Below are 41,698 nucleotides of genomic sequence, written 5' to 3' on the forward strand. Positions count from 1 at the left end.
TTAATTGTAATTTATTTATTATGATAAGTTTAATTTTGCTTTGATAAATATGAATGAGATTGAATAATATTACTATTTATATTGATAAATGAGAAAGTGTTGCATGCAACGAGCTAAATAAAAATACTTTAATGAAATAAAAAAGACCTAAATTTGGAATTTTAGGTCTTTATATAATATTTTTGTCATCTATTGACCTTCGTTATAAATCTCTATGTTTTCTGACTCTTTACAGGCTGGAGACTTTTTACTTTCACTTCTTTTTTGTTCTAATAATGACAAATAATTACCATCAATCCCTTCAGTAACATATTTTCCATCAAAAACAGAACACTCTAAATGATGAATGTGTGGATTTTGTGCTGTGATTGAATCAATTAAATCAGATAAGCTTTGAAAAATGAGTTTATCAGCACCAATGTCTTTCGCGATTTCATCAACCGTTCGATTATAAGCAATAAGTTCACCGGCAACAGGCATATCAATACCATAAACATTTGGGTGTCTAATTTCTGGTGCAGCAGACGCTAAATAAACTTTTTTGGCACCAACTGAACGTACCATATCAAGAATTTCTTTTGAGGTTGTGCCTCGCACAATAGAATCATCAACTAATAAGACATTTTTACCTTCAAATTCAATACGGTTAGCATTAAGTTTTCTTCTTACTGACAATTTACGAGCGCTTTGCCCTGGCATGATAAAGGTGCGACCAACATAACGATTTTTAACAAATCCCTGTCGGTAAGGTTTATTTAAAATACTTGCAATTTCAAGCGCAGCATCACATGATGTTTCGGGAATAGGAATGACAACATCAATATCAACATCCTTCCATTCTCTTGCTATTTTCTTCCCTAGTTTTTGCCCCATTAAAACTCGTGATTGATAAACCGATACACCATTCATCAAGGAATCTGGTCTTGCAAAATAAACATACTCAAAAATACATGGATAATTTTGAGGGTTATCGGAACACTGCTGAGAATATAATTGTCCTTCTTGAGTAATATAAATTGCTTCGCCCGGTTGGACATCACGCATAATTTCAAAATCAAGAATATCTAAAGCCACGCTTTCAGATGCAACCATATATTCAATTTTTTGATTTTCAAGCACACGTCTACCTACAACTAAAGGACGAATTCCATACGGATCACGAAAGGCAACAAGACCATGACCAATAATCATCGCAACACAAGCATATGCCCCTTTGATTATATTATGTACATTGTGTATTGCTGTAAAAATGTTATTCGCAGTAAGTGGATAAGTTGGGAATTTGTCGAGTTCATTGGCAAAAATATTAAGCAGTACTTCTGAATCAGAATTAGTGTTGATATGCCTTTTAGCCAGCTCAAACACTTTATTACTCAACTGCTCAGTGTTTGTTAAATTACCATTATGGGCAAGTGCAATTCCGTAAGGTGAATTGACATAAAATGGTTGCGCTTCGGAAGGACTGGAACTACCGGCTGTTGGGTAGCGAATATGACCTATGCCCAAATTACCTTGTAACCGTTGCATGTGATGTTCTTGAAACACATCTTTGACCAATCCATTCGCTTTACGCAAACGAAAGCGATTGTGACTATCGATAGTTACTATACCTGCTGCATCTTGTCCACGATGTTGCAAAACAGTCAATGCATCATAAATAGATTGATTAACAGTACTACATCCTACAATACCAACAACACCACACATACTATGATTACCTCAAATTTATTGTACTAAAAAAGAAGAAGACTGTTGTATATAATCAAAAAACCACCGAATAATAAAATGAAATTGTGGAATTAGCTGTGATTGAGTCCAATATGGTGATTGTGATAAACGCGTAAACGCATCAACAAAAAATAGCACAGCAGCAACAACTAAAATTCCTCGCAGTACGCCAAAACAGATACCTAATATACGATCAACGCCAGATAATCCCGCTTTTTCGATTAATTGACCAATAATATAAGACTCAATTGCACAAATTAATAATGTAGCAATAAAAAGGATAACAGTTGCTACTGCAGTACGTATCATCTCGCTATCAAAATAAGTTAAATAACCAGTAATATAAATATAAAATCGGCTAGATACAAAAAAAGCTAAAATCCAACTAATGAGTGATAATGCTTCTTTTATAAAGCCTCGCACAGTACTAATTATTGCAGAAAAAGCAATCACTCCAATAATTGTAAAATCAACCCAATTCATCATAATAATTCACAATTTTATATTGAAAATATTTTATTTTACTTACTGTTGACAACATAAAACTAATAAAACAACAATTAATTAGTAACAATAATACCTTTTAATTTTGTTAAATTATTTAAGTTAATAATGATTTGTTCTGCTTGCTCTTTTTTAGCATAAGGGCCAACCTGTAACTTAATTAGCTGATTAGGTTCGGGATTCTGAGGTATTGTTCTAACGCTATAATTATTTAGTCTTAATAATGCAACTAGCTCTTCTATTTTTTGCCTATTTTTTAATGCTGTAAGCTGGATCATATAGAGTTTAGAATCTTGTTGTAAATTTGACGATTTAGATGTTGTTATTTTGATATCGTCATCATCAATAATATCAGGTGAAACTAATACACTTGGATTTTGATCTAAATCAGGTATGTAAGGAAAATCTGTTATATTATTAGTGAAATTGTCTTCATCACTATTCAATGATGATACTGGCTGATTTTGCTGAGTAACAACTTCTGGTTGCAATATAGGCGTTGTTGATGTTCGTAAATTAGACTTATCTGTTATGACTAATGGTGCAATTGCTGCGATAATAAGCAATAAGGTAGCAAAACCGACAAGACGATTTCTTATTCTATCTTGAATTTTAGGTTTAATTTGTTGATTATTCGTCATGTTTAATTTCGCTTAACAGTCAGTTTCAGCTAAAACAGCAGATACGGTCTGGAATGAACCACATACTACAATAATATCATCGTCTTTAGCATCTTGTATTGCTTTATTATAAGCATTAGAAACTGAATCAAATGTAGATACATCAATCTCTGCATTATCATTCAATAAGTGTTGTTTTAATACTTCTGCACTACAACCTCGTTCACCATAAAGTGAAGCACAATACCATTTGTCCCCCTTTAAGATGGATAAGGTACTTTTAATATCTTTATCTTTAAGCATCCCAACGACAAATCTAACTTTACCAACATTCAAATATTCGGCTTTGAGTTTTTCCAATTGTTGCTTTAAATAAGCTGCTGCATGCGAATTATGTGCTACATCAACGATCACAAGTGGCGATCTTCGAATAATTTGAAAACGACCAGCCAAATTGGATTTTGACAAACCTTTAGTTATTTCATCTTGCGTTATTTCAAGAGATGAATAACTTAGGGCTGCAATTGCGGTTGCAGCATTAGGTAAAGGAACATTAGCAATAGGTAGATTGTTATACTGCTTTATTGTCGATTCGAACGCCCATAGATCTTTGTTAACTTGTTGATAATAAAAATCTAAATTCACAGCATAAACAGGACAGCCAACAGATTTAGCCACATTTAAAATAGATGCAGGTATTTCTGGTTCGCCCACAATAGCAATACTTTTAGATTTAAAAATACCTGCTTTTTCACGCCCTATACTTTCACGGGTATCACCTAAATAATCAACATGATCAATACCAATAGTGGTAATTACTGCCACATCAGCATCAACGATATTGGTTGCATCTAGGCGGCCACCAAGTCCAACTTCTAAGATAACAACATCTAACTTTGCTTGTTTAAATTGATAAAGTGCAGCAAGTGTTGCATATTCAAAATAAGTAAGCGATATTTCACCTCTAGCTTTTTCTATTTCCACAAAAGCTTTTACGGTATCTTGTTCATTCGATTCTTGATTATTAATACGTACCCGTTCAGTAAAACGTAATAAATGAGGAGAACTATAAACGCCGACTTGCAAATCTGCTTCAAGCAATATCATTTCAAGCGTTCGGCACGTTGTTCCTTTGCCATTGGTACCCGAAACGGTAAAAATATAAGATGCTGGTTGTAATAACTCAAGACGCCGAGCAACAGTCTTTACTCGTTCTAAACCTAAGTCGATGGTTATAGGATGTAATTGCTCTAAATAACAAAGCCATGTCTTTAAATCTGACATGGCATTTGGTTGTTGGTTTTGCATACTCAATTAAACTGTCTCGTTAAGATTCACATCATTAAACGGATCAGGTAGTTTCATTAATTTTGTTATTAAACTAGCTATCTTAGGACGCATATCTTTACGATGAATAATCATATCTATTGCGCCTTTTTCAAGTAAAAACTCACTACGTTGAAACCCTTCTGGCAATGTTTCACGCACAGTTTGTTGAATCACGCGTGGTCCAGCAAAACCAATTAATGCTTTAGGTTCAGCAATATTAATATCGCCCAGCATTGCTAAACTTGCTGATACCCCCCCCATGGTTGGATCAGTCATTACTGAAATATAAGGCAAACCTTCATCTTGCATTTTAGCAAGGATAGCACTGGTTTTTGCCATTTGCATTAACGAAAATAACGCTTCTTGCATTCGTGCGCCCCCGCTTGTTGAAAAACAAATTAAAGGACATTTATCAGCAATGGCTTGCTCTGCGGCACGAGTGAATAGTGCTCCAACAACAGAAGACATTGAACCACCAATAAACGCAAACTCAAAACAAGCTACAACTACAGGAATGCCAAGTAGTGTTCCTTTCATTACAACCATTGCTTCTTTTTCATGAGTCTCTTTTTGAGCAGCCGTTAAACGATCTTTGTATTTTTTAGTATCTTTAAATTTTAAGATATCTTTAGGCATAAGATCTGTACCAATTTCAACATCCGAACCCTCGTCTAAAAATCGGTATAAACGCACTCGGGCAGGAATATGCATGTGGTGGTCGCATTTTGGACAAACCGCTAAATTAAGATCAAGTTCAGCTTGGTAAAGGACTTGATCACAGTGGCTACATTTTGTCCAAACACCGCCTGGAATATTCGCCTTTTTATGCTCTGACGATATATTATTTTTACTAAGAATTTTTTCAATCCAGCTCATTATGATTCTCGCATTCTGGCACTTTTTACAAATTGGTTACTATTGTACAATACTTTACACTAATTCTTAATAGCTGTTTTTATTTTTATCTTATTTTGTAAGTAATTTTTCCAAAAAGTCACGATATTTAAATATACAATTTGAAGATAAACTCTGTATCAAAGCCCAAATTAAAAACACTAAACATGAAAATAGCTAATTAAAAAAATATCATTTATATTTAAAAATATAATTAATATGATCTTAACAAATTATTGATATATAATTGGTAAAAGTTTATTTTCCATTTTTGAGATAAGGGGTTATAGATGGACAAGGAAAAAGCAACTGCACCATCGTTTCAAGATGTACTCGAATATATTCGTTTATCACGTCGTTTAAATAAATTAAAACGTGAAATATCAGATAACGAGAAGAAAATTCGAGACAACCAAAAACGAGTGTTACTACTTGAAAACTTAAGCGAGTATATTAAACCAGATATGACTTACGAAGAGCTTCAAGCGATTATTGCTAATATGAAAAGCGATTATGATGACCGTGTTGATGATTATATTATCAAAAACGCCGAAATATCTAAAGAGCGCCGCGAAATTAGCAAAAAAATGCGTAGCTATCGAACTAATTAACATCGATTATTTTATAAACAGCGTCCGTTTTTATTGTGGACGCTATTTTTATAGATCTAAGTCAGCCTCCTGCTAATTTTACTTTAAATCCTTTATCTTCTAGCAATGACTTTAATAAATCGCGTTTATCACCTTGAATTTCAATGATGCCATCTTTAACCGAACCACCACAACCACAGCGTTTTTTCAAGTCTGCGGCTAACTGTAGTAATTGAGCATCATCCATATCAAGTCCGGTAATAACACAAACGCCTTTACCTTTACGGCCAGATGTTTGTCGTTGAATCCGAATAATACCATCCCCTTTAGGACGTGAGATAACTGTTTCAGTAGGCTTAATTCGACCTTTATCGGTTGAATAAACAAGTGGATTATCTGACATAATGTAATTAACTCTTACTTAAATTAAGTGTTGCTAAAATTGCTTGTAATGCCCTAGCAGGTTCTTCAGATTGAGTAATTGGGCGTCCAATAACTAAATAATCAGAACCTGCCGCTTGAGCTCGTTGAGGTGTCATAATACGACGTTGATCATCAGGATTAGCACCTGCAGGCCTAATGCCAGGAGTCACCAATTTAAAATCACTGCCCAAGCGTGTTCTAAAGCTTTGTACTTCTTTAGCTGAACATACCACGCCATCAAGCCCGCAGTTTTTAGCAAGTATTGCTAATCTAGAGGCTTGTTCTAAAGGCGATACGTTGATACCGATTTCTTGAAGATCAGTTGATTCCATACTGGTTAATACTGTCACAGCGATCAAAATTGGCGCATCTTTACCATAAGAATAAAGTGCATCTTTAGCTGCTGTCATCATGCGTGAGCCACCGCTAGCGTGAACATTAGTCATCCAAACACCTAGGTCAGCAGCTGCGGCAACTGCTTTTGCAACAGTATTTGGAATATCATGAAATTTAAGATCTAAAAAAACATCAAAACCTTTTTGCATAATCTGTTTAATAAAATCAGGTCCTGTATGCGTAAAAAGCTCTTTACCGATTTTAAGACGGCAATCTTTGGGATCAACTTGATCAATAAAATTCCATGCTGATTTAACATCCGCAAAATCAACTGCAACAATAATTGGTGATGCCATAACTCATTTATTCCTTTTAATCAAAATTTTTAGTTATTTTTCCTAAAGAATTCATTTACATTAAAAAATTTAATTTCGATGAACAACTTTGCGCCAAGAAAAAATAACAAACAACTTAATAGAAAGCTCAATAATTAAATTATCACTCATTATTTTTGACCCGTCAAAAGTACTTGGATAAGTAAGCACTGATCTGTGTTTACGTAAATCAAGGCTTTCTATTTTATACTGCTTAAATAGCATTTTTTAACATATGGCGCAACACTTTGTATTAAAGAATCACTTGCTGAAAACACTTTATCATTACTTGTTAATACACTGCATTAGCCTATGGTGTAGCTCTATATCCTTTTGTATTTTTTTGCTCATCATATCGTATGGGCTAGATTTCTAGCTTATTGTAAGTGATAGGGTCAAAAGGTTTTTATAAATTGGAACTGATTTCACAACCTTCTTTATTTGTTATTGTTTCAACTTTTAATTTTCTTTTATCTCTTCACGTTTGGCTATTACTAATTTAGAAGTTTTATTTGCGGTAATAGGTAATACAATATCGATCTGCTAAGCAAGGGGGAAGTTGTTTTTTGTGTTATTGCATATTCTTGAGCTTTTTTAAACCGCAAGCGCATTATTAAACAAATCGGTATGATACGCTTGCTGACAACAAAAAATATCACCCATATATCAGTAAACCAAATTCAATAGATAAAGAATCCACTACATCCCTTGTTACTTTAACGTATACTTTCCTGAAGCTTATTTCCAAAACTCTTTATAAACTACTTAACTGTTTGTTTCACTAATTAATTCGGATTGAGCAAGTACATTATAAACAATAAGTTCCTTATTCAACCCGGTAATCGTTAACAGCTGACGCCTTGCTTGCAACCATAAATGATAAAGCGCAAAAATCTTTTCATTACTTTTAGTTGCAAGTAGCCGAACTAATGGAACCTGATCACGATTAACAATAAAACGCCCGACTTTTTGCTTCGCTTTTAGCGCATCGCTTAACAAGGCACAAAACCAAACAATTCGTTCAATGAAGTCTTCATTATCAAAAATTTTAGCTAGCTGCCAATAATTATTTTGTGGTACCAGTTCTAATAGATACTCACAAAATGCTTTTCGCTGTTGCCACTTTTCTGGCACTAATAGTGCAAACGCTTTTAGCGGCGCATTTTCACTCAATAATAACGCCGAGGCAAGCTCATTATCGCTATATTGCTGATTGTATTTTTTTTTTAACCATTCAATAGACTGTTCCAATTTAGGAATAGGTAAAAAATAAGAAAAACAACGGCTATGAATGGTTGCTAATAATTGGCTGTTATGCTCATCACTTAAAATAAAATAGGTATTTTCTGGCGGTTCTTCTAACGTTTTTAGTAATGCATTGGCGGCAGCTTCGGTCATTAAAGCTGCGCGTTTTATCCAAATGACTTTATTGCCACCTTGCTGGGATTTTTCGTAAACCTTGCTTGATATATGACGTATTTGATCAATACCTATTGACTGTTTACCTTGTTCATTGGTTATCACATAATAATCAGGATGATGGTGAGATAAAAACAATTGGCAACTATGGCATTTTAAGCACGGTTCCAGTTGTTGGGCAGATTGGCATAATAACCGATTTGCTAGTTTTGAAATAAGTTCATCTTCACCACTGCCTTGAACATAATTAATTAATAAAGCATGATGAGTCCGTTTATGCATAATTCCAGCTGCTAGTTGCTGATAAGGTAAGCAAAGCCAAGGATAGTCATTTAAGATCATTTAATATTAACCTGTTTTGTTAACCATGTTGTTAAAATTTGTTCAATTTGTCTAGTCACATTGTCGAGTGATTTTGCGGCATTTATAGTCATGATGGTATTATCTTGCTTGGCAAGCTCTAAATAGCGTTGACGAACTCGTTCAAAAAATGGCAATGATTGCTGTTCAATGCGATCAAGTTCACCTCGAGAGCGTGCACGCATTAAACCCATTTCAGGATCGATATCTAAATATAAAGTAAGATCAGGTTTAAAATGACCTAACACGTGTTCTTTTAATGTCGTCATAAGGGCTTTATCTAACTGGCGTCCACCACCTTGATAAGCTTGCGTCGATAAGTCATGGCGATCGCCAATCACCCATTTACCTACTTTAAGTGCTGGTTTAATCACATTATCAATCAGCTGAATACGTGCAGCATATAACATCAGCAATTCGGCTTTATCAGTCAAAGGCTCGTTATCTAAACCATTTTTAATAATATGGCGTAATGCTTCAGCAATCGGCGTTCCACCCGGCTCACGTGTAAATTGCAAATCGCCAATATCGTGTTGATTTAAAATGCGAGCAACGGTATTAATAGCCGTTGTTTTGCCTGCCCCTTCAAGCCCTTCGATGACAATAAATTTGCCTGCCATACTAAATTCCTAAACTATTTATGATAAACCTGTGTTAAATATTGCACTATTGTACGCTATTTTTGCCAATTATTTTAGCCAGCATTATTAATGCTTTCTTTCAGTTTCACATTACAATAAATAAAAAAATGCCTTTAGGGTTTTAATTAATTGATTATACGTTGTTTTCATATAAAGACTTTATTAAAAAACAATTAAGATAATGACTACCTCATTTTAAATGTTTAATGAAACAATAGAATAATTAATAAAAAATGTCAGAAATACCATTGATTTTATTTAATTTTTTATATTTAGTATCAATTAATCTATTATGTATCAGTAAAAATATGACGGACAAATAAAATATATATTTAATGACCTAATGACTTACATATAGGTAAAAGATTCGTTTATCACTTTCATTTTAATTTGTTCGACGGTTTATCCCTGTGGGTACAGGGAACACACAAACTAAATCAGGGCGAACAAATGTACGCCCGGTTTATCCCTGTGGGTACAGGGAACACATTTACAATGGAATAATATAACTTATTTTACACGGTTTATCCCTGTGGGTACAGGGAACACTCTAAACATAGCTATTTGTTTTATTTAGAGTTATATCGACTGGTAAATTCTACCAGATTTTTTTAATTTTTAAAGAACTCTAACTTATTAATTTTTAATAGGTAAAAAAGAAACTAACCGTAGCCCATCCAATTCTACCGGAACTCTTCTGTTGGTACCATAGGTTTGGAAGTCAAATCCGGATTCGGTATTCGTTGCCCAAGCAAGTACGACATTGCCTTCTTCTGCTAATTCAATTATCTGCTGCCATATCATTTCTCTAATTGGTCTGGATATATCACCAATATAAACTCCCGCTCTAACTTCTAGCAACCAAATGGCTAAACGACCTCTTAATCTGGGCGGTACATTTTCGGTCACAACCACACACATACTCATAATTAGTGACTCCTAAAGCCAGTATCGGCAAGCGATTTAGGTTCAGGAATAGCTGGAGGCTGAACATCGTCAGGTGGTAATGGCGGTTCAATTCCTCCGGCTGATAAGACATCTTCAATCAATGGGATTAATTTAGATAATGTTTTTTGACTTCTAAAAATTTCACGGCATGCAATACGTACTTCACGATCGGGATCAGGGATTTTTTTAGCGGCTATTTCAAATGCTTTGGGCACAACCGTATCAAATTTAATAATATCTGCTATGTCATAAACAAAAGAGAGTGGCTTTCCGCTATGCACAAAACCAATCGCTGGCGCATAGCCGGCAGCCAGAACTGCAGCTTCAGTGATACCATATAAGCAAGATGTTGCGGCACTAATGCACTGATTGACTTTATCACCTTTTTCCCAATCTTTAGGGTCATACTTTCGACCATGCCATTTCACATGATAGCGTTTAGCTAGCAATGAATAGGTTTCGCGTACGCGTGCCCCTTCTATACCTCTGAGCTGATCAACCGAGCGTCTAGTTGGTGCCGGTTCGCCAAAACGAAGTTCAAACATCTTTTTGACGACTTTTAAACGTAAATCATCATCTAACGCTAATTTTGCTTGATAAAGCAGCTTATCCGATCGCGCACCACCGGGCTGTCCAGATGAATACATTCGAACGCCGGCTTCACCAACCCAAACTAGCAATGTTCCTACCGTTGCAGCTAATTTGACAGCTGCATGAGAGACTCTTGTGCCGGGTTCCAACATAATACAAGCAATAGAACCCACGGGAATATGGGTTCTAACGCCTGTTTTATCAATCAGAACAAATGCACCATCTAACACATCAATTTGTCCATATTGTAAAAATATCATCGATGTTCTATTTTTGAGTGGAATAGGATTAAGTGGAACATATACCATTTTAGTTTCCCTATTGATAGCGTTTGATCAAGAATAAGCCACAACCAAACCCTTTACTTTTACCAATTCCTTGATAGAGCGTATCTGAAAAAAGTTCAGGATGCGTGACCGTTAAAATCCCTTGAAAATCAACACTACTAAAAGTAATAGGTTTAGCATCTGCTTTCTTTTTAAATCGATGTTGATAATAACCAATAATATTACATTTAGGTTGTTGCCCTGTCCTTTGCATAAGTGAAAATCCTCTTTTTTCACCTTGATTAACTAACCAATTTAATGCGGCTTGATTCTGTAAAACGTTTATCTCTATTGACGATGATTGCCCTTGCTGTTTTGCCAAAAATTTGGCATTCATCATCACATCACTGCGTTTACCATTTTTAAAAATAATAGGATTAGCACGCAGTGAAAACATTAATTTCATTCCGGTGGTTAATTGTGGGGCATAGGGCTTTGTTTCAACAACAAATAGTTGATGATCTTTTATCGGTGCAACCTCAGATAACAGATAGTAGTATCTACTTTGTCTTGTTGCTTCTTCGCGAAACAAGAATGTCCGTTTTTCTTGATTAGGGAACAGTTGCCATAACCATTGATGAATCGCATATTGACCAGCATACTGCATCTTTTGCTGCATGACGTAAGGGAGCCGATCTAGTTTTAGGGTAACTCGAGAAAAATACATCTATTTGCTCCTTTTTAAATATCCTGAATATTGCAGGCGTGGTTCAAAATACCAACAATTACGCTTTATTGGTTGATCTTGCCGACGCTGAATTTTTATTATCTCAAAATCGGCATCTTGATCTTTATGTTCCCAATAATACTCATCAGCAATACTGTTTAACAAATCACTAATGACAGGATCGCGTTGATGATATTGTTGATAATGTTTATCCGCAAAAATAAACGCATCACAAAGCGTTCCTTCATAGAGAACAGGCGATAAAGGCAGTGCCAATGGCGAGTTTTTTCTACCTACATATAATGGAAAAACTGGCGTTAATAATGCTTGTTGTATTTGCTGCACGCCGTACGGAGCACCTTTGGTTTCTGTCATCACAATTTGATAATAAATGTCGTTATAATATTCACGCTGTGAAAGTAGGGTTTCTAATTCATTAGGATTGCGACGAATCTCATCAAAACGAGTATATAATAACTGCTTTTTATTTGCTTTGGGGACTTGGACGGTTTGAAAATCTCTAAACCAACTGCTCTTTGCTTTAAATGGGCGTATCGCAAATTGATAATGCTGATTAAAAATATCGAGTTTATTATCTTCACGCCGAATACCTAATGCCGCCGCAACTAGCCCTAATAAAGCTGAGCGTGAAGGTATATCGTTGCTATGGCGAACCTCGCCAATAGCAGGTTCACCCCATGATGTTAATGGCGCATAAATTTGAAAAATAAGATGTTTTATCACCTTGGCTGCTCCTTATTTTTGTGCAACAAAATCTAGTGCAGCAGTTAAGGTTCCTTCACATTTTTCAGTATTGAGCACGTAACGGCTATCAGCACATTGACCATACACTTTATCAAATTTATCAAGCTGTTGTTCTAAACGCGCAATCGCATCATTAACCATATCGTCGCTACGAATTGGATTAAAATAAGCAACCGCTAACGAGCGAGGTTGCTGAGCACCTTTTTCAATCAATAAGTAAGAAGTATAAGCCCGTGATGCAAAACTATTTTGCATACCGGTTGGTGCCACTTTAGCCGCAGCTTCGGTTAAGGCTTTTAATGTTTTTTCAACCAACGCCTCATCGCCATTTAGATTGTCTAGCAATAAGTCACGGCTAATACAGATGTAAGTATAAAACAGGGCTGAAGCAAAACCGCGTTCACCTAAATGCCCTGAGCCGGCATCTTCCTCATTCTTATTTAAATCATCCACTGCGGTAAAAAAGTCATCTTCAATAGTGACGGTACTAACTCCTAAAGCATGAGAGACTTGGCAGGCAGCTTCAACATCAAATGCCGGGCTATCGGCTAACATTCGTCCAAATAAAGCAATATCAACACTACTATTTTCTTTGCGAAGTAATTTAACTTCTGCATCGGTCGGCTCACGATTTTCATTAATTAATACTTTCACTAATTGATTAATAAGTTGCTTTTCATTGCTACTAATATGCACCAATTGTTCAATTTCCAAATTATCCAGTGGATCTTTGGGGGATTTTTCATTTTTTAATTTACCAAATTGTGCAGCAATTTTGATGGCACTCGCTTTCGCAATTTTTTCAGCAATGCCTTGATCTAGCATATTTTTATAAACCCAATCTCGCGCAAATCGACGCGAACGTATACCTATATTGTCACTTAATGATTGATAAAAGTAATCCGAGGTTCGCCATGCTCTTTTTAAACTTTGCGATGAAATGCGTAATCGATCAGTGTTGCCCATTTTGGCCGTTTTTGGTCGACCAAGATCATCACGATTCAAATTAGATGGCGCATAAGCAGTCAATAAGTGTAATTGAATAAATGTTGTCATTGTTGTTATTCCTTTGGTAATTTTTTAGTCGAATAGTAATCCATCGCCCAACGAACTGAAAGGCGTTCAAATGGATTGATTTCTGGAGATAAATTTTGTGCTCGATTATGCTGCTCTTGCACCCACAAAAAGATGCCATCAGCAAGTGAAAAAAGGTTTACACCGAGTTCACCACGTAATTTGATGGCACGAATTAATCGTCGACAAAACTCTTCAGGTGTTTCACTGGCTTGTAATTGCTCAAATCGCAAAGGAGACAGAATATTACGCTCTCCACCTTTTACCTTTTCGCTTAATTGTGCAGCAAAGGGGGCTTTCTCATTATTAGCACGAGCAAAAGCAGCAACTGCAACAAATATTGCTAATGCCTGCTGATGAACAGGGGTTGGGGTTAATCGGTGAGTATCGTTAAATAGTGCGTTGGCTAAACAAAAATACCCTTCATATAACATGACCCCAAAAGGTAATGTCGCTCGACGTAATTCAGCTTGTAATTTTCGCCCATTATGGGTGCCTCCATTAAAAGGATATAACCTTTGTTGCAGCATTGAAAACCATTCATTAATACATTTTTTGTGGCTTTCATTTAATATAATTGTCTTTTTCATAAGATTGTTTGACATATTTTCTCCCTATCCACAAACAAGGCTATTTGGTATTTTTTATCTTTTTGATATATTTAAGTTTATTAAAATCAGTAAGTAACTTTTCTCTAGCACTGATTTTTTGGGATGCAACCCACTTTTTATCACGGTAAGCAGATGCAATAAACTTTTCATCAGGGTTAGCAAACGCTGCTTTATCATAGATTTGAGTGATATAATTTCGTAAAGTATTTGCCCAATTTGATAACAAATGGAATCGACCATCTGGATTATCTTTTTGATCAATAATTTGTTTTACAAATTGATAAAATGCCGGTTCTGTTTCTTTCCAATACGCAATATCTAATACACTTGATTGTTTATTGATTGTTGCCATAGCTTTACGTAGTATGGGTAAAGATTCCTTACTTAATTCTAATGCCAGTGCAATAAGCTCTTCTACATCACTGTCAGGATCGGCTAAAGCAGGATATACAGGGAAAGTATGTTCATACCAGCAACGTGCTTTCATATTGTCAAAATCATAACCAAAGCACCATAAGCGATATTTTTTGTCGCCTTTTAGCCTACGTACTTCATTGATGATGGTCACTTTTGCGGCTTCAACATTATCATGCTTTGTTACCATACCAAGCCAATCGCGATAAACTAAACCGCCAGGTTGACCTTTAATGGCTAACGGTTCGCCCGTTTTGTTATCAATTCGGTATGGCGTTAAAGGATGTCGCCAATGTTGATATTGAATACCGTAATTTTTTGTTTGATATTGGGTAATTAATTGTGACGAGGTTTCGCCACACAGATCACATTCCCCTTGCTGGGTCTGTTCAAAATCAAGTTCAATTCGTCGTGGCATTCCCCAAAAAGCTTGGCAATAATTAGCTTGCTCAGGAAGTAAACTTAGATTCTTCGGTGGTTCACTGGTTTTGGTAGTATTGAGCCATGGAAAAACAGATTCATCATATTGGCGTGGTTTATCATCATCTAATGGTATTACGTTTAACCACAATTTTTTCCATAATGGTGTTGGTTGATTCAGTTCAGGCATAATCAACGTTGTTATCGGTCCACCACCACGTAAACTCACTCGATGTCCTTGACCGCCTGAGGGTGCATTAGTTTGTAAAGTAAATAGTGCCATTGCTGCACAATGTGGGCAAATTGCCTTGACAAAATCACGTTTGATAAAGTGGTCGGTGTTTTTCTTTAATGCGTTTTCACCTGGTGCTTCAACTAATAAACCCGATATTGGTAAAGCATTGCCATCTAATTTCGTGAAATCCTGCATAAAGGCAGGTTTATTTGCGCCAAATTGCATAGCCGATTTAACTTGGTCAAATGCTTCATCTAAATCAGATTGCGAAATGCCATCATCCCAATAGTCAATCCACTCATCATTATCTTCTGGAGAAAAAGTGGTTTGCAATAAACCAATAAGAAACTGGTAAGCAGCACCTTGAAAATCAGATCTAAAATAGGCTAAATCGGAAATAGTTTCATCAGCGATTTGGCTAGGTTTAATCTTACTAACATGACCATCAAAATGGATAACTGGAATCCATTTTTCGTCTAAAAGCGAGAAAGAAGACAAACTATACTCCTTATTTATAATGTTAATACAAACAGAACTTTAGCTGTTCCGCTTATCGGTTTTAACTTAAATTATTTATGCGGTCGGCAGGCTTGTTTATTGATTTCAATAGTTAAACAATAAGATCGAGTTTCTTGCTCATCTATTTTCTGTTTGATTTCAATAGCCCAAGCTTTTTTACAAAATTGGCTACTTTTTGCATTGCTCTTTGTAAATGAATAAAATACTTTATAAAATTTAAAGTTAATCCTCTATAAATACTAATATATATAAATTAGCCATTGAGTATATGAGCAATGTATATGTATATCAAGAACCTTAAATCAAGTAGTACTAATTTTAACTTCGCGCACTTTGTGCGAAGCATCACAATAACAAAAGCCTATATCATGCCTACCATAAAATAGCGACACAAAGCGGATTAGCCATTATAATAATGAAGTGAAAGCTCTAACCCAATCAAACATTACTAGCATAAACCATAATGCAACCTAGAGAGATTTATGAATCAACAAAATAACAACAATTACCTTAATGCTGTTCAAGCCGATATAAAGCGCCCTTTTATTATTGCTATCATACATAAATTAGTCCCTTTTTCAATGATTTGGGTAAGCTTAGTGTTAATGTATGGAGTGATCTGTATGTACACTAATGCCGTTGGACAAGATGAATTTTATCGTTTTATCTTCTTTTTGCGTAGTCCTGTTGTTATCGTGCTTAATTGTGTTGCGTTATTGATTACCCTTTTCCATTCAATAAGTTGGTACAATTCTGTTGCTAAAACGATATTTTCATCCCGGACAGATAAAAAATCACTAACCTATTTACTCATTGTAGGGTTGTGGCTGATAACCATGTCTGTATCAGCTTATTTACTATTATTTATTTTAAAATAAGTGGTATTTGATCAATGAAAAATCAACAAATTCAAACTAAAAGCAGTAATGGGAAAATCGTAAAAGGACTATTTGCTTTAGGTAGCACTTGGGCGGCTATTTTTTCACCTGTCGTGCTGGTAATAATGGCTTATATTATTCCTTTTGGCGATGCGGCAACACGTTCTTATATTCTTAAAATAGCCAATACAGAAATCGGCAAAGTATTTTTATGTTTGATGATTTCATTGCCTATCTGGTGTGGATTACAACAAATTTTAGCTATTTTACACGAACATAAAATCCATCCAAAACGAGAAAAGTTACTTACTTTTAGTTTAGCATTAGCATGGACAATACATGCTATTTATATACTGTTCATTCAAACATAGCTAGCATGTTTGTTTTGGGAAATACAAAGAGCGTTATATAAAAAAAATAACGCTCTTTGTATCTTTGAAAACTAATAATAAGTAAGTTCTCGTATAATGTTAGTTTGTTTATTATTTTTAACTTTACTTGCCGTAATCCAATCGTTTTTTTCGTTAAAAGTTAAAAATTTAGTTACATAATGTGCCGCATCTTTGCCTGCCGATAAATAAGAAATTTCTATGGTACTTAATCGATGATGATCGTTATCATATTGATACGAAAAATCACTCTCATTTTTCATATTATTGCTAAATTGATACAACACTTGAGCTAACTGCTGTGCTTGATACCCAAACGTATAGGTTGAAGCCCCTTTTTGGTCTGCACCAGTATATTTACCACTCTTATCAATTTCTTTAAGCTGCCATTGTACATTTTTATTGATAAGGCAATTATTACTGTCATACAGGTAATTATCGGTTTCAAAAAAAACAAAATCGACAGCTTTTTTAGTCTGCTGTGATATTACAATCTTGCCTTGTTCGTCGGTATTAAATTGGATAATGCTATTGGTTTTATCTTCTACATCTTCAATGATATTTATCCAACTGGATTTATTTTTTTGTAAGTGTTCAGAATAAATTCGTTTTTTTTTATTTGAGTAAAGATCATAATGGCTTTGTATAATAAGTCCATTAGGGTCATATTCTAGCGAGTGTTTAGCTGTCGACATAGCATCATTCCCCAATTGGGTGGTTGAGGTTCTAACCTCTTGCTTGATACCTTTTACGGGTGAATCAATATAATTGAGGATTTGAAAAATATAGTTATTTGCTTCAACTATATTTTGAGTAGAATTATCACTGCAAGTTAACGCTATAGCATTTATTGAAATGAGTGATAAACAGGGTGTTAATAAAAAAGGGAGTATTCGTTTTTGCATAATGAACCTGTTAAATAGATTGGTATATTGAATTATTAACAATGGGTTATAATAAAAGCTATTATTAACCTATTGTTTTGTATATTCATTTTTTTCGCATTAATAGAGCATCGTTCCAGTTGATCTTACTGTCGTCCTTCTTAGCTTGCTGCTGATCTTGTTGAGTATGATCTTTATGAACAAATTTTTCAGCTTTGTCTGCATGTATCAATGTTTTATTTGCTTTGCGAGGTGGTTTATCTAAAAATGAAAGCAATGCCTTAGTATATTCGTGTTCAGGAGAATAAAAGATCTTTTCACGCGAACCTTGTTCAATAATGTTACCTTCTTTCATAACAACAACCTGATGACACATAGAGTAAACCAACGCTAAATCATGGCTAATAAACAAATAGCTAAGTTTATGTTTTTCTTGTAACGACTTGAGTAAATTAATAATTTGTTTTTGCGTAGTATGATCTAATGATGAAGTAGGCTCATCTAAAATTAATAATTCTGGCTGTAAAATTAAGGCTCGAGCAATAGCTATTCGCTGGCGTTGCCCACCCGAAAACTCGGTTGGATAGCGATAACGCATATCTGGAGCAAGACCAACTTCGTGCATAATATTAATGACTTCTTGCTCCCGTCGAGCTTTACTAAATTTTTTGTGCGTCATTAAACCTTCACTAATAATTTGCTCAACATTAAAACGTGGATTAAGTGATGAAAACGGATCTTGAAACACAACTTGCATACGACTTCGAAACGGCAACAGCTTTTTACCAGTTAAATTTTGTATTGGATAACTATCAAATACAATATCGCCCTGTGATTTAACCAAGCGCAAAACAGCTAGCGCAATAGTGCTTTTCCCCGACCCTGATTCACCCACAATTCCGACTGTTTCACCTTGATGCACAGCAAAACCAATGTTATTGACAATAACCTTCTTGTGGCTGCTAAACAAACCTTTTTTGGCAACCACTTCAACACCAAGGTGATTAACATTAAGTAATATCCCTGATGTATTAGGTAATGGTACAGGATTGCCACCGGGCTCTGAATTTAATAGTGTTTGAGTATATTCATGTTCTGGACGTAAAAAGATACGCTGCTTATTATTATATTCAACAATTTTGCCTTGTTGCATAACCGCCACTTTATCGGCTAGCTTTTTCACAATATTAAGATTATGCGAAATAAATAGCATGCTCATATTCAGTTCTCTCTTCAACTCTTTTAATAACTGAATAATTTGTGCCTGCACTGACACATCTAAAGCGGTGGTGGGTTCGTCTGCTATCAATAATTTAGGATGAGTTAAAATGGCCATCGCGATCATAACACGCTGCCTTTCACCACCTGATAGCTGGTGAGGGTAAGCCGACAATTTACTTTTTGGTTCTTTAATGCCTACGCGATCAAGATATTGCAAAATTTCACTACGAGCAACATTTCGACGCATGCCACGATGTAACGCCAGAACTTCATAAAGCTGTTTCTCAACCGTATGTAAAGGATTTAATGACACCATCGGTTCTTGGAAGATCATACTAATTTGATTGCCACGTACTTTACAAAGTTGTTTGTCTGACGCATGTAATAAAGATTTTTCTTCAAACCAAATGTCGCCAGTTGGATAAACTACTTGCTCTTTACGTAACAACCGCAGGATAGACAAAGCAGTAACACTTTTACCTGAACCTGACTCACCAACTAGAGCCAAAGTCTCTTGTTCATGAATATCAAAGCTGATATTACTCACAACTTGAGATATCTTTTGTGCGCTACATTTAAAAGCAATACTTAAATCCTGAACGGATAATAAAGGAGAACTCATCGATACGCTCCTTTGTTTGGATCGAATGCATCCCTCACTGCTTCACCAATAAAAATGAGTAGTGAAAGCAAAGTTGCAATAATTAAAAATGAACTGAGACCAAGCCAAGGAGCTTGTAAATTATTTTTACCTTGTAGCAACAGGCGACCTAAAGAGGGCGAATCAATCGGTAAACCAAAGCCCAAAAAATCTAGCGATGTTAAAGTGGTAATTGATCCACAAAGAATAAAAGGTAAAAAAGTTAATGTTGCTACCATCGCATTGGGCAAAATGTGACGAAATATAATTTTACTATCACTAACTCCCATTGCTTTCGCCGCGCGGATATAATCAAAATTACGAGTACGTAAAAATTCAGTACGTACAATTCCAGCTAACCCCATCCAACCAAACAAAACAGTAATGCCCAGCAACCACCAAAAATCAAGTGGCAAAATGCTGGCTAATAAAATAATCACAAATAAACCCGGCAAACCACACCAAATTTCAATAAATCGCTGCCCTATCAAGTCTACTGTTCCACCATAATAACCTTGAATTGCACCAATGATGACACCAATAACAGAGGTAAACAATGTCAAAAAAATCGCAAAAAACATCGAAATACGAAAACCATATAAGATATTGGCCAGTACATCAAAACCCGCATCCGTAGTCCCTAACCAATGCGTTACCGAAGGCGGAGTTGGAAAGGTGTTTGGCGTATCATAGATTAATGTACTATAACTATAGCGAAACGGCGGCCATATAATCCAGCCATTCGCTTCTATTTTTTCTTGTACGGCAGGATCAAGGTAATTGGTTTGTGTTTCAAATTGTCCTCCAAATTCCGTTTCGGGATAACAATGAAAAATCGGTAAATAGTAATTATCCTGATATTTAATAAAAATGGGCCTATCGTTAACAATAAAATCAGCAAATAGGCTAATCACAAAAAAAATCGAAAATAACCAGAGTGAATAATATCCACGGCGATTATGTTTAAATCGTTGCCAACGTTGCTGATTAATAGAAGAGTTGCTGGTCATTAATTGTGCGCCTCAAAGTCAATACGTGGATCAATCATCATATAAGATAAATCGGATAACAGTTTAGTAATAAGCCCTATTAATGTAAAAATGTACAGAGATCCAAAAATGACAGGATAATCACGTTGAATAATTGCCTCATAACCCAATAAACCAAGCCCATTAAGCGAAAAAATAATTTCAATTAGCAACGAACCCGTAAATAAAATACCAACAAAAGCAGCCGGAAAACCCGATACAATCAGTAACGTGGCATTACGAAAAACATGTTTATACATAATTTTTCTTTCGCTTAATCCTTTAGCACGTGCGGTTATGACATACTGTTTACGGATTTCATCTAAAAATGAATTCTTAGTCAACATGGTAAGTGATGCAAAACCGCCAATGACCATTGCAATAGTAGGTAAACAAATATGCCATGCGTAATCTTTCACTTTGCCTAAAAAATCAAGTTGATCAAAATGATTCGAAATAAGTCCACGGAGTGGAAAAACATCCCAATAACTTCCACCAGCAAATAGCACAATTAACAACACTGCTAATAAAAAAGGCGGTATGGCATAGCCAATAATAATTAAGGTACTTGACCAAAAATCAAATACCGTACCATCTTTTACTGCTTTGCGAATACCTAAAGGAATTGAGATTAGGTAAACAATTAACGTACTCCATAATCCCAATGAAATTGAAACAGGTAAACTTTTGGCAATCAAGCCCAATACCGATTCACTTTTAAAAAAACTGTTACCAAAATCAAATAATATGTATTTCTTTAGCGTTTCGATATAACGTTCAAATAGGGGTTTATCAAAACCATACTGCTTTTCAATCATCGCAACAACTTGCGGATCAAGCCCTCGTGATCCACGATAGTGCGACTCATTTTTATACTGTTGTACTGATGTAGATATACCGCCACTCCCCGGCAATAGCCCTTGCCCTGTTTGCGGTCCATTTTCAATTATAGCAAGCGCCTGATCGACAGGTCCACCGGGTGCCACTTGCACAATAAAAAAATTGATAGTTAAAATCACAAACAAGGTTGGAACAATCAGTAACAATCGACGAATAAGGTAATTGAGCATATTAATGTTCTCGATTTTTAGGCAGGCTAGCTGCTTTGTTTGCATCATACCACCAGCTATCAACCCCGATTGCATAAGTCGGTTGTATAGCTGGTTGCCCAAATTTGTTCCAGTATGCATAATACGTTTTACTATTATACCACATAGGAATCATTGGATATTCATGCGTTAAAATACGATCAAGTGCTCGCCCAAGTGGCACTAATTCATCTTGATTATCTACATTCTTGGTAATTTCAGCAATCATGCCATCAATAGCCTTGTTATGTAATCCTGAAGCATTCCATGATGAGTTAAGATACTCACTTCCCCACAGTACCAGCAAACTCGAACTTGGATAATTTACAGCATAATAATCACGTGCAACCATATCATAATCACGCTCACGAACACGACGTAAGTGTTGTGCTGAATCTAACAAGGTAATTTTCATGATAATCCCCAAACGTGCCAGATTTTTTTGAAAGGGAATAGCATATTTAATATCGCTACCAAGATAACTGATCAGTTCAAATTCAAATGGTTGTTGTGTTTTAGTGTTAATAAGTTTACCGTCTTTGATCGCCCATCCGGCTTGTTTTAATAATTCTGTCGCCTTTAACAAATTGTCACGATTAAAGCCCTGACCATCGCTTTTTGGCACATAATAGGCATTATCAAAAGCGCGCTTAGGAATAATCTCTTTGTAAGCATTAAGCCACTTTAGCTCTTGCTCACTAGGCATACCAGTTGCTGCATATATCGTATTTTCAAAAAAGCTATAAGGTCTTTTGTAACTGTCATAATAAAAGGCATGATTTAACCATTCAAAATCAAACGCCAAGGTAATGGCTTCACGCACTTTAACATCTTTAAATAGATCTTTTTGTAAATTAAACGCTAGCCACTTAGTATCTGTTGCTGTTTGCACGGGTTTTTCTTGTTTAATAATATGATTAGAATCAAAATATTTGCCTTGATATTGAGTAAACCAGTTTTTAGGTTGATCTTCAGCTCGCAAATCATATTCACCTGCTTTAAAGGCTTCTAGCGAAACGTTATCATCCATATAGTAATCAATACGTTTTTCATCAAAATTATCTAAGCCTTTATTAATGGGCAAATCACGCGCCCAATAATTCGTATTACGTCGATAAACAACATACTGTCCTAATTTATATTCGCTAATATAGTAAGGTCCACTACCAATCGGCGGCGAGCTTAATGGTTCAGAAAGATCATGGTTTTGCCAAAAATGTTTAGGAATAACCCGCATACTGCCAACAAATGAAAGGAGTTTTTCACGATCGGAATCAGGTATATCAACACGCACACGGTAATCATCTATTGCCTTAACCATAATGCCTTTATTATAAACACGATATTGAGGCACGCCTTCGGTCATAAATTTATGAAAGGTAAACTCAACATCTTGCGCTGTAATTGGCTTTCCATCTTGAAAACGTGCATTAGAGTTAATTGAGACTTCTGCCCAGCGGTAACTATCAGAATAAGTTATTGAAGTCGCAATAAGTGGGTAAAAACTGGTAATATCGTCAGCAGTATTAGTAAAAAGGGTATCATATAGTGATGCCGAATTTCTTTCTGGAGCGCCACGGCTAGCAAAGCGATTCAAATTGTCAAAAGAACCAACTTCAGCCAGTTTAATCACACCTCCTTTTGGGGCATTAGGATTGACGTAATCAAGATGCTGAAAATTATCAGGATACTTGGGTTGGCCTGAAAGCGAAAAAACCGTTTCGTGATAAAATTTCTCATGTTTCTGCTTAGGACCTGCGATATCAATTTGTTGCTCTGCGGGTAATGAATCTTGAGTATTAACCTCAACTTCTACCTCAGTTTGAGGTATCACTTGTTGTTCTTCATCGGCAAAAACAGGTGCAGAACAAATGACGATACCACTTAGGCAACTCAAGATGAATAATGTTTTTATAGGTTGTTTAATTCGGCTAATCATCCTAATTCCGTTCCTGCTTTACGTAACTATAGCATATTTATGTTAATTTTTATTAACATATCCAAATCATGTAAGGCTATCATAATCTACCAATTAGGCTATCTATTTTGCCAAACTTCAACTAAATGAGCAAAACCTAATTAATAAAGTTTATCTAAAATGATAATAGATAATATTAGCTAAAAAGATACCTTTATTTTTACATTAAACAAACTATATTAAAACAATTATCAATTATATATAATAATTATCTTTATATTTTTCAATATAAACAGATAAAATAGTTAATATTCTTTTGACGAAATCATTGTATACCTTAAGCAAAGCGCCTATTTACAAAAGGAATAAAATTCAATGAGCAAATCTTTTTATCAATATTGGGGAAAATGTCGCCAGAACACCAATAGTGATAACTATCATCTACTGGCTTATCATAATTTAGACGTAGCCGCTTGTGGATACCAAATAGTTAAACACAACTATTTCAATTCAGCTGAGCTATTTATGCAATTAGGTTTTGCTCCACAAGATAACGAAAAGGCAGCTCATTGGTTTGCCTATTTTTTGGCTTGGCATGATATTGGTAAATTTGCCAATGGGTTTCAACAGTTATTTAAGCACAATAACCCGCAACTTGTTGCTGCCGATCCTGCTAAAAGATATATGTCCAGACATGATTCGCTTGGATTTTGGTTATGGAATACTTTTCTTATGGATAAAACTGAAATTCAGTTATCTAACTATAATAGCAATATTAACTGTTTTTTGGATATATGGTTACTCATCATAACTGGACATCATGGCAAGCCACCAGTATTTGGGGTAAATGGCAATTCATCATTTAATCGACAAGATAAGCAAGCCGCATTAGATTATATTAAAGCCATTAATGCGTTTTTTATTAGCGAGTATAAATTAGCAGATTATCCGTCTTTCTTTTTTGATAAATCATTGCGAAAAAAATTTAATCAAATAAGTTGGTTAATCGCTGGTGTAACCGTTATTAGTGATTGGCTAGGATCTAACGAATCGTTTTTTCCATTTTGTTCCCAAGTGATGTCGCTTTCTGAATATTGGCATAATCATGCCTTTATTCAAGCAGAAAAAGCAATATCCACCCTACCTAAAACAACGCCCATTGCCCCTTTTATTGATATCAAAAATTTATTTCCATTTATTGAAAAGCCCACACCACTCCAACAGCAAGCATTATCATGCCAATTGTCTGATTCCGGTCCGGAATTATTTATTATGGAAGATGTGACAGGAGCAGGAAAAACCGAAGCCTCAATGGTTTTAGCACATAGACTAATGACAGCTAAAAAAGCCCAAGGTATTTATATTGGCTTACCAACCCAAGCAACCGCAAATGCCATTTATCAACGTACAGCGGGAATTTATGGGCAACTCTATCAGGCCGATAGTCATCCTTCGTTAGTATTAGCACATGGTGCTAGCCATATGAATTCTAAATTTAATCAATCAATTATCAATAGTGAAGATAATAGTGAACGGCAATATCCTAAAGGCGAACAAACCATTAGTGCAGAGTGTCAGGAGTGGTTTGTTGATACTCGGAAAAAAGCGTTATTGGCTGAGGTTGGTGTCGGTACCTTGGATCAAGCATTAATGGCGGTTATGCCATTTAAACATCAATCATTACGATTATTAGGTCTAAGGCATAAGTTACTCATATTAGATGAAGTTCATGCTTATGACAGCTATATGGTTAAATTATTAGAATCGCTATTACATTATCATGCCTTACAAGGTGGTAGTACCATTATTCTTACTGCTACTTTACCCTATTTTTTACGCGAAAAATTACTTAATGCATTTTATAAAGGTTTAACCATTAGCCAAGCAAATCTCACTTTAAATCAACGATTACCTTTTCCACTGATGACACAATTGAATCATAATGGATTAATTGAACAAGCAATAGATACTCGAGATGAAGTCAAACGTCAGGTAAAAATCGAATGGATAAATGATATTGATGCAGGTATAAGCAAAATTCGTCAAACAATAGAACAAGGTAAAATTATCTGTTGGATCAAAAACAGTGTTGACGATGCAATTAGTTTGTATCAACAATTGCAATTAAAGTTAGAGATAGATAGCAATAATATATTACTTTTTCATAGCCGTTTTGCTTTTTGTGATCGCCTCGACATTGAACAAAAAACGTTAAAATGGGCAGGCAAAACTTCTAACAGTAATATTCGCCACGGAAAAATTATTATTGCCACTCAAGTTATTGAACAATCATTAGATCTTGATTTTGATGAAATGATTAGTGATATTGCTCCAATAGATTTATTAATTCAACGTGCCGGCCGTTTAAGGCGCCATGTACGAGATCAACAAGGTAATGTTAAACCTTTTGATAAAAAGATTCAGCCTTATGATGATCGTGGACAACCCATTTTAACTATACTTGCGCCACATTGGCAGGACGATCCCCAAAAAGATTGGCTTGATAATCCAACCTTTCGCAATACTGGTTATGTCTATCCTAACCATGCTTATTTATGGTTTACCCAAAAAATATTACTGACTCAACGCGTTATCAAAATGCCAGAAGATGCCCGATTGTTAATTGAGTCAGTTTATGCACAAGACATTGAACCACCAACAGGATTACAAGAAGCCTTTTATTCTGCACAAGGAAAGTCGCTTAGCCAAGCATCGATCGCAAATCAGAGTTTATTAAAGCTTAATGGAGGGTATAATCGAACCTCTTGCGACGGATGGGAAAAGAGTATTGAGCTATCAACCCGACTATCAGAAGATAACGTCGATCTGTATTTAGCTTATAAGCTCGAAGATAAAATAATACCTTATTGCACCAATAGTGAATATGCGTGGGAACAAAGCCGTGTTCCACTAAGCATTTCAAAATGGGAAAAAATAAAAAAGACTATCCCACAACTTGATCAACAAAGCTTAGAAAAGATTAGACTGCAAATACATAGACCTCAAGCCATTATTATCTTAATTGAACAAGATAAAGACTCAACTTTTTACTCAAAAGAGATAGGATTTTATTCAAGTTAATTACGTATATATTTACTAATAATATGATTAAAAATCAAACTAAAAATTTGGTGGAATTTTACTTTTTTATTTTAATTATATAACCATTAGCGATAATTAGTCTGCTCCCTATATGTGTAGGAATAAACTGAGTTAGAAAACGGTATTTCCGTCGAAATGCCGCTGTTCCTTGAACACTAGAGATAATTAAATTTTGTAAAAAAGTTTCAGGTAACTATACGTTTCAGTATAAATATCTTAAAAATAGATAAGAAACAAAAAATTGATTATCATTATTCAATTGAAAAGAAAGTTGGATGCACTTACCGCCTATACAAGGAATATTAAGTATTGTTAACTAAACTCAAAATATTACTTATTGCCGTTTTTGCTTGATGACTGTTTTTCCAACAAGTTGAACCTGTTAATAACGCACCTTTATTAAGGATTTCATCTAAACTAGCATTACGCAATTTATCGAAAGAATCAAAGCTCATCTCTTCAAGTCTTTCAATAATTTTGGCACCCACAAATTTAAGCTCCATCAATTGCTGTCGTTCTGTTTCTGTAAAGGCCATATTATTCTCCTTACATATACTTTAGTGAGTTTTAAAGAATGTTACTGATTATTGAATTGGTGGAGCCAAGGGGGATCGAACCCCTGACCTCAACGCTGCCAGCGTTGCGCTCTCCCAGCTGAGCTATGGCCCCAAATAGAAAGGGATAAAACTGTGGCTAATAATATGCAACTAAATAATAAGTGTCAATCGATTTGAAGTTATTTGTTTGAAAAATAGCCGAATAAAACTCTGCCCATTAATGGCAGAGTTTACATAATTAACGCAATATTGAAGGTTGATCTGCACCTTCTGCTTCAATTTTAGGTGGCATAAAGTGTTCACGTTTTACCCCCAATTTAAGTGACATATAAGCCGCTACATAAATTGATGAGATTGTACCAAGCACAATACCAACGCCTAATGTTTCAGAGAAGCCTTTTAACATTGAACCGCCAAAGATATACAGAATGATGACCACTGCAAGAGTTGTACCTGATGTCATTAAAGTACGATGCAATGTCTGTGTTAACGAGATATTAATAACATCGTAAGGTTCTGCTCGGCGAATCTTTCTAAAATTCTCGCGAATTCGGTCAAAAACAACAATGGTATCGTTAAGAGAATAACCAATAATCGATAACATCGCAGCAATGATAGTTAAATCGAGTTCTCGTTCAAATAGCGATAGATAACCCGCGGTAATAATAACATCATGCGCTAAGGCAACAACCGCACCTGTACCGAATCGCCACTCAAAACGAAAGGCAATATAGATTAAAATACACACTAATGCGGCACAGATTGCCAAAACACCATCTTGCGCAAGTTCTGAACCAACAGTTGGACCCACAAATTCAATCCGTTTAATTTGAGCTTCTGCATCAATATCTTTATGGATTAAATTGGAAATTTTTGTTCCTAATGCATTATCAATAGCGGATGAGGCGTTACCTTCTTCTTGCTTAGCTGCAGGTAATCTAATGATGATATCTTTACTACTGCCGTAATATTGTACTATCGGTTCGTGATAGCCAGCATCGCGTAAGCTGTTACGAAGGTCATCAAGATTAACGGCTTTTGTTACAGTGAGTTCTACTGTCGTACCGCCGGTGAAATCTTGTCCTAGATTAAATCCTTTAACAAAAATAACCACAAACGACGCCACAACTAATAGCATTGAAATAACAAAAGCAATAAAGCCAAATTTTAAAAAGTCGAGGACTCTGCGACCATGATTTAATTCTCTAACATCATGATTTTGTTTTTTAGTAATACTCACAATAAACCTCTAAATTGATAACTTATTAACGCGACGACCGCCATAAATAAGATTGGCTAATGCACGAGTACCGACAATCGATGTAAACATTGATGTTACAATACCAATGCCTAGTGTAATGGCAAATCCTTTAATTGATCCTGTACCAACTGCATAAAGAATAATAGCCGTAATTAAAGTCGTCAGGTTAGCATCAAAAATACTACTCCAAGCACCTGCATATCCTTCATTAATTGCATGCTGAACGCCACGCCCATTACTGAGTTCTTCTTTTATTCGTTCATTAATTAGTACATTGGCATCAACAGCCATACCCACAGTTAACACAATACCCGCAATACCGGGCATGCTTAGCGTTGCCCCAGGAAGTAAAGACATTGCACCAACAATTAAAATTAAGTTTGCAACTAATGCAAGGCTAGCAAACACGCCAAACAGACGGTACATTACTAGCATAAAGATGACAGAAATCACTAAGCCCCATATGCAAGATTCTAAACCTTGCGTTATATTTTCTTGCCCCATTGAAGGCCCAACTGTTCGTTCTTCAATAATTTGAATCGGTGCAATTAATGCCCCTGCACGCAGTAATAGTGATAAATTTTTAGCTTCATCAATATTACCAATACCGGTCACTTGGAAACGATCACTAAAAATACCTTGAATAGTCGCCACATTAATAACACGTTCTTGTTTTTCAAGAATTGGTTTGTCGTTTTCATCACGCTTACCAGTGTCTTTGTATTCAACAAATAAAGTTGCCATCGCTTTATGCAGATTTTTTTTGGTAAAATCAAACATTTTTTTACCGCCTGAGCCATCTAGGGTAATTGCAACTTCGGGTTGACCATATTGATTAGCGCGATATGAAGAATCAGTAATATGATCCCCTGTTAATACAATACGTTTATAAAGTAAAACCGGGCGACCGCTTTCCATATACTGAATTTCTGAACCATAAGGAACACGCATATCACCATTGATAATAGCAGGTAAATCAGGCGTACTCTCTTCGTTAACTTGTCTAAATTCAAGTGTTGCCGTTGCTCCTAAAATACGCTTGGCTAATACAGTATCTTGTATGCCTGGTAATTCAACCACTATACGATCTGCACCTTGGCGTTGAACAATTGGTTCAGCTACACCCAGTTGATTAACACGATTACGTAAAATAGTCGTGTTTTGCTCAACAGCATCATTTTTAGCCTGTTGTAAACGTTGTTCGCTGACATTGATTACAATACTATTATCACTTTGAGAAATAACTTTGTAGTCCGATAAACCATTGATCTTGGTGATAGCTTTATTGCGATCTTCCGTATTATCAAATTGCAATACAATTTGCTGATTACTATTTTTGCTGATCGTTTTATAATTCAATGAGCTATTAGTAAATTCAGCTTTGATATTTTCGATAGATTGTTCAGTAAGTTTACTTAGTGCGGTCGTCATATCGACTTCCATTAAAAAGTGAACACCACCACGCAAATCAAGACCTAACTTCATAGGCTCTGCACCTAACATTGTCAGCCACGCAGGTGTTGCTGGTGCTAAATTCAATGCAACAATATACTGTTCACCTAGCGCTTCTGATATAAGCTCTTTTGCTTTAAGCTGTGTATCATTATCGCCAACGCGAACTAAAATCGATTTATTTTCATAAACCAATGATTTTGGTTCGATATGATTATCAGCCAAAAGCTTTCTAACCTTATCTTGTGTAGCAACGTTAATTTCAGCAGTATTTGTACCTGAAATTTGTATAGCAGGATCTTCACCATAAATATTTGGAAGTGCATAAAGAAGGCCGAGGCAAATGACAACGACCAACATGATGTACTTCCACAAAGGATAGCGGTTTAACACGACATATTCTCTTGTGGGATTAGGTAATTAATACAATGAATGATAACAGATAACCTCTATTATAGTGATTTCATTGTTCCTTTTGGTAAAATTGATGTGATATAGTCACGCTTGATCACAATTTCACTAGTCTCGTTTAATTCTAATGCAATGTAACCATTTTCGTTAACTTTTGCTACGCGGCCAATAATCCCGCCTTTGGTCAATACTTCATCACCTTTTGAAATTGATGCCATTAATTCACGATATTCTTTAACGCGTTTTTGTTGTGGGCGCATAATCATAAAATAGAAAAATAAACCAAACACAACTAACATAATTGGTAGAAAATAGTCGCCACCTGGTTGGTTACCATCTGCAGCATAAGCATTAGAGATTAAAAAGTTCATATTGCTCCTCTTGATTCAAATAAATTTTTAAGGCTCAGAATTATAACACAATAAATAACTCAATTATTAACTATTTCTTGTTAAAAAGTTTCTGGAAAGTATGTGTTTTAGTATAAAATAAAGTGTTTTGTACTATATAAATTCATATGGCTTCCCCAACAAAATAATGAAAGCAAATAAATGTCAATTATGTGGTTAAATATTGTGCCATGCTAACCAAACTCAATAACCATTTGGGATAAATTCCACAAAGCATAGTCAATAAGGCACATAGCACAATAATTAACTCGCTTATTCGAATATTAGTCCATTTTAATTTAATTGAATATCCACTGAACATTTGCTCGTCACGGCAATTTGGTTTTATATAAAGATTGATTATTAAGCGCGCATAAAAATAAAGACCCAATGCACTACCAATAACAACAGCAGCAACTAACCACCATAATTCGGCAGTTACGCCTAATAACACCAGCAAAAATCGCCCAATGAAGCCTGCGGTTAATGGTGTACCCGCCAAAGATAAAAGCCCAATACCCATCGCTAAAGCAAGGATTGGCCTTCGCCAAAATAGACCTGAAAGATCAACTTCATTTTCATGATCTTGAAGCTCATCAGAATGCGAATCTAAACTTATTGCCCCTAAAACACAGATGTTGGCTAAAATATATCCAGTTAAATAAACACCAATAGTTTCTAATGCAAGTACTTGATATTGCACTGCAATTAAAGCCGTTAATAAATAACCAAAATGCGCTATTGATGAATAGGCGAGTAAACGCTTCAAGCTAGTTTGCATTAGCGCTAACAAATTGCCCCACAAAATAGAACTAAAAGCCATAATAACTAAAATAATACGGATAGTTTCATTGTTAACAATAGGCGCTAATAAAAATAATCTTGCAATGGCACAAAAAACTGCAACTTTTCCGACTGTTGATAATAATAATGCAACAACAGTTGGCGCACCTTGATAAACATCAGGCAACCAAAGTTGAAAAGGGACTAGTGATAATTTAAAACCAATACCAACCAACATTAAGCAAACACCCATCAATAATAATATACTTGGGTAAGGCATCGTTGAGAGTTGATAACTTAGACCACTAAAAGTCAATTCGCCGGTAGTTGCATAATAAAAGGCGATCCCCATCAATAAAAATACACTGGCAACAGCAGATAAAATCATATATTTAACAGCGGCTTCTAATGAATGAGTCTGCGTATATTGATAACCAATTAATCCTACAAATGGAATAGATAACAGTTCTATTCCCATAAAAAATGACATTAAATGACTTGCGTATACAAGTGTGACTCCACCTAAAGCCATAAAAAGTAGGATTAAATAAAATAATCCGTGATTAATCTGCTCTTGTTTAAACCAGCGATAAGCGAAGCACGCAACAGTAATGGATATCATTAAAATCAAACTGGTATAAAGCAATCCGTAGCCATCACAGGTAAAAAGCGCTGTGATATGACGCGCTTTCCAATCGTTCGTTACACCGTAATCAATGAGAAAATTATCATCAACATTAGAATTAGAATTAGAATTAATATCTATATTTTTATTAGATGACTCTACAACTTGAGTAGGCACGGTATCAATTGCGATTGTTTCTTCACCTGATGAATTTTGTTCTTTATTGGGTTCAGAAATTGACACCGATATTTGCATATTGTCACTGCTGATATCAGAAATATGTTGTGTACTAAACGATATTTTATAGCCAATCACTACAGAACAGATTAACGCACAAGCTAATCCACATACTGTTAAAATAGTACATCCTGTAGTGCTTATTTTAAAAACAAATAGTGAAAATAACAAAACAATGATGGCAAAGCTTAATACAAAAATAGGCGATAAAGCTATCATAGGTTATTAATCTCCCACTCGCTCTGTTGTTATGTTTTGTTGTGTTTGGTTCAGGACAGAATAAGACATATCAAGAATCACTTGAGGATACAAACCAATAAAAATAAGGGCACTTAAGATACTTGATAATAACAAAAGATCTTTCTTGCTAAGCAGACGTTTTGTTTCCCTTCCTTTATCAGCAACACCATAGAAAATTGGTTGCATACGTACAATAAATGAAATAGTCAGTAACAATAAGCTAATGACTAGTAGAATAGTGTAAAAGGAAAAAACATTATAACTACCAAGTAACATCATATAATTACCAACAAAATTAGCTGTCCCTGGAATACCTAATACCGCTAATATAAAATACAAGGTAAACGAAGATAGATAAGGCACTCGTTCTTTCAATCCCACAAATTGGCTTATATTTCGTGTTGAATAACATTCAGCCAATAATCCACTAATGACAAACATGCCAACTATTGCTAAATTGATAGCTATCATTTGAATAACTACGCCTTGATAAGCAAGAATAGAACCACTATAGATTATTGCGGTTATAAATCCCATCAAAGCAATATGAATATAAGCAATTAGCTTTTTAATATCGGTTTGATTGAATGCAAGTAAGGCGGCATAAACAATCGTAAGCAGTGCAAAAGCTAACATAATTGGCATAATCATGTTTGAGGCATTAGGAAAAAGAGGTATAACAAAACGCAATAAACCAAATGCTGCTGTATTAAGTAATAATCCACTTATCATCATTGAACCAGTTGTCGCAGATTCGATATGGGCATCAATAAACCAACCATGAAAGGGAACAAAAGGAATACGCACGATAAAAGCAGCTAAAAACCCTAGCATAAGTAGAAATTCGGTATAACTTGAAATTGCTGTTTTTGTTAAGTCTTGATAGTCAAATGTCCAATGACCTGTTAAATTCCAGTTGATTAGGGCTAACGACACAATTGAGATTAGCATAAGTAAGCTACTCAGTTGAGTATAGATCAAAAATTTGCTGGCCCCATTAAAACACAATTGTGAGCTTGAGTCTCGTCGTCCCCATAAAGAGATTAAAAAATAGATAGGGATCGCTACAGCTTCCCAAAAGAAAAACATTAAAAATAAGTCATTTATTACAAATAACATCATAATAGTTGATGTCATAAATAATAGGCACAAATAAAATAAGCCAATATTGTTTAGACTTTCTTTACTAGAATAGACGATAGTCAATAACACTATAAATAATGTTGAGGTGATAACAACCATAGATAAACCATCTAAAACAAGATGAAAATGAATGCCTAATAAAGGGATCCACTCTAGATTAACTTCCTTTATCCAGTTTTCTCCTTGTTTTAATGAATTTACGGCATCTATCCATAATACTATCGCCATCAATAAAGTAAGACAAATAGTGGTAAATGCGATAGTTATTGGTAATTTTGACCAACGAATTTGCGCATTGACGGAAACAATACTTCTTTGTAAACATACATGGCATAACCAACCAACAAATCCGCCTATTACAGGTAAAAAAACAAACCATAATAACATGAATGATTACACCTTTATTAAATAAAAATCAGTAGCATTAATATGATAATGCTACCTATAACCATCGAAACCATATACCACCGAATTTGTCCGTTTTCTAGGTCAACGATGAATGAATTTACTTTTTTGATTCCCCACATTATCCAATTATCCCATAAAGCTAGGGGATCTTTTTTTAACAATTTGGCTAAATACACATAAGGCTTGACAAATAAACTGTTTAATAAATAATCATAACGCCAATCACTATGACATAAACGTAAACAGAATTTAATTATTGGTGTATTGAGTACTTCTTGCACTTCGCTATTTCGTCGATGTGCGTATAAAATATAGGCAATAAAAAAGCTTAATATTGTCACTGCAGCTGACAATAGCTGGAACGATAATTGTCCATTGGTTTTAATATTACCCATAGGAACAATACCTTGAATCGGCAATGGAACGTAAATGAACAAAGCTGTAGTAAATATCAATAAGATGAAAATCGGGCAATAACTTATCCATTTAGTTTTCGCAAACTCATGCTGTTTTTGTTTGTGATAAAATACCATTGAAATTAAACGCCAAATACCTAAGCTAGAAAATAAAATACCCATCAAACCAATCGTTCCAGATATCAATCTATCTTCAGCCATTAGGCCCCAAATAATATCCCCTTTAACGTAAAATGATGCTGAAATCCAAGGCATAGCACTAAGAGACAACATAATTATTAAAAATACTACATGCAACAGCGGAAAAGATTTAATTAAACCGCCTAATTTGCTAATATCTCGCTCACCTTGACATTTTTTGATTAAAATTGATGAGGCCAAAATCAGCAAAGTACTTGTTACGGTATAATTAATTAAGCAATTCAGTGATAAATTCCAACTCTGCGTTGAAAAAGCATAAAATAAATAACTAATTTGCGCTAAATTGATATACGTGATAATCCGTTTAATATCATACTGTACTAATGCGATAGTGCTAGCAAATAATATAGTCAATGATGAAATCATCGCTATCATAGCAAGAACGTCGCTCGACATCATAAACAAATGACTAAGTCTTAAGACTAAATATACCCCTGCTAAAATTACTGTTGAAGATTGCAACAAAGCTAATGCAGGCATTGGGGCTAATGTTGTTTCAGTAAACCATGAATGCATAGGAAATAGGGCTGATTTACTCATTGCACCAAGAAACAGCATTAAGGTTATCCAAAATATGATATCTGAATCAATAGCCAAATTCTCGTGTGCCTGCTCCAAAACTTCACGAATATTTAAGGTTTCTAAAGTTTGATATAGTAAAAATATGGCAATAATTAAAAATATATCGGTTAAATGCATAATCACAAATGCTTTAACAGCTGCATAACCATTACGAGGCTGTTTATTGTAAATACCAATAAGTAAGTAAGCACTTATGCTCAAACCTTCCCAACCAATTAACATAACAAATAGATTATCAACTAATACGACGGTTAATATGCTGGCAATTAATAAATTGCTATAAGCATAAAAGGTATAAATATCCTCTCTTGACGTTAAATAGCAAGCTGCAAAAAAGTATATTAATAAACCGAAGAATGAGATTAATGATAAAAAGGTTAGCGATAAACCATCTAAGGTTAAAGAAATAGGCACAGTAAAATCACCCACTGAAAACCAATTCCACAATGGTTGAGTATAAACTAAGATCATGTCTGGTACTGTATTTGCATTAAAATCGATGCAAGAAAATACAGTAATTAATGTAATGATTAGCATAGTACTAATCCCAATAATCATCACATTAATCGATCGAATATGTCTTCCTAGGCTAACCAATACTAGAAAAGAGAGTAAGGGAACAATAATAGTTAAATAAAGTAAATTCATCCTTTCATTTCACTCAATGAGTCAATATTAAAGATTTTTCGACGATAGAATAGTTTCACCATTAATGCAAGACCGACACAAACTTCAGCTAAAGCTGTTATTACCGCTAATATTGCAAGTACTTGCCCATCAGATTGCTGCCAATAACTACTTGCCGCAACTAGCGCAACTATAGCACCATTATTCATAATCATAAGGCTAAGTAATAAAAAATAAAAATTACGGCGAATCATTACCCCTAAAAGACCAATCACAAATAATATAGAGGCAAGAATAAGACAATACATAAGTGGAATCATATTATTTCTCCGACAACAGTCGATGCATGAAATGATAAGCAATGACCGCTGCGCCAAATAATAAAAACAGGGCTAATTCAGCCATCAAAATGTAGGCATATATGGACATTTCATGCATTAATTCATGAGTTTCCTTCATTTCTGAATAGTTGGCATTTACTACTCCATAAATAAGCGCTACGAGTAGAATAAAGGCCAAGATTAATGGTTCTAAGCAAATTTTAGGACTAATTCCCTGCTTATTGTTTTCCACCTTATCCACGCTGATTCTCAAAATTGATGCGACAAGTAAAAAAAGAGTCACCGAACCACCAATAAATAATAGAATATATAAAACAGCAGAAAAAGATGCATTAAGCAGAATAAATATCAACGCAGAAGCAAAAAGTGAAATAACAAGATATAAAATTGCTTTATCAACTCGTAAGCTACTAATCACTTTTACACTAGCAACGACAGCAATAATCGACGCGATATAAAAAACAGCGATCATTAAATAATCCAATATGTATGCATAATGCTGTTAGTATATACCCAAATGATTTTAATATACAGTTTACAAATACTCAGTTCATCTAAAATTAAACCTTTCAAACAGTGATGTGGTAAACATTTAAACATGAAATAAATATTTTTATTGGTTGATATTTCATGGCAAATATAATTAAAACGATTAAAAAAAATAAAAACCATAAAATTTTATTATTTAAATTCAAATGAAATTTATTATAAAGTACATAACTTAAGCACACTAACCAATAATTATACCAGTCCGATTAAATTGACATTTTAGTCATACAGCTTAAAGGCGCCTAGGCATAATAAAATCTAAGACGAGAAAACAATGAATAACCAATACTCCTCAATGCGAAGCAATGTCAATATGTTAGGTACCTTACTGGGTAATGCGATAAAACGCGCTACCGGTAATGAAACATTTGATTTAGTTGAAAAAATAAGACAATTATCAAAATCAGCTCAACAAGGAAACACCCAAGCACATAATGAGCTACTCACATTAATTGAAAACCTTAATGATGATGATTTATTACATGTTGCACGTGCATTTAATCAGTTTTTAAACTTAGTCAATACGGCTGCTGAATATTATGGTATTTCACCCCATGGGGAAGCATTTAGTAGTCCAAAAAAAATGACTGAATTATTTAGTATACTTAAAAATCTCAATTTTTCAAATCAAACCATTACAGAAGCGATTAATGAGTTATCGATTGAATTGGTACTAACCGCACATCCAACCGAAATTAATCGCAGAACCATGATAAATACTTATACTTCTATTAATAACTGTTTATCTCAACTGGATCATGATGATTTAGCCGACTATGAAGTAGAACGAATTATGCGTCGCTTAAAACAGTTAGTTTGTCAGGCATGGTATACCGATGAAATCCGCAAAAAACGCCCTACCCCCATTGATGAAGCCAAATGGGGATTTTCGGTCATTGAAGATAGCTTATGGGAAGGCGTGCCTCTCTTTTTACGTGAGCTTAATGACCAGTTAGTAGATGCCTTTGAAGAGCAATTACCGGTTGAGCATGTGCCTATTAAATTCACCTCATGGATGGGCGGAGATCGTGATGGTAATCCAAATGTGACAGCAAAAGTGACCGAAAAGGTCATGCTACAAGCTAGATTAAAAGCCATAGAGTTATTTTTAGCCGATATTCAAACACTTGTTCGTGAACTTTCAATGACAGAATGTAATGATTCAGTTATTGATCTGTTAGATGAAAAAAACAAAACTCTTTCCGAGCCCTATCGAGCTGTAATGAAACAATTACGAACACGTTTAATTACCACTCATAATTATATTGAAGCTTTGCTGAATAATGAAAGAGTATTACCACCTAGTGATATTTTAATTAAAAATGAACAATTATGGATACCGCTTTATACCTGCTATGAATCATTAATTGATAATGGCATGTCAACCATAGCCCATGGTCCATTACTTGATACTTTACGACGCATAAACATTTTTGGTTTACAATTAGTCAGATTAGATATTCGCCAAGACAGCTCTGTACACACCGAGGCACTTGACGCATTAACTAAAGAACTTAATTTAGGTAGTTATGCAAAATGGTCAGAGGAAGAAAAACAAGCATTTTTATTAACAGAGTTACAATCCAATCGACCATTATTACCTTATAACTGGCAACCAGATCAAATGGTCCAAGAAGTACTAGATACTTGTCGTGTAATAAAAAAAGCTGGCGAAGAGTCGATTGCTTCATATGTCATATCAATGGCTAAAGCCCCTTCTGATATATTAGCCGTTTACTTATTATTAAAAATTGTTGATTGCCAAAAATATATTCCAGTTGCACCGTTATTTGAAACATTAGAAGACTTAAATAACGCAAAATCGGTGATGCAAAAACTGCTGGATATTCCTTGGTATCGCAATAAAATTCAAGGTAAGCAGATGGTGATGATAGGCTACTCTGACTCGGCTAAAGATGCAGGAACACTCGCAGCCTCTTGGGCACAATATCGATCGCAAGAAGAATTAGTTAGCTTATTTAAAAAATATAATACTAATTTAGTGCTATTCCACGGGCGAGGCGGTTCAATAGGTCGAGGTGGAGCACCAGCGCATGCCGCACTACTTTCACAACCCCCAGGTTCATTAAAAGGCGGGCTTAGAGTTACCGAACAAGGCGAAATGATTCGTTTTAAACTTGGTCTACCAGAAGTGGCGCTCAGCAGTTTAATGCTGTATACATCAGCGATTTTACAAGCCAACTTATTGCCACCACCAGCACCCAAACAAGAATGGCGCGAGATCATGGATAAAATGTCAGAACTTTCATGCAATTGCTATCGCAGTTATGTACGAGAACGTGCTGAGTTTGTTGATTATTTTAGAGCAGTAACACCAGAGGCTGAATTAGGTAGATTACCACTTGGTTCTAGACCACAAAAACGCCGTACGGGCGGCGGTATTGAAAGTTTACGTGCTATCCCATGGATTTTTGCATGGACACAAAACCGTTTAATGCTACCGTCTTGGCTTGGTGCTGGTAGTGCACTTAGAGCTGCAATTGAAGAAGGTAAACAAAATCTTCTTAAAGAGATGTATCACAATTGGCCTTTTTTTAATTCCCGGTTAGGGATGCTTGAAATGGTCTATGCCAAAGCGGCACCAAACATCCACGAATATTACGAACAACGTTTAGTTGATCCTGCTTTATGGCCATTAGGCGCAGAGTTAAGAAATTTGTTAACTAAAGATATCAATACCGTGCTAACCATTACTGATGATATTAGCTTAATGGCTGATTTACCGTGGATAGCACAGTCGGTGGCCTTGCGTAATACTTATATTGAACCATTAAATTTATTACAAGCTGAATTATTAAGTCGTTCACGAAAATACAGCAATAACGGAAATATTATAGTAGAACAGGGATTAATGATTACTATTTCTGGAATTGCAGCTGGTATGCGAAACTCAGGTTAAAAAAGTTCAATGCTTTTACTGTTGTTAACAAAGAACTCGCTTTTTAACGAGTTCTTTGATCTCATTGATGTATAAAATAGCCAAAGCTATTGCTCAATGTCGAAAATACTCAAATATTCTAAATCCAACTGTATCAAATATAAATTCGCTCCACCGAACAAAAAGCGATCTTATTGCCAATAAAAAATCGTCAGGAAACGCATTGATTTTATTTGAGTTTTTATTTTTTTTGTTTTTTAACAAAGATCATTTATTGATGTAATATGGGGCAAAAAACAAGTGCTGATAATAGATTGATATATCAAGAGGGAAATCAAAAGGAAGTATATTTATAATAGCTCCAAAAGCACCGATATTTTTACTACCAGACAGGTATGAATTGATAAAACAACTATCCAAAAATATCGCCGTTATGACTAATCAAACACAGCACATTATTATCACAATGAACAAAAAGGTATGGTAGACGATAGCGTATTTTTAATTCTTTTTTGATAGCATCCCAATAAAAAATAATCCCCTGAATGATATCGAGGTCTGTCAACCATCTAAAAAAGCAATGCTTTCTTATTTTTTAGGTAATAGTCGTTCTAAATAAGCTTTAGCGTCTGGGTCCTCTTGCTCGCTAGCTTTAGTAAACCAATAGATAGCACGCTCTTGATCTTTATCAACAGCTACACCTTCTAAATATTTCACCCCCAAATTATATTGGGCATCAACACTGCCTTGCTCTGCCGCTTTTAGATACCATTCAACAGCTTTTTTCTCGTCTTTAGCAACACCACCACCTACATCATACATCACGCCAATATTATATTGAGCATCAGCATTGCCTGCTTCAGCAGCTTTAGTAAACCAATAGGCAGCTTGCGTATTGTCAGGTTTGGTTCCTGTGCCTGTTGCATACATAATGGCTAAATTATACATAGCCAGCACATGCCCTCGTTCTGCCGCTTGTGTATAAAAATAGCTAGCCGCCATATAATCTTGTGTCAGACCCTCACCATTTTCTGACATTAGCCCCAAATAATATTGCGCTTCGGGAATATTATCTTTTGCAGCTTTACTAAACCAATCAGCCGCTGTCATGCGATCTTCGGGTACGCCATCACCAAAAAAATAGATCATACCCAGGTTTAAATAAGCGTCATAAATATCTTCATCACCTGCTTGTGTAAAATAGTCAATTGCAATTAATGTGTTTTTTTCTACGCCTTCACCTTCTTGATACATTAAAGCTAAATTATATTTAGCCAAGGCATAATTTTGATCAGCTGCTAATTTAAAATATTTAACTGCTTCGTTTAAATCACGCTTGGTTCCTAATCCGCTTTGATACATAAACGCTAAATTGTTTTGTGCTTTGGCAAGCCCTTGCTCTGCAGCTTTTTTATACCAGAAAAAAGCTCGAACGTCACTTGCTTCAACACCCAATCCTTGTTTATAAATATTTCCTAATGAGTATTGAGCTTCTGCATTTCCTTTTTCTGCTGACAAACGCAAAGAAGGAAGTAATGAATCTGAATCTTTAAGCTTTAATTGAGTATCGTCAGATTGGGTCTTATAAATTGCAGCCATTGCACTATAAGAAATGGATAACAATATTATTAATAGTATTTT

General features: G+C 35.1%; 36 protein-coding genes and 1 tRNA gene. 5 read left to right on the forward strand and 32 right to left on the reverse strand.

Annotated features, from left to right (window positions below):
* Positions 1–189: 189 nt before the first annotated feature.
* The 5 genes from purF to accD all read right to left on the reverse strand — a co-directional run bounded on the left by purF (position 190) and on the right by accD (position 5,057).
* The gene (gene purF / locus A9G22_RS09770; protein WP_065585726.1) at positions 190–1,707 is read right to left on the reverse strand and encodes an amidophosphoribosyltransferase; all 1,518 of its coding nucleotides are present in this window, start codon (positions 1,705–1,707) and stop codon (positions 190–192) included.
* Between the two features lie 18 nt (positions 1,708–1,725).
* Positions 1,726–2,211 carry a CvpA family protein gene (locus tag A9G22_RS09775; RefSeq protein WP_065585770.1) on the reverse strand — a complete coding sequence of 162 codons (486 nt, stop codon included), beginning with the start codon at positions 2,209–2,211 and terminating at the stop codon, positions 1,726–1,728.
* Positions 2,212–2,288: 77 nt separating this feature from the next.
* On the reverse strand, positions 2,289–2,873 hold the full coding sequence (locus A9G22_RS09780) for an SPOR domain-containing protein (protein WP_075508797.1): 585 nt from the start codon (positions 2,871–2,873) through the stop codon (positions 2,289–2,291).
* Positions 2,874–2,885: 12 nt separating this feature from the next.
* Positions 2,886–4,160, reverse strand: coding sequence for a bifunctional tetrahydrofolate synthase/dihydrofolate synthase (folC, locus tag A9G22_RS09785; RefSeq protein ID WP_075508798.1), 1,275 nt, complete (start codon positions 4,158–4,160; stop codon positions 2,886–2,888).
* Between the two features lie 6 nt (positions 4,161–4,166).
* Positions 4,167–5,057, reverse strand: a complete 891-nt coding sequence (gene accD / locus A9G22_RS09790; protein WP_065585723.1) for an acetyl-CoA carboxylase, carboxyltransferase subunit beta — start codon at positions 5,055–5,057, stop codon at positions 4,167–4,169.
* A gap of 308 nt (positions 5,058–5,365) precedes the next feature.
* Between accD and tmaR the strand changes: the two genes are divergently transcribed.
* The gene (tmaR, locus tag A9G22_RS09795; protein WP_065585722.1) at positions 5,366–5,686 is read left to right on the forward strand and encodes a PTS system regulator TmaR; all 321 of its coding nucleotides are present in this window, start codon (positions 5,366–5,368) and stop codon (positions 5,684–5,686) included.
* Positions 5,687–5,747: 61 nt separating this feature from the next.
* Here tmaR and yciH read toward each other — a convergent pair whose 3' ends face one another.
* The 11 genes from yciH to casA all read right to left on the reverse strand — a co-directional run bounded on the left by yciH (position 5,748) and on the right by casA (position 15,767).
* Complete coding sequence (gene yciH / locus A9G22_RS09800; RefSeq protein ID WP_176700265.1) at positions 5,748–6,071, reverse strand: stress response translation initiation inhibitor YciH; 324 nt, start codon at positions 6,069–6,071, stop codon at positions 5,748–5,750.
* Between the two features lie 4 nt (positions 6,072–6,075).
* The gene (gene pyrF / locus A9G22_RS09805; RefSeq protein WP_065585720.1) at positions 6,076–6,780 is read right to left on the reverse strand and encodes an orotidine-5'-phosphate decarboxylase; all 705 of its coding nucleotides are present in this window, start codon (positions 6,778–6,780) and stop codon (positions 6,076–6,078) included.
* A gap of 783 nt (positions 6,781–7,563) precedes the next feature.
* Positions 7,564–8,559: a DNA polymerase III subunit delta' gene (gene holB / locus A9G22_RS09810; protein ID WP_065585719.1), complete on the reverse strand. Its 996-nt coding sequence runs from the start codon at positions 8,557–8,559 to the stop codon at positions 7,564–7,566.
* Positions 8,556–9,197 carry a dTMP kinase gene (tmk, locus tag A9G22_RS09815; RefSeq protein ID WP_065585718.1) on the reverse strand — a complete coding sequence of 214 codons (642 nt, stop codon included), beginning with the start codon at positions 9,195–9,197 and terminating at the stop codon, positions 8,556–8,558. The genes holB and tmk overlap by 4 nt, the downstream gene beginning before the upstream one ends.
* Before the next feature lie 657 nt (positions 9,198–9,854).
* The gene (gene cas2e / locus A9G22_RS09820; protein ID WP_065585717.1) at positions 9,855–10,145 is read right to left on the reverse strand and encodes a type I-E CRISPR-associated endoribonuclease Cas2e; all 291 of its coding nucleotides are present in this window, start codon (positions 10,143–10,145) and stop codon (positions 9,855–9,857) included.
* Between the two features lie 2 nt (positions 10,146–10,147).
* Positions 10,148–11,065, reverse strand: a complete 918-nt coding sequence (cas1e, locus tag A9G22_RS09825; RefSeq protein WP_065585716.1) for a type I-E CRISPR-associated endonuclease Cas1e — start codon at positions 11,063–11,065, stop codon at positions 10,148–10,150.
* A 10-nt stretch (positions 11,066–11,075) separates the two neighbouring features.
* Positions 11,076–11,750, reverse strand: coding sequence for a type I-E CRISPR-associated protein Cas6/Cse3/CasE (cas6e, locus tag A9G22_RS09830; RefSeq protein ID WP_065585715.1), 675 nt, complete (start codon positions 11,748–11,750; stop codon positions 11,076–11,078).
* Positions 11,751–12,494 (reverse strand): type I-E CRISPR-associated protein Cas5/CasD, encoded by a 744-nt coding sequence (gene cas5e, locus A9G22_RS09835; protein WP_075508799.1) that lies wholly within the window; start codon positions 12,492–12,494, stop codon positions 11,751–11,753. It abuts the gene before it with no gap.
* Between the two features lie 12 nt (positions 12,495–12,506).
* Positions 12,507–13,571, reverse strand: coding sequence for a type I-E CRISPR-associated protein Cas7/Cse4/CasC (gene cas7e, locus A9G22_RS09840; protein WP_075508800.1), 1,065 nt, complete (start codon positions 13,569–13,571; stop codon positions 12,507–12,509).
* A gap of 5 nt (positions 13,572–13,576) precedes the next feature.
* Complete coding sequence (gene casB, locus A9G22_RS09845) at positions 13,577–14,194, reverse strand: type I-E CRISPR-associated protein Cse2/CasB (RefSeq protein WP_075508801.1); 618 nt, start codon at positions 14,192–14,194, stop codon at positions 13,577–13,579.
* A 25-nt stretch (positions 14,195–14,219) separates the two neighbouring features.
* Positions 14,220–15,767 carry a type I-E CRISPR-associated protein Cse1/CasA gene (gene casA / locus A9G22_RS09850; protein WP_075508802.1) on the reverse strand — a complete coding sequence of 516 codons (1,548 nt, stop codon included), beginning with the start codon at positions 15,765–15,767 and terminating at the stop codon, positions 14,220–14,222.
* A gap of 503 nt (positions 15,768–16,270) precedes the next feature.
* Here casA and A9G22_RS09855 point away from each other — a divergent pair.
* Positions 16,271–16,666, forward strand: a complete 396-nt coding sequence (locus A9G22_RS09855) for a hypothetical protein (protein ID WP_075508803.1) — start codon at positions 16,271–16,273, stop codon at positions 16,664–16,666.
* A 14-nt stretch (positions 16,667–16,680) separates the two neighbouring features.
* The gene (frdD, locus tag A9G22_RS09860; RefSeq protein ID WP_075508804.1) at positions 16,681–17,037 is read left to right on the forward strand and encodes a fumarate reductase subunit FrdD; all 357 of its coding nucleotides are present in this window, start codon (positions 16,681–16,683) and stop codon (positions 17,035–17,037) included.
* A 71-nt stretch (positions 17,038–17,108) separates the two neighbouring features.
* On the opposite strand, the gene A9G22_RS09865 is transcribed toward frdD, so the two are convergent.
* The 5 genes from A9G22_RS09865 to A9G22_RS09885 form a co-directional block, all read right to left on the reverse strand.
* Positions 17,109–17,960, reverse strand: a complete 852-nt coding sequence (locus A9G22_RS09865; RefSeq protein ID WP_075508805.1) for a hypothetical protein — start codon at positions 17,958–17,960, stop codon at positions 17,109–17,111.
* An 85-nt stretch (positions 17,961–18,045) separates the two neighbouring features.
* Positions 18,046–19,782 carry a microcin C ABC transporter ATP-binding protein YejF gene (gene yejF, locus A9G22_RS09870; protein ID WP_075508806.1) on the reverse strand — a complete coding sequence of 579 codons (1,737 nt, stop codon included), beginning with the start codon at positions 19,780–19,782 and terminating at the stop codon, positions 18,046–18,048.
* Positions 19,779–20,810, reverse strand: a complete 1,032-nt coding sequence (locus tag A9G22_RS09875) for an ABC transporter permease (RefSeq protein ID WP_075508807.1) — start codon at positions 20,808–20,810, stop codon at positions 19,779–19,781. The genes yejF and A9G22_RS09875 overlap by 4 nt, the downstream gene beginning before the upstream one ends.
* Entirely contained in the window at positions 20,810–21,898 is a 1,089-nt protein-coding gene (locus A9G22_RS09880; protein WP_065585705.1) for a microcin C ABC transporter permease YejB, read from the reverse strand. The genes A9G22_RS09875 and A9G22_RS09880 overlap by 1 nt, the downstream gene beginning before the upstream one ends.
* Position 21,899: 1 nt before the next feature.
* Positions 21,900–23,855, reverse strand: coding sequence for an extracellular solute-binding protein (locus A9G22_RS09885; RefSeq protein WP_081296869.1), 1,956 nt, complete (start codon positions 23,853–23,855; stop codon positions 21,900–21,902).
* 354 nt (positions 23,856–24,209) lie between these two features.
* Between A9G22_RS09885 and A9G22_RS09890 the strand changes: the two genes are divergently transcribed.
* Positions 24,210–26,915 (forward strand): CRISPR-associated helicase/endonuclease Cas3, encoded by a 2,706-nt coding sequence (locus A9G22_RS09890; protein ID WP_075508808.1) that lies wholly within the window; start codon positions 24,210–24,212, stop codon positions 26,913–26,915.
* 323 nt (positions 26,916–27,238) lie between these two features.
* Here the strand turns inward: A9G22_RS09890 and A9G22_RS09895 are convergent, their stop codons facing one another.
* From A9G22_RS09895 to A9G22_RS09940, 10 genes are all read right to left on the reverse strand, one after another.
* Complete coding sequence (locus A9G22_RS09895) at positions 27,239–27,472, reverse strand: hypothetical protein (RefSeq protein ID WP_065639027.1); 234 nt, start codon at positions 27,470–27,472, stop codon at positions 27,239–27,241.
* A 57-nt stretch (positions 27,473–27,529) separates the two neighbouring features.
* A tRNA-Ala gene (locus A9G22_RS09900) sits at positions 27,530–27,605 on the reverse strand.
* Between the two features lie 126 nt (positions 27,606–27,731).
* On the reverse strand, positions 27,732–28,727 hold the full coding sequence (gene secF, locus A9G22_RS09905) for a protein translocase subunit SecF (RefSeq protein ID WP_075508814.1): 996 nt from the start codon (positions 28,725–28,727) through the stop codon (positions 27,732–27,734).
* Positions 28,728–28,742: 15 nt separating this feature from the next.
* A complete protein-coding gene (secD, locus tag A9G22_RS09910) occupies positions 28,743–30,599 on the reverse strand; it encodes a protein translocase subunit SecD (protein WP_082264535.1) in 1,857 nt (618 codons plus the stop codon).
* A 59-nt stretch (positions 30,600–30,658) separates the two neighbouring features.
* Positions 30,659–30,988, reverse strand: a complete 330-nt coding sequence (gene yajC / locus A9G22_RS09915; protein ID WP_065585701.1) for a preprotein translocase subunit YajC — start codon at positions 30,986–30,988, stop codon at positions 30,659–30,661.
* A 187-nt stretch (positions 30,989–31,175) separates the two neighbouring features.
* A complete protein-coding gene (locus A9G22_RS09920; protein WP_075508810.1) occupies positions 31,176–32,870 on the reverse strand; it encodes an NADH-quinone oxidoreductase subunit N in 1,695 nt (564 codons plus the stop codon).
* Between the two features lie 6 nt (positions 32,871–32,876).
* Complete coding sequence (locus A9G22_RS09925) at positions 32,877–34,421, reverse strand: complex I subunit 4 family protein (protein ID WP_065585699.1); 1,545 nt, start codon at positions 34,419–34,421, stop codon at positions 32,877–32,879.
* A 17-nt stretch (positions 34,422–34,438) separates the two neighbouring features.
* The gene (locus A9G22_RS09930; RefSeq protein WP_176700264.1) at positions 34,439–36,178 is read right to left on the reverse strand and encodes an NADH-quinone oxidoreductase subunit 5 family protein; all 1,740 of its coding nucleotides are present in this window, start codon (positions 36,176–36,178) and stop codon (positions 34,439–34,441) included.
* 107 nt (positions 36,179–36,285) lie between these two features.
* Positions 36,286–36,588 carry an NADH-quinone oxidoreductase subunit NuoK gene (gene nuoK, locus A9G22_RS09935; protein ID WP_065585697.1) on the reverse strand — a complete coding sequence of 101 codons (303 nt, stop codon included), beginning with the start codon at positions 36,586–36,588 and terminating at the stop codon, positions 36,286–36,288.
* Between the two features lies 1 nt (position 36,589).
* Positions 36,590–37,081 carry an NADH-quinone oxidoreductase subunit J gene (locus A9G22_RS09940; protein WP_065585696.1) on the reverse strand — a complete coding sequence of 164 codons (492 nt, stop codon included), beginning with the start codon at positions 37,079–37,081 and terminating at the stop codon, positions 36,590–36,592.
* A gap of 351 nt (positions 37,082–37,432) precedes the next feature.
* Here A9G22_RS09940 and ppc point away from each other — a divergent pair, with 351 nt between their 5' ends.
* Positions 37,433–40,078, forward strand: a complete 2,646-nt coding sequence (gene ppc, locus A9G22_RS09945; RefSeq protein ID WP_075508812.1) for a phosphoenolpyruvate carboxylase — start codon at positions 37,433–37,435, stop codon at positions 40,076–40,078.
* A 567-nt stretch (positions 40,079–40,645) separates the two neighbouring features.
* Here the strand turns inward: ppc and A9G22_RS09955 are convergent.
* The coding region (locus A9G22_RS09955; protein WP_141670046.1) for an SEL1-like repeat protein at positions 40,646–41,698 on the reverse strand (1,053 nt) is incomplete at its 5' end.

This window comes from Gilliamella sp. App2-1 (assembly GCF_001690255.1).
In the GTDB taxonomy this organism is placed as follows: domain Bacteria; phylum Pseudomonadota; class Gammaproteobacteria; order Enterobacterales; family Orbaceae; genus Gilliamella; species Gilliamella apicola_G.

Excerpts from the sequence above, each read along its gene's own strand:
- purF (WP_065585726.1), bottom strand. The coding sequence starts at position 1,707 with ATGTGTGGTGTTGTTGGTATTGTAGGATGTAGTACTGTTAATCAATCT.
- A9G22_RS09775 (WP_065585770.1), bottom strand. The coding sequence starts at position 2,211 with ATGAATTGGGTTGATTTTACAATTATTGGAGTGATTGCTTTTTCTGCA.
- A9G22_RS09780 (WP_075508797.1), bottom strand. The coding sequence starts at position 2,873 with ATGACGAATAATCAACAAATTAAACCTAAAATTCAAGATAGAATAAGA.
- folC (WP_075508798.1), bottom strand. The coding sequence starts at position 4,160 with ATGCAAAACCAACAACCAAATGCCATGTCAGATTTAAAGACATGGCTT.
- accD (WP_065585723.1), bottom strand. The coding sequence starts at position 5,057 with ATGAGCTGGATTGAAAAAATTCTTAGTAAAAATAATATATCGTCAGAG.
- tmaR (WP_065585722.1), top strand. The coding sequence starts at position 5,366 with ATGGACAAGGAAAAAGCAACTGCACCATCGTTTCAAGATGTACTCGAA.
- pyrF (WP_065585720.1), bottom strand. The coding sequence starts at position 6,780 with ATGGCATCACCAATTATTGTTGCAGTTGATTTTGCGGATGTTAAATCA.
- holB (WP_065585719.1), bottom strand. The coding sequence starts at position 8,559 with ATGATCTTAAATGACTATCCTTGGCTTTGCTTACCTTATCAGCAACTA.
- tmk (WP_065585718.1), bottom strand. The coding sequence starts at position 9,197 with ATGGCAGGCAAATTTATTGTCATCGAAGGGCTTGAAGGGGCAGGCAAA.
- cas2e (WP_065585717.1), bottom strand. The coding sequence starts at position 10,145 with ATGAGTATGTGTGTGGTTGTGACCGAAAATGTACCGCCCAGATTAAGA.
- cas1e (WP_065585716.1), bottom strand. The coding sequence starts at position 11,065 with ATGGTATATGTTCCACTTAATCCTATTCCACTCAAAAATAGAACATCG.
- cas6e (WP_065585715.1), bottom strand. The coding sequence starts at position 11,750 with ATGTATTTTTCTCGAGTTACCCTAAAACTAGATCGGCTCCCTTACGTC.
- cas7e (WP_075508800.1), bottom strand. The coding sequence starts at position 13,571 with ATGACAACATTTATTCAATTACACTTATTGACTGCTTATGCGCCATCT.
- casB (WP_075508801.1), bottom strand. The coding sequence starts at position 14,194 with ATGTCAAACAATCTTATGAAAAAGACAATTATATTAAATGAAAGCCAC.
- A9G22_RS09855 (WP_075508803.1), top strand. The coding sequence starts at position 16,271 with ATGAATCAACAAAATAACAACAATTACCTTAATGCTGTTCAAGCCGAT.
- frdD (WP_075508804.1), top strand. The coding sequence starts at position 16,681 with ATGAAAAATCAACAAATTCAAACTAAAAGCAGTAATGGGAAAATCGTA.
- A9G22_RS09865 (WP_075508805.1), bottom strand. The coding sequence starts at position 17,960 with ATGCAAAAACGAATACTCCCTTTTTTATTAACACCCTGTTTATCACTC.
- yejF (WP_075508806.1), bottom strand. The coding sequence starts at position 19,782 with ATGAGTTCTCCTTTATTATCCGTTCAGGATTTAAGTATTGCTTTTAAA.
- A9G22_RS09875 (WP_075508807.1), bottom strand. The coding sequence starts at position 20,810 with ATGACCAGCAACTCTTCTATTAATCAGCAACGTTGGCAACGATTTAAA.
- A9G22_RS09880 (WP_065585705.1), bottom strand. The coding sequence starts at position 21,898 with ATGCTCAATTACCTTATTCGTCGATTGTTACTGATTGTTCCAACCTTG.
- A9G22_RS09885 (WP_081296869.1), bottom strand. The coding sequence starts at position 23,855 with ATGATTAGCCGAATTAAACAACCTATAAAAACATTATTCATCTTGAGT.
- A9G22_RS09890 (WP_075508808.1), top strand. The coding sequence starts at position 24,210 with ATGAGCAAATCTTTTTATCAATATTGGGGAAAATGTCGCCAGAACACC.
- A9G22_RS09895 (WP_065639027.1), bottom strand. The coding sequence starts at position 27,472 with ATGGCCTTTACAGAAACAGAACGACAGCAATTGATGGAGCTTAAATTT.
- yajC (WP_065585701.1), bottom strand. The coding sequence starts at position 30,988 with ATGAACTTTTTAATCTCTAATGCTTATGCTGCAGATGGTAACCAACCA.
- A9G22_RS09920 (WP_075508810.1), bottom strand. The coding sequence starts at position 32,870 with ATGATAGCTTTATCGCCTATTTTTGTATTAAGCTTTGCCATCATTGTT.
- A9G22_RS09925 (WP_065585699.1), bottom strand. The coding sequence starts at position 34,421 with ATGTTATTATGGTTTGTTTTTTTACCTGTAATAGGCGGATTTGTTGGT.
- A9G22_RS09930 (WP_176700264.1), bottom strand. The coding sequence starts at position 36,178 with ATGCTAATCATTACATTAATTACTGTATTTTCTTGCATCGATTTTAAT.
- nuoK (WP_065585697.1), bottom strand. The coding sequence starts at position 36,588 with ATGATTCCACTTATGTATTGTCTTATTCTTGCCTCTATATTATTTGTG.
- A9G22_RS09940 (WP_065585696.1), bottom strand. The coding sequence starts at position 37,081 with ATGATCGCTGTTTTTTATATCGCGTCGATTATTGCTGTCGTTGCTAGT.
- ppc (WP_075508812.1), top strand. The coding sequence starts at position 37,433 with ATGAATAACCAATACTCCTCAATGCGAAGCAATGTCAATATGTTAGGT.